Annotated in this window: 58 protein-coding genes and 1 tRNA gene (2 of these 59 running past the window's edge); 27 read left to right on the top strand and 32 right to left on the bottom strand. The window is 36.6% G+C overall.

Annotated features, from left to right (window positions below; all coding sequences use genetic code 11):
- From N2Z58_00795 to guaB, 3 genes are all read left to right on the top strand, one after another.
- Nucleotides 1–191 carry the 3' end of a hypothetical protein gene (locus N2Z58_00795; protein MCX7653207.1) on the top strand. 958 nt of this gene lie to the left of the window's left edge, so only the last 191 of its 1,149 coding nucleotides appear in the window; its start codon lies beyond the left edge, outside the window; it ends in the stop codon at nucleotides 189–191.
- Between the two features lie 127 nt (nucleotides 192–318).
- Nucleotides 319–394: transfer RNA gene (locus N2Z58_00790), tRNA-Gly, on the top strand.
- 134 nt (nucleotides 395–528) lie between these two features.
- Nucleotides 529–2,049, top strand: a complete 1,521-nt coding sequence (guaB, locus tag N2Z58_00785; GenBank protein ID MCX7653206.1) for an IMP dehydrogenase — start codon at nucleotides 529–531, stop codon at nucleotides 2,047–2,049.
- Nucleotides 2,050–2,085: 36 nt separating this feature from the next.
- Here guaB and N2Z58_00780 read toward each other — a convergent pair whose 3' ends face one another.
- Genes N2Z58_00780 through N2Z58_00765 form a run of 4 tightly spaced genes read right to left on the bottom strand, consistent with a single transcriptional unit; the run spans nucleotide 2,086 to nucleotide 4,291 of the window.
- Entirely contained in the window at nucleotides 2,086–2,385 is a 300-nt protein-coding gene (locus N2Z58_00780) for a hypothetical protein (GenBank protein MCX7653205.1), read from the bottom strand.
- Nucleotides 2,386–2,427: 42 nt separating this feature from the next.
- Nucleotides 2,428–3,366, bottom strand: a complete 939-nt coding sequence (locus tag N2Z58_00775; protein ID MCX7653204.1) for a hypothetical protein — start codon at nucleotides 3,364–3,366, stop codon at nucleotides 2,428–2,430.
- Nucleotides 3,367–3,378: 12 nt separating this feature from the next.
- On the bottom strand, nucleotides 3,379–3,879 hold the full coding sequence (locus N2Z58_00770; protein ID MCX7653203.1) for a DUF2089 domain-containing protein: 501 nt from the start codon (nucleotides 3,877–3,879) through the stop codon (nucleotides 3,379–3,381).
- Between the two features lie 25 nt (nucleotides 3,880–3,904).
- Nucleotides 3,905–4,291 (bottom strand): DUF2089 domain-containing protein, encoded by a 387-nt coding sequence (locus N2Z58_00765; GenBank protein MCX7653202.1) that lies wholly within the window; start codon nucleotides 4,289–4,291, stop codon nucleotides 3,905–3,907.
- 163 nt (nucleotides 4,292–4,454) lie between these two features.
- Here N2Z58_00765 and hfq point away from each other — a divergent pair, with 163 nt between their 5' ends.
- Genes hfq through N2Z58_00730 form a run of 7 tightly spaced genes read left to right on the top strand, consistent with a single transcriptional unit; the run spans nucleotide 4,455 to nucleotide 9,329 of the window.
- A complete protein-coding gene (hfq, locus tag N2Z58_00760; protein ID MCX7653201.1) occupies nucleotides 4,455–4,757 on the top strand; it encodes an RNA chaperone Hfq in 303 nt (100 codons plus the stop codon).
- A gap of 32 nt (nucleotides 4,758–4,789) precedes the next feature.
- Nucleotides 4,790–6,040 carry a GTPase HflX gene (hflX, locus tag N2Z58_00755; protein ID MCX7653200.1) on the top strand — a complete coding sequence of 417 codons (1,251 nt, stop codon included), beginning with the start codon at nucleotides 4,790–4,792 and terminating at the stop codon, nucleotides 6,038–6,040.
- 33 nt (nucleotides 6,041–6,073) lie between these two features.
- Entirely contained in the window at nucleotides 6,074–7,051 is a 978-nt protein-coding gene (locus N2Z58_00750; GenBank protein ID MCX7653199.1) for a M23 family metallopeptidase, read from the top strand.
- Between the two features lie 35 nt (nucleotides 7,052–7,086).
- Nucleotides 7,087–7,416, top strand: a complete 330-nt coding sequence (locus N2Z58_00745) for a hypothetical protein (GenBank protein MCX7653198.1) — start codon at nucleotides 7,087–7,089, stop codon at nucleotides 7,414–7,416.
- The gene (metK, locus tag N2Z58_00740; GenBank protein ID MCX7653197.1) at nucleotides 7,413–8,603 is read left to right on the top strand and encodes a methionine adenosyltransferase; all 1,191 of its coding nucleotides are present in this window, start codon (nucleotides 7,413–7,415) and stop codon (nucleotides 8,601–8,603) included. The genes N2Z58_00745 and metK overlap by 4 nt, the downstream gene beginning before the upstream one ends.
- A gap of 28 nt (nucleotides 8,604–8,631) precedes the next feature.
- Nucleotides 8,632–8,919, top strand: a complete 288-nt coding sequence (rpsT, locus tag N2Z58_00735; GenBank protein ID MCX7653196.1) for a 30S ribosomal protein S20 — start codon at nucleotides 8,632–8,634, stop codon at nucleotides 8,917–8,919.
- A 2-nt stretch (nucleotides 8,920–8,921) separates the two neighbouring features.
- On the top strand, nucleotides 8,922–9,329 hold the full coding sequence (locus tag N2Z58_00730) for a hypothetical protein (protein MCX7653195.1): 408 nt from the start codon (nucleotides 8,922–8,924) through the stop codon (nucleotides 9,327–9,329).
- Between the two features lie 50 nt (nucleotides 9,330–9,379).
- Here the strand turns inward: N2Z58_00730 and N2Z58_00725 are convergent, their stop codons facing one another.
- The 14 genes from N2Z58_00725 to N2Z58_00660 all read right to left on the bottom strand — a co-directional run bounded on the left by N2Z58_00725 (nucleotide 9,380) and on the right by N2Z58_00660 (nucleotide 24,982).
- On the bottom strand, nucleotides 9,380–11,368 hold the full coding sequence (locus N2Z58_00725) for a methyl-accepting chemotaxis protein (GenBank protein ID MCX7653194.1): 1,989 nt from the start codon (nucleotides 11,366–11,368) through the stop codon (nucleotides 9,380–9,382).
- On the bottom strand, nucleotides 11,365–12,834 hold the full coding sequence (gene hutH / locus N2Z58_00720; protein MCX7653193.1) for a histidine ammonia-lyase: 1,470 nt from the start codon (nucleotides 12,832–12,834) through the stop codon (nucleotides 11,365–11,367). The genes N2Z58_00725 and hutH overlap by 4 nt, the downstream gene beginning before the upstream one ends.
- Nucleotides 12,831–13,355: a cob(I)yrinic acid a,c-diamide adenosyltransferase gene (locus tag N2Z58_00715; GenBank protein ID MCX7653192.1), complete on the bottom strand. Its 525-nt coding sequence runs from the start codon at nucleotides 13,353–13,355 to the stop codon at nucleotides 12,831–12,833. Before N2Z58_00715 ends, hutH begins: the two co-directional genes overlap by 4 nt.
- Nucleotides 13,356–13,473: 118 nt before the next feature.
- On the bottom strand, nucleotides 13,474–14,001 hold the full coding sequence (locus N2Z58_00710; GenBank protein ID MCX7653191.1) for a GNAT family N-acetyltransferase: 528 nt from the start codon (nucleotides 13,999–14,001) through the stop codon (nucleotides 13,474–13,476).
- A gap of 74 nt (nucleotides 14,002–14,075) precedes the next feature.
- Entirely contained in the window at nucleotides 14,076–14,336 is a 261-nt protein-coding gene (locus N2Z58_00705) for a DUF4911 domain-containing protein (GenBank protein MCX7653190.1), read from the bottom strand.
- Nucleotides 14,323–14,847, bottom strand: a complete 525-nt coding sequence (locus N2Z58_00700; protein MCX7653189.1) for a metal-dependent transcriptional regulator — start codon at nucleotides 14,845–14,847, stop codon at nucleotides 14,323–14,325. Before N2Z58_00700 ends, N2Z58_00705 begins: the two co-directional genes overlap by 14 nt.
- A gap of 39 nt (nucleotides 14,848–14,886) precedes the next feature.
- Nucleotides 14,887–16,560: a nucleoside kinase gene (locus tag N2Z58_00695; protein MCX7653188.1), complete on the bottom strand. Its 1,674-nt coding sequence runs from the start codon at nucleotides 16,558–16,560 to the stop codon at nucleotides 14,887–14,889.
- A 30-nt stretch (nucleotides 16,561–16,590) separates the two neighbouring features.
- Nucleotides 16,591–17,976 carry an Rne/Rng family ribonuclease gene (locus tag N2Z58_00690; protein ID MCX7653187.1) on the bottom strand — a complete coding sequence of 462 codons (1,386 nt, stop codon included), beginning with the start codon at nucleotides 17,974–17,976 and terminating at the stop codon, nucleotides 16,591–16,593.
- A gap of 6 nt (nucleotides 17,977–17,982) precedes the next feature.
- Nucleotides 17,983–19,188 (bottom strand): adenosylhomocysteinase, encoded by a 1,206-nt coding sequence (locus N2Z58_00685; protein ID MCX7653186.1) that lies wholly within the window; start codon nucleotides 19,186–19,188, stop codon nucleotides 17,983–17,985.
- Nucleotides 19,189–19,193: 5 nt separating this feature from the next.
- Nucleotides 19,194–20,357: a hypothetical protein gene (locus N2Z58_00680; protein MCX7653185.1), complete on the bottom strand. Its 1,164-nt coding sequence runs from the start codon at nucleotides 20,355–20,357 to the stop codon at nucleotides 19,194–19,196.
- Between the two features lie 3 nt (nucleotides 20,358–20,360).
- Entirely contained in the window at nucleotides 20,361–22,067 is a 1,707-nt protein-coding gene (locus tag N2Z58_00675) for an ATPase, T2SS/T4P/T4SS family (protein MCX7653184.1), read from the bottom strand.
- Between the two features lie 27 nt (nucleotides 22,068–22,094).
- Nucleotides 22,095–23,153: a cell division protein FtsZ gene (gene ftsZ / locus N2Z58_00670; GenBank protein ID MCX7653183.1), complete on the bottom strand. Its 1,059-nt coding sequence runs from the start codon at nucleotides 23,151–23,153 to the stop codon at nucleotides 22,095–22,097.
- 17 nt (nucleotides 23,154–23,170) lie between these two features.
- The gene (gene ftsA, locus N2Z58_00665) at nucleotides 23,171–24,445 is read right to left on the bottom strand and encodes a cell division protein FtsA (protein MCX7653182.1); all 1,275 of its coding nucleotides are present in this window, start codon (nucleotides 24,443–24,445) and stop codon (nucleotides 23,171–23,173) included.
- Nucleotides 24,446–24,457: 12 nt separating this feature from the next.
- Nucleotides 24,458–24,982 (bottom strand): DUF4894 domain-containing protein, encoded by a 525-nt coding sequence (locus N2Z58_00660; GenBank protein MCX7653181.1) that lies wholly within the window; start codon nucleotides 24,980–24,982, stop codon nucleotides 24,458–24,460.
- 152 nt (nucleotides 24,983–25,134) lie between these two features.
- On the opposite strand from N2Z58_00660, the gene N2Z58_00655 reads away from it, so the two are divergent.
- Nucleotides 25,135–27,054, top strand: a complete 1,920-nt coding sequence (locus tag N2Z58_00655) for an SUMF1/EgtB/PvdO family nonheme iron enzyme (GenBank protein ID MCX7653180.1) — start codon at nucleotides 25,135–25,137, stop codon at nucleotides 27,052–27,054.
- A gap of 14 nt (nucleotides 27,055–27,068) precedes the next feature.
- Here the strand turns inward: N2Z58_00655 and N2Z58_00650 are convergent, their stop codons facing one another.
- The 4 genes from N2Z58_00650 to N2Z58_00635 form a co-directional block, all read right to left on the bottom strand.
- Complete coding sequence (locus N2Z58_00650; protein MCX7653179.1) at nucleotides 27,069–27,611, bottom strand: macro domain-containing protein; 543 nt, start codon at nucleotides 27,609–27,611, stop codon at nucleotides 27,069–27,071.
- A 104-nt stretch (nucleotides 27,612–27,715) separates the two neighbouring features.
- Nucleotides 27,716–28,309: a translation elongation factor Ts gene (gene tsf, locus N2Z58_00645; protein ID MCX7653178.1), complete on the bottom strand. Its 594-nt coding sequence runs from the start codon at nucleotides 28,307–28,309 to the stop codon at nucleotides 27,716–27,718.
- A gap of 36 nt (nucleotides 28,310–28,345) precedes the next feature.
- On the bottom strand, nucleotides 28,346–29,068 hold the full coding sequence (locus N2Z58_00640) for a histidinol-phosphatase HisJ family protein (GenBank protein MCX7653177.1): 723 nt from the start codon (nucleotides 29,066–29,068) through the stop codon (nucleotides 28,346–28,348).
- Nucleotides 29,065–30,642 (bottom strand): CTP synthase, encoded by a 1,578-nt coding sequence (locus N2Z58_00635; protein ID MCX7653176.1) that lies wholly within the window; start codon nucleotides 30,640–30,642, stop codon nucleotides 29,065–29,067. The genes N2Z58_00640 and N2Z58_00635 overlap by 4 nt, the downstream gene beginning before the upstream one ends.
- Nucleotides 30,643–30,878: 236 nt before the next feature.
- On the opposite strand from N2Z58_00635, the gene uvrC reads away from it, so the two are divergent.
- From uvrC to N2Z58_00610, 5 genes are all read left to right on the top strand, one after another.
- Nucleotides 30,879–32,564, top strand: coding sequence for an excinuclease ABC subunit UvrC (gene uvrC / locus N2Z58_00630; protein ID MCX7653175.1), 1,686 nt, complete (start codon nucleotides 30,879–30,881; stop codon nucleotides 32,562–32,564).
- A gap of 123 nt (nucleotides 32,565–32,687) precedes the next feature.
- Nucleotides 32,688–33,725: an ABC transporter permease gene (locus tag N2Z58_00625; protein ID MCX7653174.1), complete on the top strand. Its 1,038-nt coding sequence runs from the start codon at nucleotides 32,688–32,690 to the stop codon at nucleotides 33,723–33,725.
- Between the two features lie 13 nt (nucleotides 33,726–33,738).
- Nucleotides 33,739–34,671 carry an ABC transporter permease gene (locus N2Z58_00620; protein ID MCX7653173.1) on the top strand — a complete coding sequence of 311 codons (933 nt, stop codon included), beginning with the start codon at nucleotides 33,739–33,741 and terminating at the stop codon, nucleotides 34,669–34,671.
- Nucleotides 34,671–35,702, top strand: coding sequence for an ABC transporter ATP-binding protein (locus N2Z58_00615; protein ID MCX7653172.1), 1,032 nt, complete (start codon nucleotides 34,671–34,673; stop codon nucleotides 35,700–35,702). The genes N2Z58_00620 and N2Z58_00615 overlap by 1 nt, the downstream gene beginning before the upstream one ends.
- Nucleotides 35,699–36,880, top strand: a complete 1,182-nt coding sequence (locus tag N2Z58_00610; protein ID MCX7653171.1) for an ATP-binding cassette domain-containing protein — start codon at nucleotides 35,699–35,701, stop codon at nucleotides 36,878–36,880. Before N2Z58_00615 ends, N2Z58_00610 begins: the two co-directional genes overlap by 4 nt.
- A 47-nt stretch (nucleotides 36,881–36,927) precedes the next feature.
- Here the strand turns inward: N2Z58_00610 and N2Z58_00605 are convergent, their stop codons facing one another.
- The 10 genes from N2Z58_00605 to rnr all read right to left on the bottom strand — a co-directional run bounded on the left by N2Z58_00605 (nucleotide 36,928) and on the right by rnr (nucleotide 47,525).
- The gene (locus N2Z58_00605; GenBank protein ID MCX7653170.1) at nucleotides 36,928–37,728 is read right to left on the bottom strand and encodes an ABC transporter permease; all 801 of its coding nucleotides are present in this window, start codon (nucleotides 37,726–37,728) and stop codon (nucleotides 36,928–36,930) included.
- A gap of 32 nt (nucleotides 37,729–37,760) precedes the next feature.
- Nucleotides 37,761–38,645 (bottom strand): ABC transporter ATP-binding protein, encoded by an 885-nt coding sequence (locus N2Z58_00600; protein ID MCX7653169.1) that lies wholly within the window; start codon nucleotides 38,643–38,645, stop codon nucleotides 37,761–37,763.
- Between the two features lie 114 nt (nucleotides 38,646–38,759).
- A complete protein-coding gene (locus tag N2Z58_00595) occupies nucleotides 38,760–40,022 on the bottom strand; it encodes an ABC transporter substrate-binding protein (GenBank protein MCX7653168.1) in 1,263 nt (420 codons plus the stop codon).
- An 82-nt stretch (nucleotides 40,023–40,104) separates the two neighbouring features.
- Complete coding sequence (locus N2Z58_00590; GenBank protein MCX7653167.1) at nucleotides 40,105–40,347, bottom strand: hypothetical protein; 243 nt, start codon at nucleotides 40,345–40,347, stop codon at nucleotides 40,105–40,107.
- Between the two features lie 19 nt (nucleotides 40,348–40,366).
- A complete protein-coding gene (locus N2Z58_00585) occupies nucleotides 40,367–41,077 on the bottom strand; it encodes a phosphoribosyltransferase family protein (GenBank protein ID MCX7653166.1) in 711 nt (236 codons plus the stop codon).
- Nucleotides 41,001–41,492, bottom strand: a complete 492-nt coding sequence (locus N2Z58_00580; protein MCX7653165.1) for a metallophosphoesterase — start codon at nucleotides 41,490–41,492, stop codon at nucleotides 41,001–41,003. Before N2Z58_00580 ends, N2Z58_00585 begins: the two co-directional genes overlap by 77 nt.
- A gap of 24 nt (nucleotides 41,493–41,516) precedes the next feature.
- Nucleotides 41,517–42,521 carry a flippase-like domain-containing protein gene (locus tag N2Z58_00575; protein ID MCX7653164.1) on the bottom strand — a complete coding sequence of 335 codons (1,005 nt, stop codon included), beginning with the start codon at nucleotides 42,519–42,521 and terminating at the stop codon, nucleotides 41,517–41,519.
- A gap of 14 nt (nucleotides 42,522–42,535) precedes the next feature.
- The gene (locus N2Z58_00570) at nucleotides 42,536–43,204 is read right to left on the bottom strand and encodes a 2-C-methyl-D-erythritol 4-phosphate cytidylyltransferase (protein ID MCX7653163.1); all 669 of its coding nucleotides are present in this window, start codon (nucleotides 43,202–43,204) and stop codon (nucleotides 42,536–42,538) included.
- 11 nt (nucleotides 43,205–43,215) lie between these two features.
- Complete coding sequence (gene ligA, locus N2Z58_00565) at nucleotides 43,216–45,249, bottom strand: NAD-dependent DNA ligase LigA (protein ID MCX7653162.1); 2,034 nt, start codon at nucleotides 45,247–45,249, stop codon at nucleotides 43,216–43,218.
- Between the two features lie 74 nt (nucleotides 45,250–45,323).
- Nucleotides 45,324–47,525, bottom strand: a complete 2,202-nt coding sequence (gene rnr, locus N2Z58_00560) for a ribonuclease R (GenBank protein ID MCX7653161.1) — start codon at nucleotides 47,523–47,525, stop codon at nucleotides 45,324–45,326.
- Between the two features lie 198 nt (nucleotides 47,526–47,723).
- Here rnr and N2Z58_00555 point away from each other — a divergent pair, with 198 nt between their 5' ends.
- The 11 genes from N2Z58_00555 to N2Z58_00505 all read left to right on the top strand — a co-directional run.
- Nucleotides 47,724–48,860, top strand: coding sequence for a hypothetical protein (locus N2Z58_00555; protein MCX7653160.1), 1,137 nt, complete (start codon nucleotides 47,724–47,726; stop codon nucleotides 48,858–48,860).
- Nucleotides 48,861–48,878: 18 nt separating this feature from the next.
- Nucleotides 48,879–49,484 (top strand): MBL fold metallo-hydrolase, encoded by a 606-nt coding sequence (locus tag N2Z58_00550; protein MCX7653159.1) that lies wholly within the window; start codon nucleotides 48,879–48,881, stop codon nucleotides 49,482–49,484.
- A 23-nt stretch (nucleotides 49,485–49,507) separates the two neighbouring features.
- Nucleotides 49,508–50,428, top strand: a complete 921-nt coding sequence (locus N2Z58_00545; GenBank protein MCX7653158.1) for a ribonuclease — start codon at nucleotides 49,508–49,510, stop codon at nucleotides 50,426–50,428.
- Between the two features lie 30 nt (nucleotides 50,429–50,458).
- Nucleotides 50,459–51,073, top strand: a complete 615-nt coding sequence (locus N2Z58_00540; protein ID MCX7653157.1) for a Maf family protein — start codon at nucleotides 50,459–50,461, stop codon at nucleotides 51,071–51,073.
- Nucleotides 51,024–51,701, top strand: a complete 678-nt coding sequence (radC, locus tag N2Z58_00535) for a DNA repair protein RadC (GenBank protein ID MCX7653156.1) — start codon at nucleotides 51,024–51,026, stop codon at nucleotides 51,699–51,701. The genes N2Z58_00540 and radC overlap by 50 nt, the downstream gene beginning before the upstream one ends.
- Nucleotides 51,694–52,872 (top strand): hypothetical protein, encoded by a 1,179-nt coding sequence (locus N2Z58_00530; GenBank protein MCX7653155.1) that lies wholly within the window; start codon nucleotides 51,694–51,696, stop codon nucleotides 52,870–52,872. Before radC ends, N2Z58_00530 begins: the two co-directional genes overlap by 8 nt.
- A gap of 44 nt (nucleotides 52,873–52,916) precedes the next feature.
- Nucleotides 52,917–54,047: a DegT/DnrJ/EryC1/StrS family aminotransferase gene (locus tag N2Z58_00525; GenBank protein ID MCX7653154.1), complete on the top strand. Its 1,131-nt coding sequence runs from the start codon at nucleotides 52,917–52,919 to the stop codon at nucleotides 54,045–54,047.
- Between the two features lies 1 nt (nucleotide 54,048).
- Nucleotides 54,049–54,264, top strand: coding sequence for a hypothetical protein (locus N2Z58_00520; protein MCX7653153.1), 216 nt, complete (start codon nucleotides 54,049–54,051; stop codon nucleotides 54,262–54,264).
- A 57-nt stretch (nucleotides 54,265–54,321) separates the two neighbouring features.
- Nucleotides 54,322–55,677, top strand: a complete 1,356-nt coding sequence (locus N2Z58_00515) for an NCS2 family permease (GenBank protein ID MCX7653152.1) — start codon at nucleotides 54,322–54,324, stop codon at nucleotides 55,675–55,677.
- A 143-nt stretch (nucleotides 55,678–55,820) separates the two neighbouring features.
- On the top strand, nucleotides 55,821–57,095 hold the full coding sequence (locus N2Z58_00510; protein ID MCX7653151.1) for an MFS transporter: 1,275 nt from the start codon (nucleotides 55,821–55,823) through the stop codon (nucleotides 57,093–57,095).
- 169 nt (nucleotides 57,096–57,264) lie between these two features.
- On the top strand, nucleotides 57,265–57,671 hold the beginning of the coding sequence (locus N2Z58_00505) for an SLC45 family MFS transporter (GenBank protein MCX7653150.1). Its footprint extends 868 nt past the window's final position; 407 of the gene's 1,275 nt are visible here — the first part of the coding sequence; its start codon is at nucleotides 57,265–57,267; its stop codon lies beyond the right edge, outside the window.

The raw sequence follows: 57,671 nt of genomic DNA, 5'->3' as shown, positions 1-57,671 counted from the left end.
GTCTCGTTTTATACGGTTATTTGTACGATAACACTCCTTTCCAAAACGGTCAAATACTTGACACAAATTCCGATGCGAGATTAACAATCGCATACCCCTTACTCAACAACTTCTTTGCTGGTGTTAAATACATTTGGAATGGTTCCAACTGGATACAGACACCATTTGTTGGTGGGTTTGCAAACTTTTGAAACATTCTAAACTATCTTAATTCTGATCACCTTAGACATCTTGAAAATATTGGAATTTCGTGTTATAATTTGGTTGAATTATCTTGCTCTGCTACTAAGATAGAAATTTTTCGTACAATATTTTTGAGCGGGTGTAGCTCAGTTGGTAGAGCATCAGCTTCCCAAGCTGAGGGCCGCGGGTTCGAATCCCGTCGCCCGCTCCAAGAAATACAAACAAATGATTTATGAATAATGATAAGTAGACCCATAAGGGTCTACTTTAGCTATATATTAAAATAGGCAATCAAAATGGAATAAATCACAAAAATAAGCCGTGGGGAGAATGGAGGTAAAAAGGATGCCGAAAAGAACTAAAAGATTGGAGAAAGATAACACTTCAATCGTTATCAAAGAAAGGTTTGAGCATTTTGACGAGGCATTAACTTTTGATGATGTCTTACTAGTACCTCAGTACAGTGAAGTACTTCCATCTGATACTGATGTATCCACCAGATTAACACGTCAAATAAAGCTTAACATACCGCTTGTCAGCGCAGCAATGGATACAGTTACCGAAAGTGAACTTGCAAAGGCACTTGCCCGTGAAGGTGGAATAGGTATAATCCACAAAAACCTTTCTGTCAAAGAACAAGCTCATCAAGTGGAGATCGTAAAACGTACGGAAAATGGCGTTATTGAAAACCCTGTTGTTATACATCCAAACGATACTGTTTTCAACGCGTTAAAATTAATGGCCGAGTACAAAATTGGTGGTTTTCCAGTTGTAGATGATGAAGGATACTTGGTCGGATTATTGACAAACAGAGATGTTCGATTTGAAACGGATGTATCTAAGAAAGTCAAGGAACTGATGACCCCAAGAGAAAGGTTGATAGTAGCGCATCCAGGTATTTCGCTTGAGAAGGCTAAGGAGATACTTCATACACACAGAATAGAAAAACTACCTATAGTAGATGATAAGAACAAACTTTTGGGATTAATAACAATAAAAGACGTACTAAGCGTTATAGAACATCCAAACGCTGCACGTGACTCAAAAGGGAGACTGATCGTTGGCGCAGCCGTTGGTACCTCAAAAGACACATTTGACAGAGTTGAAGCACTTGTTAAAGCTGGGGTTGACGTAATAGTGGTTGATACTGCACACGGTCATTCAAAAAAAGTCATCGAAACGGTGAAAAAACTGAAAAAATTATATCCTGAATTACCTATTATAGCTGGAAATGTGGCAACGGCAGAGGCAACCGAGGAACTTATCAAAGCAGGAGCAGATGCTGTTAAAGTTGGTATTGGACCAGGTTCAATATGCACAACAAGAGTGGTAGCGGGCATAGGCGTTCCACAACTAAGTGCTATTTTACAATGTTCAAAAGCGGCAAGAAAGTACGACATTCCTATTATTGCCGACGGAGGTATTAGGTACTCTGGAGATATTGTCAAAGCATTAGCTGCTGGTGCAGAAAGTGTAATGATTGGTAGTATCTTTGCTGGTACAGAAGAATCACCAGGTGAAACCGTTTTGTATCAAGGAAGAAAATACAAAGTTTACAGAGGTATGGGTTCAATAGGGGCTATGAAATCAGGAAGTGCGGATAGATACTTCCAAAATCAAAATCAAAAATTTGTTCCAGAAGGCGTTGAAGGTATGGTACCATACAAAGGAGCTGTAAAAGATGTTGTTTATCAGCTTGTTGGTGGACTAAGAGCTGGAATGGGATACGTTGGCGCAATGAATATATTTGAATTACAAAAACGGGCGAAGTTTATAAGAGTTACACACGCTTCAGTAAAAGAAAGTCACCCACACGACATCATAATCACAAAAGAGCCACCAAACTATTGGTCAAGCGAAAGATAAAAAATCCGGACGTATCCGTCCGGATTTTGTTTTCTGCTAATTCCATTTATTCTTTGATGAAAATATCATCTTCAGTCCTATTTCAATCAATCCTGCTGCAATGATAGCAATAACAAATTCCCAAAAGCCTATCTTCAAATACCCAAGAGACTGGATTACAATAAGTACACCTAAGATCGACAAACCAAGTCCATTCGGGAAACTCTTAAGCATACTAACAACACCACCGACAATTGCAACACTACCAAGTACAAGCCAAACTGGAGATGTAACTGAAAGCACAATACTTAATAATATGAATATACCAGCAGAAAGTAATATAACTCCCCAAAACATACTGATCACCTCTTCCAAATAGTTTATAGTAGTAAATCAGAATTACCTTTTTATAACTGGGTTACCTGATAGACTTTCATACTCAAATAATTCGGCAAATATCTCACCCTGGTTGCTTATTGTTTGGGCACTTAGGTGTTTGGTTTCTATCCTTCCACTATTTGAGACTGATTCAATCTCGAGTGTCTCACACAACATCACTCCTTCATTATCTAAGGACTCAATAACTCCTTTTTCAACTTTTATTAACCCACTGTTGTTAATTGATTGCATTATTAAATTCTTGGAATTCAATTCTCCTTTATTTGTAACACTCTCAGCATAAATCTCGTCTGAGTTAATTTCACCATCTTTCGAGATGTTAATCACTTCTGAACTTATCGACTTTGCACTAAGCTGTCCATTAACAAAAAGCTCTTCACACTTTACGTTCTCTACATTTGTTCGACCATTGATAACAACCTTTTCACGATTCAAACTATCCAGGTTATGTTTTCCGGAAATCACACCAAGGTCAAAATTTCCATCTTCAAACACAAAAGAATTATTTGAGAATATCTTGTTAGCAAACGGAATGTTGAAGGAAACTATGTATCTCTTACCCAAAACATTCGCATTTCCAAATTCCTTACACATTACAGCGTTCAGGTCACCTTTAACTTCCCCACCTTTCCAGAAAATTTTGGACCGTACACAACTGAGATTACCACTGAGTGTTCCAAAAAGTTCAATATCTGAATTGACGGCAAACACATCACCAAGTAACTCTCCTTTAAGAACCAATTTACCATTGGTAAGAGAAAGATTCTTCGTTACTTTCTCGCCTTCTTTAATTTCCACAACTGTATTGACAATAGAATCCGACTTAGAAGCCTTTTCCTCCCAAACATCCGACTCAAATATTATTTTTATGAGCTTTTCTGCATCGTCGGGGCTCAGGTCACCTTTCTCAACAGCTTCAAGTATCTTTCTTAACTCCATATCCAACTCCCCCTATTCTTCTATCTTTATTCCGGATATAATAGGTTTTATGAATAACTTTACAGTACCAAGAACACCATTAACAAACAAATTATTAATTTCATTGACAGTACCTTTTACACGTGGCTTCATTCCAGAGTAATTGCAGCCTACGATTTCGAGCTTCCCTTTTATAGTCCCGCCATCCCATTTTATCTTGCAGCCAACAGCCTCGACATTTCCATCAACTTCTCCTGAAAAGTACACATCACTAAACACTAATTCAAGATCTCCAATAACCTTTCCTTTAATAACAACGTTACTGTTCACAGCTACGATACTTCCCAAATACTCCTGATCACTTTCGAGAACGAAATCTTTTCCAATTAAACTCTTGCTGCGTTTCTCACTTTTCTTACTGTAATTATCTTTTTGTTTAATGATCAAAATAAGTTTCTCTGCCTCCTCAACACTTATCTCTTTTCTTGCTAAGGCCTCCAGAATTGTTCTAATATCGTTTGGGATCTCTCCCATGATACTCCACCTCACTTTCAAAAGCTCACTCTTGTGCTTTTTTTCTTTTCAACAAGGCGATAGCCTCTTCCACCGTTATTTTCTTTTCCCTAAGAAGCTTAAAAACATCTTCATCGGTTCCCTGAGTTTCCTCTATCATTTCTTCTATAGGAGTTAATCCCATTTTCTCAAGTACTTTGTCAAGCCTTCCTCGCAATGCGAAATAACCTATCCCCGTCAGTCTTTCCATTTCCTTTAAATTACCCTTTGTTCTAAGAAACATAATTATAAACTTAGCATCTTCTTCATCCAAAAAACAAAAAGCCGGAACTTCAAAATATCCACTAACACTAACTCCATCTTCATCACATTTCAGTTGGGTCACCTTCATTGCTTTCCCACACACTGGACATTTAGGTAACATCATTGGCATATTACCACCTCCAAAATTATTGTATCATTATCCAAAAAAATTGTCAATATAGACAAAAAATTACAAGAAAGGTTGTAAGCATATTTGTGGGGACTAAAAATGATTTTGCGTAAAGTAGATGCTTTAAGTATTTGAAAAATGAGATACTTATGGTATAATTTGAATGCGTTACTTTAATATATTATTTGGGGGGATTTTTGTGGCAAAAGAAAAGTTCAACCTTCAAGATCGGTTTTTGAACATAGTAAGGACAAAAAAGATAGAGGTTAAGGTTTATCTTGTCAACGGCTTTCAAACCAAGGGAATAGTACGTTCTTTTGATAACTTTACTGTGCTAATCGAAAGCGGAAAACAGCAAACGTTGATTTACAAGCATGCGATTAGTACTATTTTACCATCTGAGTATATCATGTTAATGAAAACAGAAGAAGAACAATCTTCTGCGGAAGAAGAACAACAACAATAATTTTTATATCCAAAAAGGGGTTGGTTGATTTTTTGAAAGATAGAGCTATCTTGGTTGCCGTCGAAAGTTCTTATAACAAGAAAGCAGAAGAATCGATCGAAGAGCTTGAAGCACTTTGCAACACTATAGAAATAGAAGTGGTGGATAAGGTTATTCAAAAAAGGGTTAATCCGGATTCGGCAACCTATGTAGGAGTAGGAAAATTGGAAAAAATTAAGAACTTTTGTTACGCAAATGCTATAAATTTGATAGTAATCGATGATGAAATATCACCCGTTCAATACAGAAATATAGAGGAATATACAAAGCTCAAAGTGCTTGACAGAACTCAAGTTATTCTCGAAATCTTCTCCAGACACGCCACGACAAAAGAAGGAAAAATTCAAATAGAGATGGCAAAATTGTCTTACGAACTTCCAAGATTAAGAGGAAAAGGTGTTCAACTTTCAAATCCAGGTGGTGGAATAGGTACAAGAGGACCTGGCGAGACTTTGTTGGAGTTGGATAGAAGAAAGATAAAAGAAAGAATAAATTACTTGAAACGTGAGCTTAGTAGGATAAGAATATCGCGTCAAATTTCAAGAAAGACAAGAATTGAAAGTGGTTATTATATATTTTCAATAGCAGGGTACACAAATGCAGGCAAAAGTACGTTGTTGAGTGCATTGGCAAATGAAAAAGACATCGTCGTATCAGAAAAACTGTTTTCAACACTTAGTCCAGCTGTTCGAAAGGTAAAACTTCCTAATAGCAGATGTATTCTCTTATCTGACACTGTTGGATTTATAAACAAATTACCTCACACACTCATAGAAGCTTTTCATTCAACGCTTGAAGAGATTATATATTCTGACGTGATAATGCTTCTTGTAGATCTTAGCGACAGGAACTATAAAGATAAAATCAATGCCTCTTACAACGTACTTGGGGAAATAGGTGTCCTTGAGAAGCCTATCTTTGTTGTTTTCAACAAGATCGATCTGGTTCCCCTGGATTATTTGGAGTTGGTAAAATATGAATATCCAGATGCCGTTTTCATCTCAGCGAAGAAGCGTATAGGATTTGAACAACTTTACAAAAAGATAAGCAAATATATAGATATGTTCGACTATAGAGCAAGGATATATGTTCGACAATCTGATTTTGGAAAGATAATGAAGTACTCCGAATACCTCGAATGGAATATTGTAGAAGAATCCCAAACTGATGAAGGAACGTTAATTTTGGATCTAAAGGGTCCAAGAAATGTTGTTGAAAAATGTAAAAGTCAATTATTAATTTGAAAAAACAGTTTGAGGAAAGGTAGGTAAACGCAAATGAGTAAAAGCGTTGGAGTTTTGTATTTTTTGATTATTTTATCTTCATTAGTTTTCTCCTTGTATGCCGTACCTGTTGATAACAGCTACGTTACCGCAACGTTTATGGAATTTCGTTCAACGGGAAGTGCACCTCATTTTCATTCGGGAGTTGATTTCAGCACTTTCCTAAAAGAAGGTGTTCCGATAAAATCTGCCGACGACGGGTTTCTCGTAAGACTTGAAATAGATAAAAATGGCATTTATGGAATGACCGTTGTGCTTGAGCATATGGATGGTTATCGAACTTTATACGCGCATCTTTCAAAATTTTCAGAAAGACTGGATAAATTGGTTTCAATGCTCAAATCAGAGTTTGGCGAGCAAAGAATAGAAGTGGAATTTGAAAATGAAGACATCAAATTCTCCAGAGGGGAAATAATAGGATATTCTGGTCGAACCGGTGAGGCAGCAAAGCCACACGCGCATTTCGAAGTGAGAAGCAAAGACGAGAAAATTCTTTACAACCCACTGAAATTTATAGAGAAAAATCAACTGAGAGTGGTCCAGTCAAATGTTATTTTGAAAAGTATATTAATCGAAGGAAAAGAATATGCCTACACTAACGCAAGTACGTATTATTTCTCAGGTGAATATCCCAAAATAGCTGTGGAGGCTTACACAGAATTAGCAAAAAATTTACTTGGAGTTAAGGAAATAAGAATGTACTTTTCTAATAAGTTAGTGTATCATATTATATTTGATGAACTACCGATGCAGCTATGGGAAAGACCATATGAGGTTTACGATGAAAAGACGATTATGACAAGTTTGATGTATCGTGGTTTCTATAAATTGCACGGCGATAGCAACCTTGGTTCTATAAAAGTAAATGATGTTGACAAGCAGAAAATGAATAACTACAATGTTAAGATAGAAATTCTCGATGACTTTGGTAACCAAGGGACCTTTACATTTAGCCTAATAAAACGCGGGTAAAGCCATTTTTGGAGACTCAAAGAAGGTGGGTTAAGATGTTTTTTTTCAAAAGAAGAGAAAAGACTGAACACGAACTCGAGTTGAATCCTTTTTACAAAGACAAAAACGCACTCGTTGTGTACATCAAATGCAATAAATGCGGAGAAGTTTTCAGAAGTCATTTAAGAATTGGATATGATTTTATAATAAACTACGACGACAGAAGTGCACCTTTTATGATAGACAAAGTTTACGTTGGTTCTAAATGTCCTAACAAAATCGAATTAAAAGTAAAATTCACTGGTTCTTATAAGCCAGTGAGCATCGAAATAGATGGTGGAAAGTTCATATCAAAAGAAGTATATGAAAAGGAGGCAGAGAGATGAGAAGACTTTTCACAAGCGAAAGTGTTACAGAAGGACACCCAGACAAGATGGCAGATCAAATCAGTGATGCCATCTTAGACGCGATTATTGCAGAGGATCCAAGAGCACGTGTAGCTGTTGAAACACTTTTAACAACAGGTGTTGCTGTTGTTGCCGGCGAAGTAACAACGAAGGCTTATGTAGATGTTCAGGACATTGTTAGAAAGACTGTACTCGACATTGGCTACACAAGAGCAAAGTACGGTTTTGATGGTGAAACATGCGCTGTTCTTTCCTCAATTCACAGTCAGTCACCGGATATCGCGCTCGGTGTTGACGAAGCAGCTGAGTTTAAAGAAGGGCAAAAGGCTGAAGATGAACTTGAAAAGGTCGGTGCTGGTGACCAAGGTATGATGTTTGGGTACGCAACAAACGAAACTGAAGAGTTTATGCCATTACCGATTATGCTTGCACACAAACTCGCCATGAAGCTTACAGAGGTTAGAAAAACTGGCATAGTTCCATTTTTGAGACCAGATGGAAAGACTCAAGTTACGGTGGAATATGACGAAAATGATAAACCGGTAAGGGTTGACACAGTGCTTATCTCTACCCAGCACGAACCAGATGTAACCATACCAGAGATTAAAGAAGCACTTGTTAAACATGTAATTGAACCCGTGATACCAGAAAATTTAAGAGACAGTAAGCTTAAGATACTTGTTAACCCAACTGGAAGGTTTGTTCTTGGAGGACCTTCGGCCGATACCGGATTAACTGGTAGGAAGATAATAGTTGATACATACGGTGGAGCAATACCACATGGTGGAGGAGCATTCAGTGGAAAGGATCCAACAAAAGTGGATAGATCAGCACATTACTTTGCAAGATACGTTGCAAAAAACGTTGTTGCCGCAGGTCTTGCTGATAAGTTCATGATTCAAGTTGCTTATGCTATAGGTGTTGCAAGACCAGTTTCAATAATGATTAACACTTATGGAACAGCAAAAGTAGATGAAGAAAAACTCCTTAAAGTTATAACAGAACTTTTTGACTTCCGACCTGGTGCTATTATAAAGAAGCTTAACTTACTCAGACCAATCTACAGAAAGACAGCTGCTTATGGTCATTTTGGTAGAAACGATCCGGATTTCACATGGGAAAAGACCGATATGGTCAGGGAATTAAAAGCTGCATTTAATCTTTAATTTTCAAAACTGAGGAGGTAAATAGGCTATGCCAAACATAAAATCTGCTGAAAAAAGGGTACGTGTCTCTGAAAAAAGAAGAATATTGAACAAAGCATATAAGACGAGTATGAAAAATAAGATAAAAGCAGTGTTAACCGCAATCGCCCAAAAAAAATCTGTAGAGGAAATTCAAGAACTTTTCAAAAAAGCTCAGAGTGCTATAGATAAAGCAGCTAGAAGAGGCGCGATACACAAAAATCAGGCAAGTAGGAGGAAATCAAGATTGGCAGCTAAGGTTAAAGCTTACATAGCTGCTAAAGAACAAGGGGTGTAACGATGTCATTCTACTACGTTATGGAACTTGAAGTAAGTGAACAGCGAGCTGATTTTGCACTGAAAAACCCTGAACTTGTCGAATTTGCAAATTCAAAAGGTTGTAAACTTGCGTATGAAAATGGGGCATTGGTTATCCAATTTCCTGAAAATGAGGATTTAGATGAAGAGGTTATGGTTGAAGTACTCAAAGTATTGAAGATACCGGTTAAAGCAAAAGAGTATATTTACGAGAATGGCAGCAAGATAGAGATATTTTCTGGAAAACTTGATCCGCAACATCCACTTGGTCAATCAAAAGAAGAGCTCCAAGAACGCACTATTGAAAGCATTGAAGAGGAAGAGGAGGAAATAAAAAACTCCTACGAAGAATTACTCGATGATATGGAAGAAGAAGCTGATGAAGAATAACACGATAAAAATCTAAAAAATCCCCTCCAAATATTTGGAGGGGATTTTTATCATATTTTGAATCTCTTTATATAATCGTTTAATATTTGCACGGCGTTTGCAAGTTCATCTGAGTAGTTTTTAACTTCGCTTATTTGCTCAGCCTGATTAGAGATTTGTGCAGCCATTTCTTCTATATCGTGTTCGACTTCCTGCACATTCTTGGTTACCTTATCCATAGCCGCACTAACTTCTTCAGTTGCTCCGCTTTGTTCCTGCGCCGTAGCTGCAAGGTCTGTTGTCATCTTGGATACTTCCTCTATCTTTGTAATCAAAAGCTTGAGACTTTCTCCTGCTGCTTTAACTGTAGATACGTAGCCATCAACTCTCTGACTTACGTTTGTTGTTACTTTCTCAACTTTCTTTGCTTGTTCACCGATCTTACCAAGAATCTCTGCGATCTTTTTTGTTGCTTGCCTACTTTCTTCAGCAAGCTTTCTGATCTCATCGGCAACAACGGCAAAACCTCTTCCTGCTTCTCCCGCTCGTGCTGCTTCTATAGCTGCATTCAAAGCTAATAAATTTGTTTGCTCTGCAATACTTGATATAGTGTCTACAATCTCTCCAATCTGATTTGAAAATCTTGTAAGCTCAATTATGGCTGTTAGCGATTCACCCATACCCGTCCTAATATCTGCCACGGAATGCTCGACTTCCAACATCTTGTTAGATACAGCACTAACGTTTTCCCTCATAAGTTCTGCACTTTGGGAAAGCTTTTCAGAATACCTTGCGATGTTTTGTGCGCCGGCTGCTATCTCCTCCATACCACTGTTAGCTTCTTCAGTTGCCGCTGCAATATCTTGAACCTCAAGTGTTGTTTTCTGAACTGTTTCCTTAGAATGTGCCGCAGCCTCGGCTGAATTTCGTGCCAAATCATCAAGCATGAATGAAACAGAAGAAACTTGTGTGCTTAATTTCATAACTTCAGCAACGGTCTGCTTGAAACTTTCAATTAATAATTTAAACGCATGTCCAAGTTTGGAAATCTCATCCTTACCAAGATGTTCCTCTTGGATACTTTCTGTCAAATCATTTTGTGCAACTTTTTGTGCTACATCAACAACGTAGTTTATACGTTTTGTTATAGTATCTGTGAGAAAAATTGCAATCAGTGCCGCACCAAGAGCTATTATCGTACCTGCAAACACTCCGGACAAAATTATTTTGTTTCCTGCTTCCGCTATTTCTGAAAACGGAATTATACCAATTGCTGTTAAATTGTAATTACCAATTCGCTCAAACGTAGTGAACTTTTTACCTTGGAAATTGTAAACAACCGTACCTTTTGTTTTCGAAAGTATCTCTTGAGCCAAGATTTTTGTACCTTCTTCTTTTGCAAGGTCTAATTTTCCAACAAATTCAGTTTTTGGATGTGCAACAACAAGTGTTCCATAGCTTAAAACCACATATCCAGTTTTTCCTATCTTTATATTACTAACCAATTTTTGCAATCCTTCCATTGGATAAAGTCCAGCCAAGGCACCTATGACATGTTCTCCAAAATCGTAAACGGCAGCAATTACTAACATGTAACTTTTGCCATTGTAATTGTACGGCATGAAGATATCTGTTTTCGTTTTACCTGTAAACACCTTTTCAAGAATATCAGTTGGAAACTTTAACTGAACCAATCCATCTTTTGAAACAACACGTTGATCTGGAAGTACAACAAATACATCCACATATCCTTTTTGACTAAGTGCACTGTATGCATTTCTAACGCCCCATCCCAACTGACTTATACCAAGATCATCTGAAACGTTTGTCATGTAAGGCGAGATGGCTCCACTGAACGAATAATCTGCTAAAGGTTTTGTAATTTCACTAAGGTAAACTTCTATATCTTTTTTCAGTGTTGATAGAACAAGTGCCTGAATTTGAGCAGAGGCATCTCGAACAATCGGTGTTGAAACAAGTACCGAGACAAATACACTTACGAAAGCAGATACTACACCGACTAAGACCAAAGATAGTATCAGTTTAGCTCGTAAACTCATGAATACACCTCCCTGAGTATCAAATTTTTTACAAATTCAAAGTTTTCACCAAAGTACTGGTCTTTTTCCAATTTTATCTTTATTTTATCACAAAATTCCTCTATGTAAACCGAACTTTTCATAGGGCGTCTGGAATCTAAAGCTACACAGCCAAGCATGGCTTCTATCGATATTAAGCTGACTAAGTTGTTGTATATGGCCTTTAATTTCCTAACCGCATTTGCTCCCATGCTTACGTGATCTTCTTGGTATGCAGATGTTGGTATGCTGTCTGCGCTGGCAGGATGCGAGAGTATCTTGTTTTCGTTGCATAAAGCAGCGGCGGTATATTGCCAAATCATGTATCCGCTGTTGAGTCCTTCCTCACCACCAGCCAAGAACGGAGGCAGCCCTTCGTTTACTTTTGGGTTTACAAGCCTGTCAATTCTTCTTTCGATCATATTCCCCATAGAGGTGAGTGCAATAGCCAGATAATCAGCGCAAAGTGCCAATGGTTCACCATGGAAATTCCCACCACTTATAACTTCGTCACCAAATACGAGTGGATTATCCGTTGCCGCGTTTATTTCTCGCAAAACGATTTCTTTTACCCACTGAATTGTATCGTAAACGGCACCATAAACTTGTGGTATTGTCCTTAACGTGTACGCATCTTGAACTTTGGCACAATTTCTATGACTCTCTCTTAATTTGCTACCTTCCAAATATTCTCTCAACCACTGTGCTATAGTTATCTGTCCAGGGTGTGCCCTTGCTAACTGAATGCGCTCGTCAAAAGCAGATGGACTACCAAGTAGTACGTCTACTGATAAAGCGGCTACAAGTGCAGCAATTTTCATAAGTCTTTCCAGGTCCCTTACAATCAAAGATAAATACGCAGCCATAAACTGCGTACCGTTAATTAGGCTCAAACCCTCTTTTTCTTCTAACTCAATTGGTTCGTAGTCTGTCTGAGTTATGTCCAATATTTTTCCATTGACAATTACTTTTCCACATCCAATTATGCTCATGGCTATGTGGGAAAGTGGTGCCAAGTCACCACTCGCACCAACTGAACCCTTTTCCGGAACTAACGGTGTTATTCTTTTATTCAACAACTCTAAAAGTTTTTCCACAACCGTTGGTCTCACGCCACTGTATCCTTTTGCAAGAGCATTTGCACGAATAAGAAGCATTGCTCTTACTATGTCTTCATCAAGATAATCACCAATTCCTGCTGAATGTGACAGTACTATGTTCCTTTGTAGTTCACGCAGTTTTTCCTTAGATATTCTGACACTTGCCAGGGCACCGAAACCTGTATTCACACCGTACACTGGTTTACCTTCATCAAGTAGTCGTTGTATAGCTTTTCTACTTTTAAGCATAACTTTATAGGCTTCGTCTGACAGACATACTTGATCAAACTCTCTACTAACTTTATGAACATCATCCAAAGTCAAATGCCAACCATCAATTACTATCATAACTCACTTCCCCTTACCTTTTTTATATGGCTACCTTCAAGAAATCTTGCCATGATGTAAAGCAAATCAGAGACCCTATTAAGATACTTTATATTCTCTTGTCTGACATTATCTTCACTTGAAAGTGAAACTACCAATCTTTCTGCACGTCGTGCGATCGTTCTGCAAACATCGAGATGAGCACTTGCTATAGTCTCGCCTGGAATAACGAATGAATCAAGTTGTATTTTCGACTCATATTGGTGGATAAAACTTGTTAGTCTTTCAACATCTTCTTCGGAGATGACCTTCACATATTTTTCACCCTTAGCCAATTCTGCCGCCAATCTGAATAAATCTCTTTGTATTGATTCTACAAGTTCCCTTTCGTAATCTGGCAGATAATGTTTAGCAAGTCCAAGGAAAGAATTTAGCTCATCCACTGTCCCGTACGATTGTACCCTGGTGCAATCTTTCCTAACACGCTGCCCGTTAGCTAAACTCGTTTCTCCACTGTCACCCGTTTTTGTTGTGATAGACATGAGATTTCCTCCTTTAATAACGTTTGTTCTACAAAATTTATTTTACTCTTAAATTAGAATAGAAGCAAACGATGTATTCCTAAAAAAATACTTGAATTTGAATTTATTCTACCGCTAATCAAACGTGGAACAGCTTAGCATATATAAGCACGTCTTCGTATTGATCAGTTCCTTTAAAATATGCTTCCATTCTTCCTTCAATTTTAAAAGATAATTTTTCAAGTATTTTTCTCATTGGAATGTTTCTTTCCAACGTTTCAGCCTGCAATCTTACTGCTTTAGTTTTCTCAGCCCACTCAACGGCAATCTTACATAACTCAGTACCCAGTCCTTTTCCGCGGTGTTGTCTGAGAACTTCCAAACCGAATTCAGCAACATGTGATGTCTTGATTTTGTTATCCAAAAACCAAACCCAAAGTTGTCCTACAATCTCACCTTTACATTCAACTACAAGAAACAATCTTTTTGGATTGTCTTTCCAATTGTTTATCCAATTCTTAATCCCATCTAAGGTTATCTCCTCTTCAGACGACAAAATGGTGTCACTCTCAGAAGCAACTTGTTTTCTCATGGTATAAACTTTTTCTAAATCTTCCTGTTCAACTTTTCTTATTGTGTATCCGTTAAAAACCTTGATGTTTTCCACATCATCCACCTCCAAGAATACAATAAAAACCCCCAACGCACGCAAACGTTGGGGATGATTTTCAAAAAATTTAATTAATCAGCACTACCTGTATTTGGTTTCATTTCTACAATTTCGAGTTCTACAATTGTCTTAGCACTTTCGAGTAATCTTATGGCATCTATGACCATGTCCTTTGGGGATATAACCTTCAAAAATTCTCCTTCAAAGCTTCTTATGTTCATCACATGATCCTCGGCTTCAAGTAAATAGTTTAAAATATGCACATCCTCTTTTTTAATCTTTACAAGTATGTCATATTCAAGAGGAAAACAAAGTTCTTCACCGCTCTTCATTTGATTCACCTGTTGAATCCTCCTTTTCTATTATTTCGTACGCACTACTTATAGGGCAGGGAGCTGTTTTTTTACGTGGTTGAGAAAGAAAAGTTCTGAACTCTTCAACAATTTTCTTACCTTCGTCCTCAACAAGGAAACGAGCAAATTCCGAGAATTTGTTAACAACCTTATCGTTCAAATTGAAATAAACATTCCAAGCTGCTTCGTTGGATTCTTTTTCATCGAGTTGTAATATCTCACAAAAGAACGTTTTGACGGCGTTGAACCGTGTATTTTCAATAATTGCCAGCTTTTTGCCTTCCTGAGTAAGTGAGATACCACCTCTGTGTTCATAGTATATCAAATTCATTTCTACAAGTTTTTCGAGAAATTGTTTTGCAGATGGCATTTTCACATTTAAAAAACTTGATATTCTTTTTAGCCTTGTCCAACCCATTTCGTTTAGAGTCAAATAAACAGCAAGTAAGTACTTTCTTTCAGTCGAACCTATGTTTGCATATTTTTCCATGAAATCTCACCTCTCAACAATCTCCATAAGAATTTAAATTCAATATCTAAACGCACTTCTTCCTATGAATTCCCTTATTATAGACGTTCTTGGAATATCTTCTATGTTTGTTATTGGCAAGAAATAATCTAATATCTTCAGTAATCTGTTTGCTTCAATTGATTCAATCTCATTGTCTGGAACAACTGTCAACAATGGTTCTGCAAAGATTTTTAAAACAGAAACTTCATACACAAGTGCACTGTTGAACATTACGTCGGCATTTTCTTGGTATGGGAATATGTTCTTTTCTTCTCCTCTTCTTACACTACCCCACATTCGAAGTGTTGCAAGTGCGTCATGTCCTCTAAATTTGCTGTCTCTCACCATTCTTCTTAACAACCTCACATCCGTTGTGTGTAGTCTGTTGACATTATCCAAGTTTAACTGTGTTAGAGCACTTGCGTATATTTTAAATTTCAACTCTTCAGGTACTAGTTCAGTCAATTTTGGATTCAATCCATGGATTCCTTCAACAATGATAATCTGGTCCTTATCGATTTTTAATTTTTCCCCAGAGCTTTCACGTTTACCAAGCACAAAATTAAACTTTGGTAACTCCACTTCCTTTCCATCGAATAGATCTAATAGATTTTTATTGAACAATTCAATATCAATCGCCTCAAGCGCTTCAAAATCATATTTACCTTCTTCATCCCTTGGGGTCTTTTCTCTATCGACAAAATAGTCATCGAGTGATATCGTTATTGGCTTTAATCCACTGGCTCTGAGCTGAACCATTAGACGTTTCGAAAACGTGGTCTTTCCACTCGAAGATGGTCCTGCTATCAAAACAAGTCTTACGTTTTTTTTGTTTTTTATCTCTTCAGATATCATGGCTATCTTTTTTTCATGTAATGCTTCTGCAAGTATAATTAAATCTGTTACTGCCCTTTCTCCTTTTGCTATTATCTCATTCAAATCTCCAACATTGTCGATATCCATTATTTCGAGCCACCGAGAATATTCGAGAAAAACAGAGGATAATTTTGGAAATGGCTTAAACTCTGGGACAGATATTTCTTTTCCTTTTACAATCGGGAGTAACAAAACAAATCCTTGATCGTATTTTACCAATTTGAACCATTTCAAATATCCAGTGGAAGGAGGCATGTATCCGTAAAAATAATCGAAATGCCCGTCTGCTTCGTAAACTTTCACAGTCTTTTTCTTTCTATATTTTAGCAATTTGACCTTGTCTGCCATTCCTGCGGAAGCAAATAAATCCATCGCTTCACTTTTTGGAAGTTCACTTTTTTTAAATCTATAATCTTTTTCCACCCACTTCCTCATTTCATCCTCAATCTTTTCGATATCCTCTTGTGTCAAATTCACAGGCTTTCCGTCATCTCTTATTTCGCAGTAAAAGCCGTGTCCTATCGTATGTAATATTTTGAGTGTATATGATTTAAAGATTCTTCTTGCTGCCGCATGTAGTATGAAAAACAAACCTCTTTGGTAAATTCTCATGCCATCTTGATGTTCAAGATATATGAAGGAAACCTCTCCTGATCTTGTTATAGGTCTAAAAAGTTCTATTATTTTATTTTCTATCTTTGCTCCGATTACAACCTTTCCAGACTTGACGCTGTATTCTTTTGCCAGATCCTCAAGAGTTGAACCGTAAGGGATCTCGTATTCTGAGTTTTCCACGTATATTTTTAGATTTTCCACCGCATTCCCCCCTTAAATACATTAGTATTATTAGACCTTCCAAATGAGTTCGTATGAGTCTGGTTCTGTGTGTGTAAAGTGTAAGTGCACAGTAACTTTCATAACTTTCTTTATTAATTCCTTATCGACAATTTGTTTAAAAGATGGATGGAGCTTGATTATTACTTCTTTTGCCTCTTTAGGTTTTTTGTTAATTTCTTTTAATAGCTTTTCAAGTACGATTTTTGGATTCACAACGTAACCAGTACCATTACACACCGGACAAAGAGAGTTTAAACGTTCATCTAAGGATTTGCTTGTTCTTTTCCTTGTCATCTCAAGTAATCCAAGTCGTGTAAAACCATATATCTCTATTTTGTTTCTATCCTTGAGTGTTTCATCTTTTAATACTCTAATAATTTCATCCTTACTTTGGTCATCTTCCATGTCTATAAAGTCTATTATAATTATTCCACCAATATTTCTCAATCTTAGCAATCTGCATATCTCTTTTGCTGCTTCAGCATTTATTTTTTTTGATAGTTCTTCATGGTTTTCAGTATTTGTGCAGTGTCCAGAATTTACGTCGATAATTGTTAGAGCCTCTGTTCTATCTATAACAATCTCTCCACCTGAAGGTAATTGATGAACTCTTCTGAGCGAGGACTTTAATTGAGCATATATATTATAATCTTCAAAGGGATCCGATTCAACAACTTTTACGTTGACATCTCTTCTGTAATTTCGCACAAGCTCCTTTATGCTCGAAGAGTTGGTTATAACATCCGAAACTTCCTTTTTTAGAAATTCCCTTACCATAAACTCGTCATTATCTGTTTCCTTATAAATCAGTTTTGGTTTACGGGAACGCTTAAATGTTTCAACTACAATCATCCATTTCTTTTTTAATTCTTCAACTTCTTCGTATATTCTTTCCTCATTACATTCGGCAGCAGATGTTCTCATGATAAATCCAGCATTGTACTTTTCTTTTAATATTTCTCCTATTTGTTTTAATCTTTTTCTGTCTTCTTCATCGATGATTCTTCTTGAAATCCCAATGTTTTTTGAAAATGGCATGTACACTATGTATCGTCCTGGTATTCCTATATTTGTTGTTACTTGGGGTCCTTTAGTAAGCCCGCCTTCTTTTTTTATTTGTACTAATATTTTTTGTCCTTCTTGCAATTTTTCAAATCCGAAAAACTTAAGATATTCACTCTTTATATCTTTCAATCTCAAAAAGGCATTTTGATCGTTGGCAATTTTTACAAAAGCAGCCTCGAGTGCGTTCACAAATTTTTCTATCTTTCCTACGTAGATGCTACCTGCAACTGTATCTTCATCATCATAGTCAGGAATAAATATCTCCGCCAACAAATTGTTTTCTAGCAACGCTGCTTGTGTTCTATCTTCTTTTTTTAATATTAACACCATATTTTTTTAAAACTCCTCCAGATACTTTTTTTGCTCCTCGGTTAACTGATCTATCGAGATTCCAAGTGTTTGTAATTTCAACAGCGCCACTTTTCTATCAAGTTCCTCAGGATAATTGTAAACAACTCTTTCAAGCACGCTATGATTCTTTGCTAAGTACACAAGCGAGAGAGTTTGGAGAGCAAATGATATATCCATTATCTCAACAGGATGTCCATCTGCTGCTGCTAGGTTAACTAATCTTCCTTGACCCACAACAAATATATTTTTGTTATTGATTTTGTAACACGTTACATTTTGCCTGATTTCGTATTTTTCGGAGGCTATTTTTTCTATCTCTTCCATGGGAATTTCTACGTTGAAATGTCCAGCGTTTGCAAGTACGACCCCGTCTTTCAGGTTTTGAAGTACGTCTTTGGTAAGCACATCCCTAACACCTGTTGCAGTTATTATAAAATCAGCTTTTGGAGCAAGTTCTTCTATCTTCCCAACTTGAAATCCATCCATTAAGGCTTCTACCGCTTTTATTGGATCTACTTCACTAATCATTACCCTTGCCCCTAATCCGTGGGCTCTCATTGCTATTCCCCTTCCACACCAACCGTAACCAGCAACGAGTACGTTTTTACCAGCGATAAGCAAATTCGTATTTCTCATTATTGAATCTAATGTAGATTGTCCAGTACCATACCTATTATCAAACATAAATTTCATTTTTGCATTGTTGACCGCTATGACTGGTACAGTCAAGAGTCTACTTTTTTCAAGATTTTTCAATCTTCGAACTCCTGTGGTTGTTTCTTCTGAAACTCCCTTGAGATTGTTCAATACTTCTTTTCTTTGAGTGTGGGCAAGTACTGTTAAATCTGCACCATCATCAAGTATTAAATCTGGCTGGTAGTCAAGAATTTTGTGAAGAAACGAAAAATATTCTTGCTCACTTTCTGTTCTCTTTGCATGGACTGCAATGTCAAAATCTTTGAGCGCATGGGCAACATCATCTTGCGTTGAAAGTGGATTACAACCTGTTACAAACACTTGTGCCCCAAGTTTTTTCAAAGTTATTGCAAGATAGGCTGTTTTCGCCTCAAGGTGAATGGACATACCTATTCTGAAATTACTTAAGTTGTATTCTTTAGAATTCTGTATTAAATTAAGTAATTTCATATGCTTTGATACCCACTCGATTTTTTGATGACCAGTCTTGCTCATTCGATTTACCTCCCAACAGCGATTGTGATCTTCTTTTGATATTTAGAATTACCCGAACTTATAGTTATCAACATTTCGTAAACACCTGGTTCGTTGAATTTAAGTCGTTCCAATTTTGTGATGAATGTTTTTCCAAACGGGATAAGAAAAAACCTTCTGTTTCCGATTTCAAAGTTATACCCGATGTTAGATATGCTGAATGAAATTTTATCCACGTAAAGATACCGCTTAGAATTCTGTTGATTGATGACGAAAACATTCAGTTTTGGTATTTGGTTCACAATAACAGACTCTTCAGCCTCAATACTGAAGTCCAAGCCTTTTGTGTCTTTTTCTAAGGACCTAGTAACCGGTACTAAAATTTTTATGTCTCTTATAGTGTTATCCTTAAAATGAATTGAAGCGCCAAGCTCACTATCTTTGTTTTCCTCAACAGAAAACTTATACTCTGACTCTATTATCTCAATCTCACCGGGGTAAAGATTAATTTGTTTTTTTACGTGTTGGGTGTACTCTTTATCTTTGCATTTCCAAGTAATTTTATTTATCTGTATATTTTGCAATTTCGATGTTCTGTTTTTGATAACGATTTTTGGATTTATAGATTCATTAACTAAATAAAATGGTTCCGTTGCTATCTCATAGTAGATTTGTTCTGTGTACGTAAAATTTCTGTAGATTTGAGCATCTCTACCGTTTATTTTACATCTAACATGTATTGTGTAATTTCCACCAGAAAGATTCGAAAGTGTTACTTCTTTTCCGAGATCATAAATGAGTCTCTTTGACAATCCATCAACTGTACTTTCAATTGCAGAAGGATAAGAAAATTCATACAAAGTCTTCTGGGGTGAATATACTTTTATATAAAAATCGCTTATTACAAAACTTTTCGCAGTTTTTCTTGTATTAACGATATAAACGCGTGCATTTATCTTCTCTGGTGATTTGAATTCAACTTTTGTCATCTCAATTACCAACTGGAGATTTTCAACGATATTAGAGTAAGTTTGGGGAGATACCCTCTGGATAAAGAAGACGAATGTAAATATCAAAATTACCATCAAAATATTCAAAAACAAAAACCTAAAGCTCCTTTTCCGTAAGCTTCCATATACACTTTTTATTTCTTTTTCCTTTTCTGCTCTGTATTTTTGAGGATCAAACAAGGATTATTCCTCCTCTTCTCCGACGATGGCAAGGACTTCTTCAATCGTTGTTTCTCCATTGAGAACTTTGTACAATCCATCTTGGAACATTGAAATCATTCCATTTCTTCTCGCCGACTTGTCAAGTTCATATGTTGATGCCTCTTTTTGAATAAGCCTGCGCATTTCATCGTTCACAACAAGTACTTCAGCAACGGCAGTTCTGCCTTTATATCCGGTATTATTACAAGCCTGACAACCTTGACCAACATACTGGATAGGTCTCATATCAGGGAAAATTTTTTTAGCCTTTTCAACATATTGCGGAGGAAGTTCAGCTTCAACTTTACATTTTTGGCAAACACGTCTAACAAGTCTTTGCCCCATGACACCTATTAAAGAGGCAGATATAAGAGATGGTTCAATTCCCATGTTTACAAGTCTGTCTATAGCACCAGCGGCTGTATTGGTATGCAATGTTGAAAGTACTAAGTGTCCTGTAAGCGAAGCTTCCACAGCAAGCTGAGCAGTTTCTCTATCCCTTATTTCACCAACCATTATAATGTCTGGATCTTGCCTCAGGAATGCCCTTAGATATTTTGCAAAAGTTAATCCGATATCAGCATTTACTTGACATTGCGTAATACCATCTACTGTGTATTCAACAGGATCTTCGGCTGTTACTATATTCACATCCTCTGAGTTCAGCGAATTTATTATTGCAACCAGTGTTGTTGATTTACCGCTACCTGTTGGTCCTGTAACTAATATTATGCCGTATGGATGTTCTATTAGCTTTTGAATGCGCTCATAGTTGTAAGGAGAGTAACCAAGATCTTCAAGTCTTTTCTTAGATGAGGAGACTTTTAAAATCCTCATAACAACTTTTTCACCGAGAACAGATGGCATCGTTGAAACACGTAAATCAAATTGTTCTTCCCCTTTTTTTATGAAAAACTTCCCGTCTTGCGGAAGTCTTCTCTCAACTATGTCTAATCCAGAAAGTATCTTAATCCTTGATACAACAGCAGAGTGCATGTTTCTTGGGTACTCAGTTATTCTCCTTAAAACTCCATCGACTCTGTATCTGACAACAACGTTTTTTCGTTGTGGTTCTATATGTATATCACTGGCGTCAAGTTCTATAGCATGGTTTACTATGTTTGAAACAAGTTTCACAACAGGTGTTTCCTCTTCACTGAGCTCTTCTTTAATTTCTTCCTCTTTCACTTCTTCTTGCTGAACAATGGCTTCAGTCATTTGCTCGGTAAATACAGATTTAGTTATTCCATGAATCACGCTGTTGTACAGTGTCTCAAACGTACTCGGAGGCATCAAACAGAAATCAACATCTTTACCCATGCGGAATTTTAACCTTCTTTTTATGACAGGAATATCATAAACGTTTGATATACCTACAAATAGTTTTCCATCACGTTCATCGATGGGAACAATCTTAAGTTCATGTAAAACATCCCTGGGAAAAGATTTGACGAATTCCTCATTTAATTTTATTTCACCAACACAAGCATGTATTTGATATTGTTCAGCGAGTGCTTTGACTATATCATCCCATGTACAATACCCCATCTGTACAAGTATTTCACCAAGAGGTTTTTTCAAATCTTGCTGCATTTCAAGAGCTCTTTCAAGTTCATATGGAGTTATTATGTTTTTTTCGATTAAAACATCTCCCAACTTTTTAATTTTCGCTTCTTTTTCCAAAAAAATCCCCCCCTATATGAAGTAGCAATTTCATTATTCGCTTCTACCTTTGTAGTCAAGTCCAAATTTGTATATAGCCGGTATATCTTCTTCGGATTTTGCAAACTTCTCTTCCACGTCAAATCTTGTGGCAATTACTGTAACCCTCATTTCATCCTCGGCAAGTTCATCATCTATTACCATTCCAAATTTCATATCAGCATCCTCACTACAGGTTTGCTTAACAATCATCGCAGCCTCTTGCATTTCTTGCAATGTTGCATTCCGCGGTGCTGAAATATTCAATATTAAAGAACGTGCATTTTCGATTGGATAATCCAGAAATTTCCTGTCAAGTGCCTTTCGAGCAGCATCGTAAACCCTTTTTTCACCCTTACCAATACCGATACCAAGCATGGCATTACCTGCATTTCTCATAACTGATTCAACATCGGCAAAATCAAGATTTATATAACCTCTTTTCATTATCAGATCGGAAATTCCTTTCACACCTTGATGTAGTATTTCATCCGCCGTTGAGAATGCATCAACAATTGTAGTACTTGGTGACAATTGTTCTAACAGTTTGTTGTTACTTATCTTTATCAGTGTATCAACTTTTCCAGATATACGTTTAACACCTTCAAGTGCTACATTCCAGCGTGGCGTGCCTTCAAAGAAAAATGGCATCGTCACAATCGCCACGGTTAGAATACCAAGGTTTTTTGCAATCTCAGCAATAACTGGTGCAGCACCTGTTCCTGTTCCGCCTCCAAATCCAGCTGTTATAAAAAGCATATCCGTACCATGAAGCATGTCTTCTAACTTTTTCCGGTCCTCAAGTGCGGCTTCCTCACCTACCTTGGGATTTCCACCAGCACCAAGCCCTTTGGTTAATTTCTCACCAATTTGAACAGTTATATCCGCTTTACTTATTTCAAGCACTTGGGCATCTGTGTTCACAGCTATCAATGTGACTCCCTTCAACCCCATCTCCGCCATCCTGTTGATTGCATTACATCCTGCTCCGCCAACACCTACGACTTTTAATATTGGTATTCCTGGTATCCTCTCAAAGTGCTGTTTATGTTCCTTTTCTATCATGAACGGCATCATTTTCCCTCCTTATTTTATCCAAATATCTTTCCAAAAGCGTCTGCTATTTTTCTTAAAAAGTCCGTACCTGAACGTCTTGTCCTTTCACCTAACATGGAACTGTACATATTTTGTTCTTTTTCATAAACAATTATGTTCCCAAAAGCAGAAGAATAAAGTGGTGAAAATACTATTGTTTCATCAGATTCACATTTGAATTTGTCTGAATCGAAAAGATTACCTATTCGCACTGGACACCTAAAAACATCACTTGCCAATGATTCAATACGTTGTAGCATCGCACCTCCACCTGTGAGGACTATACCTCCAGGAATACCGACATTTGAAAATTCAGGATATTTCAATGTGTAATCTTTGTAAAGCTTCCTAATTCTCATAAAGATCTCCCTCAATCTTGCATAAATTATTCTTGAAAGATATTCTTTATCGGTTCGTTGTATGCTTCTGCCATCTAAACCTTTGTACTCTATAATCACAGGTTCAACATCCAAATATACAGCTACACCATAGGTTCTTAAAAGCCTTTCCGCTTCTTGTAAAGATGTCTTAAGTACGATCGCTATATCTTTGATGACATTCTTCATAGCTATATCTATCCTGTTCATTTCCAATGGAGTGTTTGCATAATAGAGCGTTACAACGGTTGAATGGTAACCTAAATCAACATGTAGAACCCCTCTGTCTTTTTCAACATGGGAGAGTACAGCCTCTGCATTTGAAACGAAAGATATATAATATTCAGCCTCACCTAGGATATCTTTTGTGGCGTACTCGACAACGTTTCTGTATTTTTCAGACCCCATTACTATGGTAAAGACTGCCGAAAGTTTTTTGGCTTTCATACCTACTGGATTAACAACAACTTTTTTATCATCTAATATGTATTTTTTCACAAACAAATGCAACGAATTTTTCTCATTCGAAGGTGATATATCGTTGAGTAAATTTTCCGTAAGTTTTGACACATGTTCTTCTGAAACTACAGTCTCATCTTTCTCATTCAGTAAAAGCTCTTCGGTAACTTCGGTGAGTGTAAAGTCCCCACAACTTGAAGAAACTAAGAGTTCTCCTCTAAGTTCTTTCTCAATTTGTCTTTCAAGATCTTCCACTATTTGAACCATTGATTCGTTTAAAGCAACTACATCTTTTATTTCCCCGTTCTCAATCCCCCTGGTTTTCACATTTGAAAACGCAACGACGTTCCCATAACCTTCCGAGTAATCTACAACTATAGCTTTTATACTGTCATTGCCAATATCTAACGAGACAATCTCACGACTTTTTGGCATACTTTCACCCCTCTATAGCAAATATAATTTTCCATTTTTGAATAAAAAAATTTTCCCGGAATCGAGATAGTCTCCAACTGTTTTCAAAACACTTGAGCATTCATCAATATCGTTGATATCTGTGAAGTAAATGATCGCTGATTTCGTCGTGGTGATGTACTTTTCATTGAGGTTTATTTCGTATATTATCCTCGGTATATCTTTTGGAATAAAAGTAAGCATCCGCCTATCTAATTCCCCAGTTTCGTTGTCTATTTTTATGCCCGTAACAAATGGTGAGATGTTGTTGCAAACATTTCCATATTCTTGACACAAATCGTATATTTTTCCATCTTTGTTGACATACCAAAACCTATCAACATAATATATTAGAAACCAATAATCGGAGGAGGTAGAATTCTCTCCTCTTGATGGATATTTAAAAAGTTCCTCGACATCTTTAGTTCTTATTGTACTTAGAAATATTGACCACAAGATCAACGTAGTGTAGACAACAAGTGCGATCCTATATCGTTTATTGCTTGTTTTAATACTCACGTTTGTATCACCTAAATTGAATATGCTTTTTTTATGTTTTCACAATTAATTTTACCACAAAATTCCAGTATAAGTGAAGGATTTTTTTCCATTCTTTTGGTATAATTAATTATGGAATCAATAACATTGTTATAATTTAAGGAGGAGTGATCATGGTAAAGTTTTCTAATTGCATTGCTATAGTCTTATTTTTCTGCTTAGCGGTTTTTTCATCAACTTTGTTTGCGGATGTTGTGGTTTATAAGAACGGTGAGAGAGTTGAAGGAAAAGTTACTGAATTGTTGACCTCTTATGTTGCAGTTGAGACGCAGTTAGGAATGGTTTACATCCCACTTTACCAAGTGAAATTCCTAATTTTTAAGCAAATTGCTACACCAGAAGTTGGGAAAGTGTCCATTTACGGTAGAAGATTCGATGCGTACGTAGCTCAGGTTGAGCAAGGTTATGTTGTTCTAAACACAATGTTTGGAAAAGTTAGAATAAAGTCACTTGATTCGGTAGATTATCTTTCGTTTGAACCCGTGTCATTTTTAGAAGGTAAAAAGAGTGCCGGATTTTCTGTAGAAATCTCCATAGCAGACCAGTACAGTGTTATAACCAGTTTGGGTGATGTTTTTACAGGAACTGTGCTAAAATACACAGATACTACTTTGATACTCATAGATAAGATGCAAAACGAGTACCACTTTAATTATGATTTTGTTGAAAATATATACCTTCCCTATAATAAAGCAACGAGTTACGACCTTTTCATTTTGAAAACAGGAAGGAAGTTGTACGGTAAGATGAGAGACGTGGTTTCGGGTAAAGTAGAAATCTCAGGTGATTGGGGTAAAGTTTTAGTCGATCGAAACGAAATCTTATTCACCACATTAAAAACATCTGAAAAGACTGAAACTGAAAAGGAAATATCTTTAAATTCGTTGTTTTATGACAAAGACAACACAGCTACTTTAGTAGTTAAACACCCGATTAAGGTCGATAACAAAGAGATAAAACTCATTAAAGTATATCCATCTGAAGTTGTGGATCCAAGAACAGGAGTAACTTTTGTTTTTGTCCCTGGTGGAATCTTTAAGATGGGAGCGGATCCATCTTGGGAAAAGGTTGATCAGGATGAATTACCAACTCGAAATGTTTATGTTTCTGGCTTTTATATCTCAAAATACCCAATCACGGTAAAACAGTATCTTGACTTTTTAAGGGCAGGTCAAAACCAGAACGTCGCACTTGGAAAAGGTATAACCCCAGTAGAGCAAACATACTTAGGTACTAAGATACGTGTAAGCTTTTCGGCAGATAATGGAAGTTTAAGTTTTCCGATAACAGGCATCAATTGGGTTTCAGCAAAGGCATATTGCGAGTGGGCTGGCTATCAGCTACCAACAGAAGCACAATGGGAAAAGGCTGCGCGGGGAGTAGATGGACGGATGTATCCTTGGGGAAATTCAAAACCTACAAAGTACAATGATGGAAAATTAGACTATGATGTTAAAGCCTTTGAGGCAACGGACATTTCTCCTTATGGAGTTGTAAACATGTTTGGTTTACCCATTGAATATTGTCAGGACTACTATGACCCAAATGCGTATAAAAAATTACCTGCTGAAAACCCGGTAAATTTGTCAGGTAATTTAGTCGTAGGTAGAACAGGTGCAATTCTTAATCGAATCACAGACAGAATATCAGTTAATCCTTCTGAAATTCGTAATGATTTTACCTTCAGGGTTGTTGTTGATGCAGATAGTATATTTAAAGTTATAAGTAGTCCATTGAACAATAAACTGTTTGGTGTTACTTGGTTTTCTGTCAACGAAAGGGTGAAGAAAGAGTATAATGTCAAATCTGATGGCTTGTACGTTGCTTTTGTTGAAGTCGGTTCACCGGCACAGTTAAGTAGTATTAAGCAGGGAGATATTGTTGTAGCTGTTGAGAAAAAAGCTGTAAAAACACAAGAAGACGTTGTAAAGGCGATTTCAGGTAAGAAAATCGGTGATGAAATATCTGTTACAATAGACAGAGAAGGAAAAATTTTCGACGTTAAGTTGAAGCTTGGAGTTTGGAAGTTTTAGATTGCTTGTACAACTTAACGTTTTTCTTGAAACTGCTTTTCGAGGGTTTGAATTTTTCTGCTATCTATGTCGCAAAAAATTACCTTTTCTACACTACCTGAGTATTCATGAAAATATTTATTGATGAACTTTTTTGCAACTTGAACGAACCTTTCAAGTGGATATTCGAATATGCCAGTTCCAACGAAAGGTATAGCTATACTTTTTAATCCAAGTTCATCGGATTTTTTTAATATGTTTTCAAAACAACTTTCCATTATCTGATCGTTTTCTGGTAGATCCCCAGTAGGTCCAACAGCATGAATAATATATTTTGTATCTAATAAACCTGCTGTAGTTACTGCAACATTACCGGGCTTAACTGGCCCGTATTTTTTCACATATTCATCACTTTCTTTCTGAATCTGAGAACCGCCTTTTCGAACGATAATGCCAGCGACACCTCCACCATGTTTTAGATATGGATTTGCAGCGTTTACTATAGCATCCACTTTTTGTATCGTTATGTCCCCAACAACAAAATGAACTTCTACAGGCTTGCTACCAATAAGAATCATAGCTTCTCACCTTTCATCTCGAAACGACCTTTATTTTGTTTTGACTGTTAAATTAAATCACGCCATGCAAATTTACGCATGGCGTGATTTAATTTAGCTTATCGTCATTCTCCAATTTGCATTCTTACAAATCGTGACACCTGGATATTTTCTCCTATTTTTGCTATTGCTTGCTGAATCATGTCTTTTATGGTAATCGTTTGATCAAGTGCGTATTTTTGTTCAAGCAAACAATTATCCTGGTAAAAACTTTCAAGTTTTCCTTCGATAATTTTTTCTATAACTTGAGCTGGCTTACCAGAATCTTTGAGCTGTTCTCTATATATTTCCTTTTCTTTTTCAATTACCTCGGTTGGTACTTCCTCCCTACTTAACCACCTTGGAGACATTGCCGCTATATGCATCGCTATTTTGTTACCAAGTTCCTTAAACTCATCAGTCCTTGCAACGAAATCCGTCTCGCAGTTGAGTTCAAGAAGTACACCTATTTTTCCGTTGTGATGTACGTACGATATGATTAAACCTTCTTTCGTTTCTCTACCAGCTTTTTTGGCAGCTTTAGCAAGTCCCTTTTTTCTGAGAATTTCTATAGCCTTTTCGAAGTCACCGTTTGCTTCTGTAAGTGCATTTTTGCAATCAAGCATTCCTGCTCCTGTTCTTTCCCTTAGTTCTTTTACCATCTGTGCGCTAATTTCCATAACTTCTATGCCTCCTTTATGCTGAATTCCGAGATTTTATATTTTCATTTCTCTCCACTCTGCATCAAGCACTAAGATATAATTGTAACCTATATCTTTTAGTATTTCAATACCTCTTTCGATTCCTCTTCCTATATCTTCTAGTCTATGGGCATCAGAACCTATTGTTATATTTCTCCCACCAAGTGATCTGTAAAGTTTAAGCAATTCGACGGATGGATTAGGTTCTCCGTATGCTATTATTGATGCCGTGTTAACTTCTAAAGCCTTGCCATTTTTGATCAGTATCTTGTATATTTCTGATACTATATCGTAAAGTTCGTGAGAAAAAGGTTCTTTTTCTTTGTGATACCTCCTTGGAAAGTCAAGATGTGCTAGTGCATGATAACCGTCAAATCGTTGTATTATATCAAGCAACCTGAGAAGATAATTTTTATAGCTTTGTTGCGTTATGGGCTCTTCGACGTAATGATGAGAGATAAGCACGTAATCAAATTTCTTCGTGTCAACATCTAATTGTTTTACGCCATCCCAGCCAAGTTCTACCCCCACAAGCAGAGAATATTTTTCCATCTCCTTTCTGTAATTCTCCACATCTATCACGTTGGCATGTTCATCAGCAAGTTCATAATGATCCGTGATAATAATATGCTCAATTCCTCTTTCATGAGCAGTTTGTATAATATCTTCAACAGTTGCTTCGGAATCTGGTGAATAGTTGCTATGAATATGATAGTCTGCTAATATTCTTCTTCTCACTTGCTAACCTCCTCTATAGCTTTTACAAGTGCGGTGAAGATAGGGTGTGGAGCTCCAACTTTTGAACGGTACTCAGGATGATATTGCACTCCCAAGAAAAATGGATGATCATCAAGTTCTATTGCTTCAAGAAATTCCGATTCACCAGCGATGGTAAACCTATACCCTATCTCACCGGGTCTCTTGAACATCTCAGAAAAATTTTCCGTATCAACTTCGTATCTATGCCTATGTCTTTCGTAAACTTCGTGTTGATTGTACAACTTGTAAAGTCTAGTACCTTCAAGAACTTTCATCTTTTGTGCACCAAGCCTCATCGTTCCACCAAGGTTCATGATCTTCTTTTGCTCTTCCATCATATTAACAATTGGATAAGGTGTCTTTTCATCAAATTCTGTGGAATTTGCACCTTCAAGCCCCATAACATTTCTAGCAAATTCGATTGCCATAAGCTGCATTCCAAGACAAATTCCAAGAATGGGTTTTTTACTTTCCCTCGCGTATTTTATAGCCTTTATTTTCCCTTCAATACCTCTTCTTCCAAAACCACCAGGGATAATCAATGCATCGAAAGAACCTAATTTTTGAGCAACTGCATTATCATCGAGTTCTTCAAGTTCTTGTGAATCAACAACTACTGGTTTTTGTACCCCTGAGAGGAATATGGATTCAATAATACTTTTGTACGCATCGTCCGTACCAAGATATTTACCTATTAAAGCTATTCTGTAGGGTTTAAAAGATTTTGGATATGACCAGTTCAAAGGTCTTTCTTCTATCTCTAATCCGAGCTTTCTTGCTACAAGTCTGTGTATACCAGCTTCGTAAAGCGTTTCTGGTATTTGATAAACATTTCCGACATCCGGAAGATTTATAACCATGTCTCTTGGCACACCACTGAACAGCGCTATTTTGTATAAGCTTTGAGAATCTATAGGCAGTTCGCTCCGGACTACTATAACATCAGGTTGTATCCCTATCTTTCGTAAAAGTTGAACTGATTGTTGTGTTGGCTTGGTTTTAAACTCATTTGTTACTCTTAGATAAGGTACGTAGGTAACGTGGACAAAAAGAAAATTGTTTCTATTTGTTTCGAAAGCTAATTCCCTTACTGCTTCGAGGAATACTTCACCTTCGATATCTCCAACTGTACCGCCTATTTCTATTGATAAAACTTTTCCTTGCATCGAAGTTATACGCTCTTTGATTTCAGATGTGACGTGTGGTACTACCTGGACAGTTGATCCGAGGTATTTTCCTTGCCTTTCGCGTTGAATTATAGTTGAATATATCTGCCCTGCCGTAATGTTGTTTTTTCGTGACATACTTATACCCAAAAACCGCTCGTAATGCCCTAAGTCAAGATCTGCTTCGTATCCATCATCAGTTACAAAAACCTCACCGTGTTGATTAGGGTTCATGGTTCCCGCATCAACGTTCAAATACGGATCTATTTTCAATACGTTTATGTCAACTCCAACTTCTTTTAAAACTCTCGCTAAAGAAGCTGAAAATATTCCCTTACCAATTCCGCTTAGCACCCCTCCAGTAACCACAATGTACTTTTCAGGCATAATTGCACCTCCAACAAAACTCTCAGATAAAACTAAGATGATAAAATTCAAGAGTTCTAAGCATTGTCGTAGATTGTGTATCATAAATTCCGAATCAAGTTTACAGTTATTTGTAAGTAATTTCAAGGAAAAACTCATTAATTTATAGTTAATTTTCTTAACCTTGGAGAAAGTGTGATGTATAATATTTAACTAGCAAGGAATTTGTCATTTATCAAACCAGGAGTGAAAGTTTTATGCTTGAAATCAGTGTAATTGAAAATATACCACATAAAACAGGAGTGTACCTTTTCAAAAAAGCAGGAGAATACATTTACATAGGAAAGGCAAAGGATCTAAAAAAGCGTCTTTCTTCACATTTTAAAGCGAAAGAAGGAAAAAGTAAAGTCATTGTTGAAGAAGCTGATAACTTGGAAGTAATAATCCTTGACAACGAAAAGGAAGCATTGATACTTGAAGCAAATCTAATATTCGAACACAAACCAAAGTACAACGCAGTACTTAAAGATACACAAGTGTACCCTTACATAAAAATAAGTGACGACGAAATACCGTACGTTGAGATTGTAAGGAACAGGAAAGGTACAGGCAAGTTTTATGGACCATTTACTAATGTCCAATTTACGCGTCAGCTGTTGGAAGTGCTCAGAAAAATTTACAAATTTCGAACCTGTCGCCGTGATATGTCAAGGATTACTAAACCCTGTATGGATTTTCATCTCGGCCTGTGCAAAGGTATATGCGTAAGAGAAGATGATCCTGAAAGCTATAACAACAGAATAAACCAATTAGCTGATGTTTTGAAAGGGAATTTCTCGCATGTAATGGATTTCGTAAAGTTCAAAATGGAGCAACATGCTAAATTACTTGATTTTGAAAATGCAGCAAAGTATCGTGATATTCTTCTTAATTTTAGCAGACTTATGGAGTCTCAAGGTGTGGTTTTAACTGAACCTGTGAATTTAGACGTTGTAGTTGGCAGACATAACACATTCCTCGTGTTTAAGATACGTTCAGGTTATTTGTTGTCAAAACTTGTGTACGAATATAATGGAGGGGTTGACGATTTCATAGAACTATTCTACGTAAACAATTACAACGATTTGCCTGAGAAGGTAATTGTTGAAAAGAAAACTAAGGCCTTGGATGTGGTATCTAATACGCTTGGTATTCGAATACTACAAGCTCAAACTGGTACTGAAAAGCAACTACTTGATAAGGCTATAACTAATTTGAATTATGAAATAGGTTTAATACTCTCCAATAGAAGTATTTTAAAGCAGATGAAAGAATTACTTGGTTTAAGTAAGATACCAAAGAGAATAGAAGGTGTAGATATCTCCCATCTACATGGAAAAGATACAGTAGCCTCTCTTGTCGTTTTAGAAAATGGTGAGATAAAAAAAGATGAATATCGCAGATATAAGTTAGGTAACATTCTTGATGACTTTGAAAGCATACGAATGTTTATAAAAAGAAGATACACAAAACATAAGTTGCCAGACTTGCTATTTGTGGATGGAGGAATTGGTCAAGTGAATGCTGCGTATGATGCACTAACTCAGATTAGCAAAGAATGTGATGTTGTAGGGTTAGTTAAACAAGAGGAGATTATTGTTACAAGATATGGTGAAATTAAACTTCCGTATGATCACCCTGTCCTGAGATTACTTGTGAAAATTAGGGACGAAACACATCGTGTGGCAAATGAGTTTACAAGAAAGCTAACAATAAATCGATCGCTAAGAAGCATACTCGATGAAATAAAATGGATAGGCCCAAAAAAGAAAAAATTACTTCTGGAACGTTACACTTCCGTTGAAGATATCTTGTCAGTGTCAAGAGATGAAATTGAACAATTAATTGGCAAGAAAGCTACTGATAGTTTGTTAAGTGAATTATCTTTACGTAGAAACTTTTAAGTTCATGTTAAATAAGTTGATAAAATGTTCGTGAGTGTTATAATCTTATTGGAATTTTTCAGGAAAACTTAATTCACATTAAATTGTCTTAAAATTTCAAATTGCCTTAGGAGGTGGCTATAGTTGACTACGTTTATCGTAAGAAGGCTGCTTTTGTTACCGTTGATAGTACTTGGTGTATCACTGATTATCTTTAGTCTTTTTCAGATACTTGGACCAGACAAGCTACTTGCGTCGTATGTAAATCCAAACGTGTTCGACAAGTTGACAAACGTTGAGCTTGAGGCATTGAAAGAGAAGTATGGTTTAAACAAGCCCTTTGTTGAAAGATACGGCAAATGGCTTTATAATGCATTGAAAGGAGACCTTGGTTGGTCTCAAGTAGGTAAGGAACCTGTTTTGAAAGCCATCTGGAGTAGGTTCCCGTACACGCTTGAACTTGCACTTTACGCTCTCTTACCTGTTGTGGGAGTAGGTATTTGGCTTGGTGTTGCCGCTGCAGTAAACAGAGATAAATTCTTAGACCATTTTATAAGGATAGTAGCGATTATCGGTTGGTCTTTCCCTGACTTTGTGTTTGGCTTGCTCGTATTGATGATATTTTATTCTGTGCTCGGATGGTTCCCGCCGGGAAATCTTTCTCAATGGGCTGAAGAAATTATCAAGTCACCATCTTATTTAAAAGTTACGCACATACTTACAATAGATGCTCTTATAAATGGAAGGTTTGACATATTCTGGGATGCTCTGAGGCACATTATTGGTCCTGTTTTGACGTTATCATTTTTGTGGTGGGCATATTTACTTAGAATCACAAGGTCAAGTATGCTTGAAGTGTTGTCAAAAGAATACGTAAGAACAGCTCGAGCAAAAGGCGTTCCTGAAAGAGAAGTTATTCACAAACATGCGAAAAGGAATGCAATGATTCCTGTTGTAACTGTTGCAGGTGCTATGGTTATAGGGTTATTATCAGGTACGGTGATTATCGAAGTTATATTTAATAGAACAGGTATTGGTAGACTAGCTGCTGAAGCGGCTGTTCAACTTGATTATGCAACAGTCCTTGGAAGTACACTCTTTTATTCAACGCTTTTAGTTCTCGGTAACCTCATCATAGATATACTGTATGCAGTATTTGACCCAAGAGTTAGACTTGGCTAAGGAGGTGCCACATATGAGCGAACCAAGAAAGCAAAACACTGAATTTAAGCGGATAGCGAGAAAGATTTTTAAAAATCCATCGGCAGTTTTGGGATTTTCACTTTTAATTTTCTTTGTACTTGTTGCTATCTTTGCACCTTTAATAGCAAAGCCTATAAATCCTATGATGCTTGATGATCACGGGAATCCCACGAAACTTGATAATCCTTATATTATGCCAATCATAACTTGGAGCTCTGAACCGGTTCCACCATCTGCTGAACATCCATTTGGAATGATACAAGGTAGGGACATATTCTACGGTGTTGTGTGGGGAACAAGAACGGCGTTTTACATAGGTCTAACGGTTACTATAGTTTCCACCATATTCGGTATTATTATAGGCTCCATCTCTGGGTATTATGGTGGATGGGTGGACGAAATTTTAATGAGAATAACTGATGTATTTATGTCCATACCTTTCCTGCTTGCAGCTATGGTTCTTACAACTATACTTGGGAATGGACTTGACAAAGTCATGATAGCTATGACCGTTTTTGGATGGATGGGTGCTGCAAGACTTATTAGAGCAAATATCTTGCAAGTAAAAGAGGAACAATTTGTGCTAGCTGCTAAAGCCCTGGGGGTTAAGGATTTCTTCATCATCCTAAGACATATACTACCCAACACTATATTCCCTGTGTTAATTCAAGCATCAATGCGTATGGGTTCACTTGTTATAACAGCAGCTGGTTTATCGTTCTTGGGACTCGGTGCACCACTCGGATATGCTGATTGGGGTTCAATGCTTAATTTTACAAGAAATTGGATACTTGGAACAAGTGGCTCTACATTCTCTTATTGGTATGCTGTGTTTTATCCTGGTATGGCTATGGTACTATTTGTGCTCGCATGGAACCTTGTCGGTGATGCATTGAGAGACGTATTCGATCCGAGATTGAAATGATGGAGGTGGAGATCTTGGAAAAGAAACCGCTATTAACTGTTAGAAATCTTCGGACGTATTTTTATACAGAAGATGGCGTTGTTAAGGCTGTTGACGGTGTGGATTTTGATGTATACGAAGGAGAAACACTTGGTATAGTGGGAGAATCTGGAAGTGGAAAGAGTGTTACATCACTCACAATTCTTAGGTTACTTGATCCAAAAGGTAAAATAGAGGAAGGTAGCGAAATTATTTTCAGCGGTAAGAACTTACTTGAATTGACCGATGATGAAATGAGAATGATCAGAGGCAACGAAATAGCTATGATTTTTCAGGAACCGATGGTTGCCTTAAACCCTGTTTTCACAGTTGGAGAACAGATAATGGAAGCAATATTGTTACACCAGGACGTGGATAAAAAAACTGCAAGGCAAATGGCAATAGATATGCTACGTAAAGTTGGTATTCCTGAGCCTGAAAAGCGTGTTGATGAGTATCCACACGAACTTTCAGGTGGTATGAGGCAAAGAGCGATGATAGCAATGGCACTTTCTTGTAGACCAAAACTATTGATTGCTGACGAACCAACAACGGCACTCGATGTTACTATCCAGGCTCAGATCCTTGAGCTTATGAAGGAGCTCCAAAGAGAATATGGGATGGCTATAATACTTATTACACATGATGTGGGGGTTATAGCAGAAAATGCTGATAGAGTTGTTGTGATGTATGGTGGAAAAGTTATGGAAACAGCAGATGTTAAAACATTATTTAAAAAACCAAAACATCCGTACACGTGGGGACTGTTAAATGCTATCCCCAGGCTTGATGTTGAGCAAGACAGATTGTATAGCATACCAGGTATGGTACCTGATCCTTTGCATTTTCCACCAGGGTGCAGATTTAGTAACAGATGTGAGTTTAAAGAAGAAAAGTGTAATCTCGAAATGCCCGGACTAGTTGAAGTTGAACCAGACCACTTCTCAAGGTGTTTCTTCTATAAGAAAGTCGAAGAAGCACAAAAGTATGTAAAGGCTGGTGAAGGTGCATGAATGGAAGTATAGTCTCCGAAGTAAAAGCGAATAGAAAAAAGGAACAAAGAGAAGTTCTTCTTAGGATAGATAACCTTGTAAAATATTTTCCTATAAGAGCGGGAGTGTTCAAAAGGATTGTTGCGTGGGTCAAAGCTGTTGATGGCGTGAGTTTTGAGGTGTACAAAGGCGAAACTGTGGGTCTTGTGGGAGAATCTGGTTGCGGAAAAACAACTGTTGGTATGACTTTGCTTAGATTGTACGAACCAACATCTGGAAGAATAATTGTCTCAGGCGAAGACACTACACACTATTTCTTACCGGTATGGAAGGCTAAGAATTATGTCCGAAAGATGTATTTAGAAAGGTTTAAAGATAGTAAGTTTTCCCCTAAGGATGATGTCGACGCAAAATATTACGAGATTTTCAAAAGCAAAGGTGAAAACGGTTTAATGGAATATCTTCTTGGCAACCTAAAGGAAAAACGCTTTCAGTTTAGAAGAGACATACAAATAGTTTTTCAAGATCCATACAGTTCACTTGATCCGAGAATGAGGATCAAAAATATACTTGCCGAAGGTCCTTTAGCACATGGTATGATAAGAAAATCACAAGTAATAGATAAAATTGGCAAGGCACTCGAAGAGGTTGGTATACATCCAACACATATGTATCGTTTTCCACATGAATTTTCCGGAGGTCAAAGGCAAAGAATTGGAATCGCAAGAGCGCTCTTGATGAATCCAAAACTTATTATTGCCGATGAAGCCGTTGCTGCGTTGGATGTTTCAATAAGGTCGCAAGTAATAAACCTTATGATGGATCTTCAAAGAGAACATGACTTAACTTATTTGTTCATTTCACATGATTTATCTTTAATAAAGTACATATCAAGCCGTGTTGTAGTAATGTATCTTGGCAAAGTTGTTGAAACAGCACGCAAGAAAGATCTTTTTGATGAGCCATTGCACCCTTACACTAAGGCTTTAATGAGCGCTATTCCTGTGCCGAATCCCGAGTTTAAAAAACAGAGGATCATTTTACAAGGTGATGTACCAAGTCCTGTTAATCCACCCAAGGGGTGTCCATTCCACCCAAGGTGTCCCGTTGCAAAGCCAATATGTTCGAACGAAAAGCCTGTTTTGAAGGAAATAAAAGAAGAACACTTTGTTGCATGTCATTTCCCAGGGAGTTTATAATTTCTATTCTAAAATAAACGTCTCCGCAACTGGAGACGTTTATTTTTTTAAATGTATATGTCCTTTCTCTCATAATAAAAAATACTAAATAGCAAAGTTCCCAGGTAAATCAGAACTACAAGCAAAAAGGCAATTTTATTAAAAGTTGCGCCTTTTATCAACTCTGCTGGGTCAAATATTCCAAATGGAGTTATGTTTCGTAGATACTTGTACTTCTCATAAACTCTGGCAATGAGCGATAAAACATAAAAAAACCCAAGTGCGAAGAATGTTGATGTATCAGCTGTTGCCTTTCTTCTTGAAATAACAGAAAATATTATACCAACCGCCGTCATAAAGATATGAACTGCCCAAAAGGAAAATGCAATTTTCCAAAATAGCCCCATGTCGAAAGGTTTAACTTTGTATTTGTTGAACATTCCAAGAATAGAGAATGTTATGACCAAATCGTAAGTCAATAAGTAAAATGTTACAGAGACAAACTTCTCAATGGAATATCGCTTTCTGCTTATAGGTCTTGATAATATGAATTCAATTGTCTTTTCATTTTCCTCTTTAACAAATATTGACGAAGCGAGTCTTGTTAGATAAAAAGTAGCAAAGAGAAAAATCCATATTTGTCCCTGCATTGAAAAAAAGTGAAGAATATCGCTAAAGTCTATCCGATCAACGCCAAATATCCTTAAGAAAGTCTTTGGAAGTAGCTGAAGTTTAGATGAAAACAATCCATCGTCTCCTGCAAAAGATGGAAAAAGTGCGAAATACATAAACTGAATACCAACTATGAACGTTGTCCATAACAAAAATGCCCTAAAATTTCTTTTAATTTCCCATCTCAGTATTTTCACGTTATTTCCCTCCAGTTTTAAACTTTTGAAGACTATTCTTCATAAAGCTTGTCAAAAACATCTTCCAGTGATAGATCTTCAATTAAGATATCTTTGAATTTAAACAAATTCAATAATTCTACCAATCGCTGTGTAGAACCGTTGAAATAAATTAACAAATTCGAATTTTGACTATTCAATTCGACGATTTCTGGAAACAAATTTTCAATGTTTTCAACAATTTTTGAATCACTATCTGTTACAAGTGTTATCTTTTTTGTGGCTTTATTAAATAAAGGTGGATTGACAATCTTTCCATCTTTTATAAACACAACCCTGTTACAAAGTTTTTCAACCTCATTTAGCACGTGCGAAGATAAGAGTATCCCAACGCCGCTTTCTTTTAAATTTTCTAAAATGTTGTATAATCGCTTTTGCACGAAAGGATCAAGCGAATTTGTCGGTTCATCAAGTATCAATAAACGTGGTTTGTGGGCAAGTGCTTGGATAATTGATACTTTCTTTTTGTTACCTAAGGAAAGTTCTTCAAATTTCTTATTTAGCTGTACATCAAATTGTTTGCATAACCACTCACAGTATTCACTATCAAACTCATTGTAGAAAGAAGCATAAAATTCCAAAATTTTCTGCACAGTTACATCTCCATAGTAATTAACTTCACCTGGCACGTAACCTACTTTCGTAATTAACTTGGCTATGTTTCTTCTTGTTAATCTTTCACTAAATAGGTAAATTTCCCCTCTTGTCGGTTTGAGAAATCCCAAGGCAATTCTCATCGTAGTTGTCTTACCAGCACCATTTGGTCCAATAAAACCAACAATTTCTCCACCCGAAACGTGCAAGGTAATATCTTTAATAGCCAATCTCTTTCCATAAAATTTTGTTAAGTTAAGAATTTCTAAAAATTTCTCAGACATTGCAACACCACCTTTTGAATTTTTGTCTTTACTAAAATTATACCACCAAAAAACAAAAAATGCGGGCTTATGCGCCCGCATTGAATACTAAAGTAAAGTTTAAACAAAGATTTATTACTTATATTCCTCGGCCAAGTACTTTTTGATTTCCGCATCGGCTTTCTTTATAGCTGTTTCCATGTCCACCTTTCCATTTATAAAATCATTAAACATCGTGCTTACAACGTTTCTGATTTCTGTCCAGACGCTGAGTTGTGGATCCATCTTTGCATTGTCGATTTGTTGGAGGGGTATTTCAAGCAACGGATCTGATTTAGCGGCTTGTTTCCAAATCGTTGTTTGAAGTGCTGCTCTTCTTACTGGTAGATATCCAGTATTAACTGCCCAGTAGGCTGTTACTTCTGGTGAAATTAGGTATTTCATAAATTCCCAGGCTGCTCTCTTTTCCTCTTCTTTTGCAGTAGTGAACATGATCACATCAGTTCCAGCAAATGGTACGTTTCTTGTTTTCCATACCGGAACAGGTGCCCATGCCCATTGGAACTTGCCTTTTGCGGACTGCTCCACGTAAGTTCTACCTGCGATCGTGTCTATGTACATTAAAACTGTCCCTTGACCAAATATATCATTCAGATACCCACCCTGTGCAAACGCCACTTTATCATCAAGAAGTTTCTTGAAAAATGCCAACACTTCTCTAGTTTCTGGTGAATCAATTGCAGAGACGTATCTTCCAGACTTTGCATCGTACTTAACTATATCTCCACCGCGCATCATGAGGAATATTTGGAACGTATCAACAGTTGTTCTAAATGCGAAGCCATATACATCTGGTTTTCCATCTTTGTTTTTGTCTTTTGTCAAAGCTTTTGATGAGTAAAGAAGTTCATTTATTGATTTTGGTACGGTGATACCAGCAGCTGATAGGGCTGTTGCATTGTAATAGAATATGTAAAGACTTTTGTTGAATGGTACAGCATAAACAGTATTACCCCACGTGCAGTTGTCTCTGAAAGCTTTGAATACATCTTCCCACTCGGCTTTTGTTATACCAATCTTTTGATCATTCATGTATTTGTTTAAAGGTTCAACTATCTTACTTTGCAATAACTTGGCTGTCCAATTTGCATATGCCTGACTTATCGTTGGGAGTTGACCGGCTTGCGCACCTGCTAAAAGTTTTTGTTGTAAAGCTGTGTAGTTTCCTATGTAAACTGCTTCAACTACGATATCCGGATGCGATTCGTTGAAAGCTTTCACGATCTGATTCAGTGTTTCGCCTTGGGCACCACCCATGGCATGCCAAAAAACAACTTTCGTTGCGGCAAAAAATGTTACTGAAAGTACTAAAAGCACCAAAAGTACAAACTTTTTCATACACTACACCTCCTGATAAAGTGAATTGGAAAGAGCATACTACACCTGAGCATATTATTTTAGCATAATTTTGTTAAGAAATTTAAAGGTCCAATTTTAAAGAAAAAACAGGTCCACCTTGCTTTTCAACGATTTCATTCAATTTTCTCAAAATTTCTTCCTTTTCCAGATTAATTTTCTCGAGTTCTTCCCCCAAAGTACCCCATTTTATATCACCGCAAACTATTACTTTAATCCCCATCTCAAGAAGAGGTTGTATTAGATATGGAAAGTGCTCGGCGATGTATTCAAAAGACGTTGTTTCAGTTATGTGCCTTTCTCCCATCAGTTGTCCCTCCTTTTTTCTATCTGTTCATGGCTATTACCAACGGAATTACTTCTTTTGTACCATATCTTTTCAGAATATTGAAAACCTCTCTCATAGTGCTTCCTGTAGTGTAAACATCGTCAATCAACAAAACGGACCTATCTTTGATTATGTAGCTTCTATCTTCACGCAACATAAATTTTCCTTTAACGGCTTCTTGCCTGTTTTTTGCTGTCAACTGATCTGTCTCACGAACTGCTATAAGCGCGTTGATGTATGGGATCTTTGTTATCTTGGAAAATTCTTTGGCTATCAATTTCATGTGGTCGTACCCTCTTTTTTTCTTCGCGGATTTTGTTGCAGGTACGTAAGCAACAATTTCAAAACTAATATTGTGTGCAACTATTGCTTTATAAAGCATCTTAGAGAATTCTTTTGATAGTGAGTGATGATTGTTGTATTTATACGCGATTATAAAATCACTTAACGTCTCTTTGTAAAGTCCATAGTAATATATCCTCATGTTGTTATGAATTAAGAAAGCAGGAGAGAGACTATTTACTTTCTCAGCGCACTTTTCACAAAGCCTGTGACCTTTGCTTTCTGTACCACAGACTATACAACATGTATTTGTGATTAACTTAATAATATTTGATATTTCATTTTCAAAATCAAGCTTCAATAATTTCATATTCTCTGGTAGATGGTTCCAATAAGATTGCTGTTGCCTTCCCTGTAAGATAACCACACGATTCACCAGGATTTATAACTAACGTTCTTCCTTCCGTTCTTATATCCATTTGATGGGTGTGACCGTAAAATACAAAGTCGTAAAGTTGTGATTTCACCGCTGGTAGTAGTGCATATGGTTCATGCATTAAGAACAAGCGATAGTTATCTACCTGTTTTTCGTACGGACCATTGTGGAGTTTATTCTGAAATTTTTGGATTAAAAACACTCTTTCTCCATCGTTGTTTCCAAAAATACCGGTAAATTCTATACCTTCTACAAGTAGATAAGGAGCAATAAAAGGAGAAACTATATCACCAAGATGGATTATTCTGCTTACATTTTTACCGACGGCTATATCTATTATCTTTTTGATTTTTGGTATATTATCATGTGAATCACTTAGTATAAGCCATGGACTTTTTGAATTCATATAATCTCCCTCCAAAGCACAGCCTTAAATTTTAGTAGATGAAATATTCGTGTCTTCTCTGAACCGTGCAAATTTCCAAATAAGAATCGTGCCTACGAATACTATAAGGTAATAAGTTATGACTCTGTACACCAATATACCAGTCATCGCAGATCTTGTATCATAAAAATGTGAAAACACAAGTTGATAGAAACCTTCAATACCTCCGCTTGAACCTGGAGTAGGAATGTAATACACAATGGTATTCAACATCATCAAAATCCCCCATATAAAACTTAACGGTATTTCAGTATTTGAAATGGCTTCTATACATAGTTTCAGTTGTAAAGGGGTAATTAACGATGTCAAGACACCCAATGCAAAATCAATTATAAGCGCCCAGTAATTTTTAAAGAACAAAGTCTTAGTGGATGTACTCATTTTATCTATCCACTCTATCGCTGCTTTTTCTTTATCTTTAAGCTTTTGTGATTTTGTCAGTTTATTTATAAATTTGAATACACCAAACAAAAACTTTTTGTTCATAAATGCAAAAAATCCAGCGAGACTTATCACCAAGGTTACCAAAAAACCGAGTAGTACAAATGTTAACCCAACTGTACCTCTAAGAATCCCAATTACCCTACTTATGAGTGTGACGTCAATCGCAAAGACAACCAAAATTCCGATAAACATCCTGCTTATAGCTATGTTTGTTGCATCGTAACTTGAAACACCGATTTTTGAAAGATGATATATCTGAAAAGGTTGTCCACCAATTGACATAGGGGTTACAAAGGAAAAGTAAATGTTGAAAAACACATTTTCAAGTGCTTGAAAAAAGCTTATTTTATAGCCCATGCTTTTGACTACGACCATCAACCTTAACGCATGAACAACGTAGTCAACAGACAATAAAAAAATTAGCACTGGAATAATTTTAATTGGAAAGGACAAAATAGCTTTAAACGGATTTTGCTTAGCAAAGAAGATACCAACTATATTGATTATAGACAGTCCAATTGCTAGTGCTATTATTATGTTTATCAATATTCTCTTAAAATTCAGACAGATCTCCCTCCTTTGTTTATTATGTACCGAAGTATGTCTAAGTCATCTTGTGTCGTTATTTTGATGTTTAATCTGTGTCCTTCGATATAATAAACTTTGTAACCGCTTGCAAGTACTACTGATGCATCATCTGAAAATGTGTCCAGTCTTTGAAAATTCCTTTCCATAGCTGTTTTTACTATTCCAAATTTGAAAGTTTGCGGTGTTTGGTGCAAACGTACTTTATTTCTTTCAACAACCTTGTCTATTGATTCACCATTTTCGGAATAACTCAACGTATCAGTCGAGACAACGGAAGTTACCACAGCCCCTAAATTAACGCACAAGTCAATGTTTGCCTTTATTAATTCTTTACTAATCAACGGCCGTGCTCCGTCATGGATTAGAACTATATCGTCTTCTTTTGCACTACCTTTTAAAAAAGACAGACCGTTCCATATCGACCGTTCTCTTGTATCACCTCCTTCAACTACGCTTACTAACATCAAATGTTTCGATAGAATATTTTTTGTTTCTTCAATGTAACTTGAAGGTGAGATTACCACAATTTTATCAAAGATATCAAACGAAAGAAATTTTTCAACGAGATACTCGATAATAGTCTTTTCACCAAGTATTGGATAAAATTGTTTGGGTTTTATCCAGCCAAATCGGGTACCCATCCCTCCAAATGCTAAAATAGCGTATTTTTTCGTATCCACTCTTCCGCATCTACTCCTTTCTGGTTAATCATCTTTAAGAATTCTTCCTCGCTTATTACTTTTACACCAAATTTAGCGGCCTTTTGTACTTTACTACCAGGATTTTCACCAATGATTAAATAATCTGTCTTCTTTGTTAGATTATCTGTAAAATGTCCTCCAAGCTGCTCTATGAGCTTTTTGGCTTCTTCTCGAGAAAAATTTTTAAGAGTACCTGTTATACAAAACGTGAGACCATTCAGCACATTTTTTACTTCACTCTCTTCTGATTCCATCTTTATACCGGCACTTTTTAGTTTTTGTATTATCTCTTTTGTCTTCGGTTGTTTGAAATAATTGACAATGCTTTGAGCTATATCCATGCCTATACCTTCAATCTCAAGCAGTTCTTCGATAGTTGCGCTCATGAGACTCTCAATATTTTTGAATTTTTTTGCCAAAACTTTTGCTATCTTTTCTCCAACATTTGGTATCCCAAGTCCGACAATCAATTTATCAAAAGACACTTGCTTTGCCTTTTCTATTTCACTTAGTATGTTTGAAATCATCTTAGGACCAAGACCGCTGATTTGGGATAGATCAAATAGAGTGAGATAGAATATGTCTGCAATATCATTTACTAACCCTCCATCAACCATCTTCGAAATTATCTTCGGACCAAGTCCTTGTATGTCTAACGCTTGTCTTGATACAAAAACTTCAAGATGTCTTTTAAGTTTTGCTGGGCAATGTGGATTAAGACATTTGTACGCAACGTACTCTTTTGATTCCTTCCCAACTTCTCCGTTACAAACAGGGCATTGTTTTGGTGGATTTATAGGTATTTCGTTTCCGCTTCTCAAATCAGTTATTACATGAGAAATTTGTGGAATTATTCCGCCTGCTTTTTCTATAAAAACGTAATCACCTAAGCGAATGTCATTTTCCAAAATGTAATCAAAGTTATGTAAAGAAGCTCTTTTAACAATAGTTCCTTCCAGTTCAACTGGTTCAAATTCGGCGACAGGTGTTATCACCCCGGTTCGACCAACCTGGTAAGTAACGTTTATTATCTTTGTTCTAACCTGATGAGCTGGAAATTTAAATGCGATTGCCCAACGTGGAGATTTTGCTGTCTGCCCAAGTTCATTTTGCTTTTCGAATTCGTTTACCTTAACCACTACTCCATCAACCCAGTATTCAAGATCTTTTCTTTTTTCTGTCCATTGCTTCCAATAATCCACAACTTCGCCTATATTGCTACATAATTTACTGTGTGGGTTAACTTTAAAATGAAGATTTTCTAAAAATTTTAATGCCTCCCATTGGGTTTTTAAGCCGTACGTTTGTGGTTTTACAATGTAATAAATAAATGCATCAAGTCTTCTTTTTGCAACTTCAGTTGGATCAAGTAAGTGCAATGTTCCAGCCGCTGCATTACGCGGATTTGCAAATGGAGAAAATCCTTCCTCTTCCCTTTGCTGGTTGAATTGTTCAAAATATTGTACTGGCATAAATATTTCTCCACGTACTTCAATTGTTAGTGGTTCTGGCAGTCGGAGTGGAATAGATTTTATAGTTCTTACATTTGCCGTAACGTCATCCCCTCTGATACCATCCCCTCGAGTTATTGCTTTTATCAAAACTCCATTTTCGTATCGTAAAGCGATAGATACACCATCTATTTTGAGCTCGGCCACGTATTCAACCTCACCAACGCTCTTTTTTATTCTTTCATCAAAATTTAAGATCTCCAGCTCGTTGTAAGTATTATCCAAGCTCAGCATTGGTTCGCTGTGATCAACGCTCTCAAATCCTTCCAAAAGCTGGCCACCAACTCTTTGTGTTGGAGAGTCAGCAGTTTTGAGTTCAGGATATCTCTCTTCCAGTTCGATCAATCTTTTCATCATCTTATCGTATTCTTCATCGCTTATAACAGGTTGAGCAAGCACGTAATATCTATAGTTGTGATATTCTATTTGTTTTCTTAGTCTTTCGACTTCTTGCTTAATTTTCTCCGGAACCATAAAACACCTCCGGGAGTTTGATTGGTTTTAAGTTACAAACGGTAAGCTTCAAACTATAATCCATCTCACACATTTTATCTTTTCTTTTTGTATTTGGTCTTTTTCGAAGAATTAATTTGATCAGTGCGTTTATCAATTTTATTATCTGCATAAATTTTTATTTCATCTTCGGAAACTTCAACAAAGTCGATTTCCATTCGTATTTTATCTGCTTTTACCACCTTCGCATTTAGCACGTCGCCTATTCTGTATACCTTTCCTGTGTGTTTCCCTACAAGAATACTTTTTTGTTCATCGTAGTAGTAATAGTCATCAAGTGTGGAAATATGAATTAAACCAGAAATATACTTATCTGGTATCTCCACGAACAACCCAAATTTGGTAACTGAAGTTACAACAACTTTATAAACATCTCCAATGTGATTTGATATGTAATCGATCTTTTTAAGTGCATCGTAATCCCATTCTGCTTCATCTGCAATTCTCTCTCTCTTACTACAGTGAATGGCTGCTTTTTCAAGATACTTTTGGAGTGCTTTAATTTCTTTTTTCGACAATTTTCCGCCCTTCTCAAGATAGGTTTTCAGTAAACGATGTACTATGAGATCGGGATATCGACGAATGGGTGAAGTAAAATGTGTATAAGCCTCTGATGCCAATCCAAAGTGCCCAACATTGCTTGACGAATATATTGCACGCTTCATTGATCTTACCATCAACCTTTGAATACTGCTTCTCAACGGATGGTCTTTTGTTTTCTCAAGTAGTTCTTGTAAAATTTTCGGATGTACTCGCTGAGGTAGTTTCATGTTTATACCAATTGCGCTAAGGTAGTTCTTAAGTTGCAAAAGTGTGTCGAAATCTGGTTCTTCATGAACTCTATAGATAAATGGTATATCGGCATTGTGGAATATTTCAGCAACAGTTTCGTTTGCTTTTATCATAAACTCTTCAATTATAACCTCAGATTCGCCACGTCTTCTCGGAATAATATCAACAGCATGTCCATTCTCGTCCAAAATGATTTTAACTTCGTCACCCTCTATATCTAATATAGCTCCTCGCCGCCTTCTATTTTCCCTAAGAATATCTTTAAGTTCTTTCATTACATATATGTGTTCAGCCAAATCTTTCAATTTATCTCCTTCTGGCTTCCCTTCTAAGAATGCATTAACATCATCGTAAACAAGTCTTCTATAGCTTCTTATCACACCATTGCCTATTTTGTAATTTACCACGTCACCTTCTTTGTTAATCTCCATTAAAAGAGACATAACTAATCTATCTTCCCCTTGAACTAAGCTACATAGACCATTTGATAATTTGAAGGGCAACATGGGAATCACTCTGTCTGCAAGATAAATACTTGTTGCACGATTAAATGCTTCTTTATCAAGTGCTGTGTTCGGTTTTACATAGTGTGAAACGTCTGCAATGTGTACGCCAAGAAGGTAATTTCCGTTAGACAATTTTTTCACTTGGACCGCATCATCAAAATCTTTCGCATCAATTCCATCTATTGTTACGATGATTTCATCTCTAAAATCCCATCGTCCCTCCAGATCTTTCTCAGAAACTTTATCTGGAAGTTTTGATACCTCTTCCATAACATCATCTGGAAACTGAACTGGGAGACTATGCTTGACAACAACGGTGGGAAAATCGGTTGCAGGATCTTCTACACGTCCCAGTACCTCAACAATCCGCGCTTCTGGTGAGCGTTTCATGGAAGGATATTTCGTTATTTGTGCCACAACTTTCATTCCTGGTTTCGCACCATTTATATCCTCTACTTGTACTTTGAACTCATATGGTAATTTTGGATCATCAGGTATTACAAACGCAAACTGCCCTCTGGTTTCGAAAACACCTACGAATTGCTTTATACCTCTTTCTAAGATCTTTGTGACTCTTCCTTCTGGAAGATCATACCACTTTCCTATGATTTGCACTTGAACTTTATCCTTGTGCATTGCAAGATTGGTCTTTTCTATCGGAACAGCTATCTCTTGACCATCGTCGGTGGTAACAAATGCTATATTCCCACTTCTTGTGAATTCTATTATTCCTATGAGTAAGTTTCCTCTTGTCAGTTGATATCTTCCATCATCTCCCCTGAATATATAACCGGAATTAACAAGCTCTTCGAGTTGTTTCTTCAAAAGTTGCTTCTCTTTACCATCGGTAACATTAAAATACCGGCATATTTCTTTGTAAGTCATAGGTTTATAATCTGATTGCTTGAATAGTTTTTTCAGTTCTGTTTTCTTAGGCATTAAACTTCCTCCCCACGATTTACTAAATAAGCCAGCCACTCTTAATCTCAAGATATTTGAGTGTACAAGGATATTATATCATTAATCTCACTACAGAGCAAAAATCTTCTCTATTTCATTTCCTAAAGTACTTTGACCTTAGCATTTTTAGATGGTATCCTTTTATTGAAAGAAGAAAAAGCAGAAGGAGGAAAAACCGTGGAGAGAAAACCTATATTTTCTTTTGAATCCTTCATTTTCTTATTCTTTTTATTACTCTTTTTCTGGGCATTTATCCACACTATGGGTAGTGCGAATTTTTTCAAAACCCTCATGGCTACTGCCCATGATTTGCTACTGAACACTGTTTTTTTCATCATGGCTGTAGCGGTACTTACCGGTGCGTTTGCCTCCCTTTTAACAGAGTTTGGAATTGTTCACTGGATTCACATGCTGCTTGATAAACTTATGAAACCGCTTTACAATATGCCAGGTATTGCTGCTATGGGTATTTTATCAACTTATTTCTCAGATAACCCAGCCATAATTGCTTTAGCAAAAGATAAATCATTTATCTCGCATTTTGAGAGATGGCAGGAACCTCTTCTGTGTAACCTTGGCACAGCATTTGGTATGGGAATGATAGTTTCAACGTTCTTCATAGCTCAGGGTGGTAGGGCTGGAATTAACTTAGTTCCAGCCGTCATCGTAGGAAATATTGCAACTATAATAGGAAGTATAATAAGTGTGCGTTTGTTTTCATACTGGACAAAAAAACGGCTTGGCAGTATCCATAAAGAGATAGACCATGCAAACCTAAGGTATCGAGAAATCAGGGAAGGAAATGTTTTTGAAAGATTCCTCGAAGCAATGCTTGATGGCGGTAAAACAGGAGTAGATATAGGTATTGGAATTATACCAGGTGTATTAACGATAAGTACAATAGTAATGATGTTTACGTTCGGTCCAAAAGACCCTAACATAGGTTACCAAGGATTGGCTTACGAAGGGATAGCGTTGTTTGATAAAATTGGTAAATGGTTGTTTGTACCTTTTAAGCTTCTTTTCGGATTCGATTCTCCGCAGTTAATAGCTTTTCCTATAACATGCCTTGGTTCAACTGGCGCCGCTCTTGCACTCGTTCCAAGGTTCATGGAACATGGCTTAGTAAAACCTAGCGACGTTGCAGTCTTTACCGCAATAGGTATGACGTGGAGTGGTTATCTGAGCACTCATGTGGGTATGATGGATGCTCTTGGTTACAGATATTTAACAAGCAAAGCCATCCTTTCACACACACTTGGTGGACTCATCGCGGGGTTCAGTGCAAATCTTATTTACAATTTATTATTTTAAAAGTGAGGAAGTACAAATATGGAAATGATGCAGGATTTTAAAGTTTTCCAAACTTCTGGAGAGCTGAGAACAAATACGTATCTACTGAGTATCAACGGTGTTAACTACATCATCGACCCGGGAAAAGGTGTAAGTGCATTTGTACAGCTTGATACTCAATACCAAGTAATTCTCACACATGGACATTACGATCATATAAGTGGACTAAATGAGATAAGACCACAGAAATTATATATTTCAAACGAAGAGAGTGTTTATCTATCTGATCCTTACCTGAATCTTTCCATATTGTTCGGAGAGCTTTTCTCAATTGATATTCAATGGTATAATGTAGACGAATATTTTCAAGTAATTCCGGCACCGGGTCATACTTACGGTTCTCGCGTCATTATATTTGATGGATTTATATTCACTGGTGATGTTGTCTTTATTGATACAATTGGAAGAGTTGATCTGTATCTTGACAATTCTGTTCGAAGAAAAATGCGCGAGGAAATGAAAAACACTGTGAGCGTACTAAGAGAGAAATTTAAAAAATTACCGCAAGACTGGATCGTTTGCCCTGGACACGGTAATATTTTCGAACTAAGAGAACTTTTTAAGTTGAATCCATTTTTTAAATAAATACTGATTGGAAGGTTTGAAAAGTGAATACAAAAGACATTTACTCGCAAGAGTATCTTGAAAGACTGAGAAGCTTGGAACTTAAAAGGAAAGTTATTCTCGACGTGCTTAGAGATTACAAAAACATCAGCAAGCACAAATTATCCACCCTTGAAAGAAATTTAGAAAGACCGGAAAAAGTAGGATTGGCAAGAGTTAATCCTATCATTTTCTCGTTCCTTTTGAATAGTTTGTTCACTATAAATGAGAGTATAGAATACAAAATCACCGAATTCGAAAGAAACAAAGTCTCCAGATATATACTCTTTGAAATCTTATTTTGGGCCAAGCCTTCTACTTTTGCTTTCCCAAACGAAGATGTCAAAAATTACAAAGAATTTTTGAATAAGAAAAGAAAAAAGCTCAGGGAGTTCAGCCTGGAAAATTATTTGCAGCTTTACGCATTGGAAAGTTCTGAAAAAGATACTTTCATCAAAGAGATATCCCAAAAAGTCTTAGAAATTCAACCTGAGAATGTTGAAGATTACGTTTGGATGCGTGATTTTATATTTTACCTTGATCCAATGGAGAAAAACAAAATTAAGAGTAAATTACATCCTTATGTTTGGAAGGTTTTATCTAACACAAGCGGAATACCTGTTATTATCGACGGGAACAATGTTCTAATGTCTAATAAATTAGCGGGTAGTGAGAAAATTGATGTTCTTTTATCGCTAATTGCAAAACTTGATCGTTTGTACTTTCCGTTTTACATCGTGTTTGATGAAAATGCCAAATACAAATTTAAAACAAAGTATTTCAATTACAAAAGAGTTTATTACCATTCTCCAGCCGATGAACTTATCATAGCACTTGCAAAAGAAGTTAAAGGTGTAGTATGCTCAATGGACAAGTTTAAAGAATACGAACTAGTTGAAAACATATGGTATAAACTTAAATTGTGAAAAACAAAAATTAATTTGGAGTTGTCGAATATGATAATCTTAGCCTCATCATCACCAAGACGAAAACAATTACTTAGCCAACTTGGCTTAGAATTTGAAGTTATATCACCGCAACTACACGAGGTTATAGACCCTTTGAAAAAACCTCAGGAAATTGTTGTCGAACTTGCAAAAGAAAAAGCAAGATCGGTGAGAAAAAAATGTTCTGAAAGTGATATAATTATATCAGCAGATACAATCGTTGTATACAAAAAGAGTATTCTTGGAAAACCTGCAAATGAATCAGAAGCTTTTGACATGCTGAGTAAGATATCTGGAAAATGGCACAGGGTTTATACGGGCGTTTGTCTTTTGGTGGATAACGAAGAGATATCGTTTTACGAAGTAACAAAAGTCAAGTTCAGAAAAATGGAGAAAGCAGAGATTGAGTATTATGTGAGGACTAAAGAACCTTTGGATAAGGCAGGTGCTTACGGAATCCAAGGCTTAGGGGGGGTATTTGTAGAAAAAATCATCGGGGATTATACAAATGTTGTTGGGTTACCTTTACCAAAGCTATGGAAAATACTTGTTGATAGGGGGCTAATAGATCTCAGTGGTTTTGAAAAAGGGACCAAGAGAGAAACTGCTAAACAACGGCAGTGAAAGTCTTTCAACAGAGGAGTTAATAGCAATTTTGCTCAGGACAGGTACGAGGGGCAGAGATGTTGTAAAAGTTTCGAGAGAACTCTTTGAGCATTTTGAAAACAGTCTTTACAAAATGTCAAAAGCGTCTTTTGATGAATTTAAAAAAATAAAAGGCTTAGGTAACGCTAAGATAATAACTTTATTAGCTACTTTTGAGCTCGCAAAGAGGTTGATAAAAGAAGAAATTCTTACAGAAGATCCAAGACTTAACTCACCAGAGAAGGTGTTTCAGTACTGTATAGACATGCAGATACTCCCACAAGAAACTGTCAGGGTTATTTTCTTAGATTCTAAATTAAACGTTATCAGTAGCAAAGAAATCTCCCGCGGAACGATTACAACATCCTTAGCCCATCCAAGAGATATATTTAGAGAAGCAATTATCAGGAACTCAACAGCCATCATTATGGTGCACAATCACCCATCAGGCGATCCCACACCAAGCCAAGAAGATGTTGAACTTACAAAACGCATAAAGAAGGCTGGTGAGTTGCTTGGTGTGTCCTTGGTAGATCATATAGTAATTGGGAAGACGTATTTCAGTTTAAGACAAAATTGCAAAGAAATAGGGTGGGAGAATGTTTGAAAACGACGATGAAAAACTAAAAAACATTATGAAATTAAAAGCAGAACTCGAAAAAGACCTGAAAAAGAAAGGACTTCTGAAAGAAAAATCAAAAGAATCAAAAGACTTAAAATACGAAGAAGAAACTGTAAAAAAAATAAAAGAAAACATAACCACAAGTGCACACATAACTGAAGAAGGAAGTTTGAGTATCTACGATATAAACTTTCAAGACTACGATGCAAGTATTGACTCGATAGAAAAGACACTAAGGATTTTTTCTCAGAAAACTGCCAATTTGAATTGGAAGTTAATTTTTGAAGGTTTGAATTCTATGCTCTCAGGTGATTTAAAGAAGGCACATTCTTCGTTTGAGCAGGCAAGTGGTATAGAAGCACAGTACAATAAGTTATTAACGGAACTTTACATTGGTCAAGATATATCGCAGCAGTTGGTTGCATTCGTCAAGAACAATCCAGATTCGATCTACCCACTCTTACTTTTATTGGAGAGAGAATTACTTAAAGGTACTGCCGATGGAATAGAGAAAGTACTACTACTACTTACGAAAAAATCTTCATTTTGGAATTTGATTTATCGTATGTACACAAACTTAGCAAATGCAGATGACGTAGCAAAAGCTGTTAGAGAAAAAGGATTCGCTTCTTTAATATTGTTATTGAGTGTTTATATTGATAACTCAAGAGATTATCCCTTACAAAACCACACATGTCTAAATGTGCACAAATCGTATCTGAAGGGTGAAACAACCACAGCACCAGAATGGTGTCTTTTTGGTCAGCTTATAATAGCTGCAAGAAAATATTTGTCAGGTTACAAAATCGACGTGCAGCATCTAAGAAGATTTGAAAAATCACCAGAGATGAAACTCTTTTTGGGATTTTTACATTACAACGAAAAGAATACCTCGTTAGCTCGTGAATATTTTAAGGCATTTGAAACACAGGTAGGAAGATACAAAATTTACACAAAACCTCTTAGACATTCAAAAATTGGTATGGAGCAGTTTATAGCAATACCAAACGATTTTAAAGATCTCGCTGCAGAAAATCTTCCTATAATAGATTTTCTGAAAGATAATACTTCGGTGGATCTTTATATAAGCTACAGAAATCATGAGTTCCTTAGGTTGGTTTTTTCTGAAAAACACTGCAAAATAAACTATCGATAAATTAAAGTACTTTAAAATTCATAAAAGTGATAGGAGGATAAGTTATGATACCATTGTTCGATTTAACACGCCAATACGATATGCTGAAAGAAGAAATTTTAAGAACAATAGATAGCGTTTTGTCAGAAGGAAAGGTTATTTTGGGACCTGCTGTTGAAAAATTTGAAAGAGAGTTTGCACATTATCTTGGCGTAAAACATGCTGTTGGTGTGGCAAATGGTAGTGATGCGTTGGTGATAGCACTTCATTCCTTAGGTATAGAAAAAGGTGAAAAGGTAATAACAACTCCATATACATTTTTTGCAACGGCATCTTGTATAGTTAGAAACGGCGGAATACCTGTTTTTGTGGATGTTGATAATGATACCTATAATATAGACCTAAATCAGGTGGAGCGTGCTTTAAAAAAAGATAACATACGCGTTGTGATACCAGTACATTTGTTTGGAAGAACTGTTGATTTTGAAAATCTACTCTTCCTAAAGGAGAGATACCATGTTAAAATATTAGAAGACGCTGCGCAATCTGTAGGAAGTGAAGGAAAAGTAAAAGATAAAGTTATAAAATCAGGAACTTTTGGTGAAATTGGTATTTTTTCGTTTTTTCCAACAAAAAACCTTGGGGCTTACGGCGATGCAGGCATGATAGTTACCAACGATGATAACTTGGCTGAGAAGTCTCGAATGTTAAGACAACATGGTTCAAAGAAGAAATATTACCATGAAATGGTTGGCTACAACTCAAGACTTGATTCCCTGCATGCGGCCATTTTATCGGTGAAACTTAGATACTTAGATGATTGGATAGAAAGGAGATTGCAAATTGCAAGGTATTATGAAAAAATCATTGAAGATAAAAAACTACCGGTGAAATATCCAAAAGTTGAAAATAGAGGTTACCGATCACATGTTTATCATCAATACGTTGTTGAATTTGAAAGTGAAGGAACCCGTGAACGAGTAAGAAGACATTTGGAAGATCACAAAATAGGTACAGCAATATATTATCCCTTGCCTTTGCATTTGCAAAAGTGTTTTTCTTCATACGGCTACAAAGAAGGAGATTTCCCTGTTTCTGAAAAATTATCGAAAACAACACTTGCTTTACCTATTTTCCCTGAGCTAACCAATACTGAAATTGAAGAAGTTGTTCACAGAATAAGCGAGGTGTTATAGAATGGATAGTACACAAAACGAACAACTTTTGCAAACTCTTGAAAATTTTGTAAGAAGGTACCTACGGGTAAAGGATACGATAAAAGAACTCAACAAAGAAAAGAAAGACCTTGAAGATGCCATCATTCAGATGGTTGAGGGTACGGATATAGACCATATAATAGTTGATGGCACAGTTGTTGAATTTGAAAGTAAAACAAAGATAAAGCTAAAATAAGGCCCAAATACCTTAGAGTGGGTGACAAAACCTTATTCGTGGGGGGAGTGAAAACATATGGATAAGTATTTTGGAATTTCCCAAGCAGGTTCCACAGTACGTCGCGAGATAGTCGCCGGTGTAACAACGTTTCTCACGATGGCTTACATTGTGTTTGTTAACCCTTCAATCCTTGTTCAAGCGGTTCCCGGAATTTTCGATCAGGCTGGAAAAATCGTTGATCAAGGGCTTTACAACACATATTACGGTTCTTTTATGGTTGCAACCATAGTTGGTGGTGCAGTGGCAACACTAATAATGGGACTATATGCAAATTACCCATTTGCGCTCGCACCTGGTATGGGACTCAACGCTTATTTCACATACACTGTTTGTTTAAAACTCGGTATCCCATGGCAACTGGCACTTACAGCTGTGTTCATAGAAGGTATCATATTCGTACTGTTAACTATTACGGGTGCAAGAAGCTTTGTTGCGAGGGCTGTACCACAACCAGTTAAGGCGGCAACAGGTGCAGGTATAGGTCTTTTCATAGCCTTAATAGGTTTGAAAAATGCGGGTGTAGTAATACCAGATCCGATAACAGCTGTAACTCTCGGACATTTAAATAAACCCGATACGTTACTTGCCATCGTAGGATTTTTCATAACTGTCGTGTTGTTCGCACTACAAGTTCCTGGTTCGATATTACTTGGCATCATCTTAACGACAATTATAGGCGCTATGCCGATATTCAACGTCACACATTATCAAGGTATAATAGGTAAGATTCCAGATATATCTCCAACCTTTTTCCAACTAAAATTCGACCCTCAAACACTTCTTTCCGGTACATTCTGGGTTGTTGTTGGAACGTTCTTTTTTGTTGATTTCTTCGATACACTTGGTACGTTAACCGGACTTGCTGAAGGTACAGGTTTTACAAAGAAAAACGGTGAAATAGAAAGAGCTACAAAAGCATATTTGTCAGATGCAATAGGTACAGTAGCCGGTGCACTTTTTGGAACGTCAACAGTTACAACCTACATTGAAAGTAGCACAGGTATAGCCGTAGGTGGTAGAACAGGTTTAACAGCTGTGGTAGTTGCACTTTTAATGCTTGCTATGTTGTTTTTCTCTCCTCTTGCGCTTACAATTCCCGCAGCCGCAACTGCACCTGCATTGATTTTCGTTGGCGTGTTGATGATTAAAAGCCTGATGTCGATAAAATGGGATGATGTTACTGACGCAGTCCCTGCCTTTGTTACTTTGACTATGATTCCATTTACCTATTCAATCGCGAATGGTATTGCACTTGGAATAATTACCTATCCGATTGTAAAAACTTTATCTGGCAAGAGAAAAGAAGTACATTGGTTCACCTGGATGCTCGCTATCTTGTTCATTGCTTATCTGACTTTCTTTAGAGAATAACCACAAAATAAAAAAAGCCCGGTTCCGGGCTTTTTTTATTTTATACACCAATACGATTAAGTTTACATATATTTACATTAGATGTATCTATAGTAAAATATAGTTGTGAGCTGTCAAAAGTTGATTTGAAAGGAGGTTCTTACATGGTAAGTTTAGACAAGTTTGTGGAAGAAAAGATTGCACCTGTTTATCAGAAAAAGATTTTGCTTGTAACCTCGTTAATGTGGATGTTTGATGCTGCCGGTGTTCTTGTTTTGTCTTTTACATTGCCGACTATATCTAAAATCTGGCAACTGGACATCAAAACTTCCGCAAATATAATCAGCTCAACTTTTGTGGGAATGCTTATAGGTGCTTTAAGTGTTGGTACGATTTCGGATATTTTTGGACGAAAATTATCAAACATTATATATTTCATTTTCACAGTGTTATTTACAGCACTGCTTGGGGTTACTAACCATTCAGATATGTTCATTATTTTCCGTACATTAGCTGGAATAGGTTATGGAGGTTTGATGCCCTCGGTAAATGCTTATTTAGCTGAGTTCACAGGAAAGGGATTAAGGGGTGCGTACCTTGTGTTGTTGGAAGCAAGTTGGGCAATAGGAAGTATTATAATAGGTATCGTATCTGTTTTGACTGTGAACTTAGATTGGCGAATTAGCTTTCTGGTGTTCTTAAGCGGAATGGTATTATTACCAATACTCTTCAGATTGCCTGAATCACCCAAGTTTACATTTAAGAAGTACGGTAAGAAACGCTTGACAGAAATGTTTGGGACAAATTTTGATGAAGAAATAGAGTATATTAACGATGCGAACACAAAAATAGTAGACATATTGAAAGGAAAATACTTGAAAAGAACAGTTATGATATGGTTTCAGTGGTTTAACGTGAGTTTTGTTTATTATGTTTTATTTTCATGGGCTCCGAAAATATTTGCTCAAAAAGGTTTGGATTCGACAAAATCTCTGTGGTTTACATTTTTTATGCTTGTTGCGCAACTTCCTGGTTATTTATCAGCAGCGTATTTTATTGAAAGACTCGGCAGAAAGAAATCATTATTTATCTACACACTTGGAACATCGATAACAGCTATATTGTGGGCGTTTGTTTCATCTACACTTCAACTTATAACTGTAGCTATATTACTTTCGTTTTTTGTACTTGGAGTTTGGGGACTCGTGTACGCTTATACACCCGAACTTTATCCTACCAGTATGAGAGGAACTGGAAATGGAATGGCAGGGGTGATAGCAAGGATTGCCGGAATATTAGCACCACAATATGGTGGATACATGTTAACTAATAATAAAACACTATTTGAGATCTTCTTATATTTGGCTTTGCTTTCACTGATTAGTGCACTTGTTGTGTTGTTTTACGGTGTTGAAACTAAAGGTAGTGATATATTCTAAGAATTCTTATTAAGAATCTTAATAATGGTATGGTAAAATGAAAAAGTGATATCCTAAACAACCTGCTGATTCGCACTTTTACACACATATCACTGCTTAAAGGTTTTGCTCTTAAGATGTTTTGCTTAGGTAGCTAAGTACTGCATTATTGCAAGAGGGGGGATATGGGATGAACATGGCGATCAAAAGAGGCATCAGTTTCAAAAATTTATTATTGCTTGGCTTTGGTTTTTTTGGTATTAGCCTTGTTTGGCCACTTTACAATGCATACGTTCCCATATTTTTAAAAGATTTCAACCTTTCGTCGGCAACTATTGGTTTTGTTATGACAATTGATAACATATTTGCGATTTTCATGTTACCACTTGTAGGCACTCTAAGTGATCAGACAAGGACGCGTCTTGGTAGGAGAATGCCTTACATCCTTGTTGGCGCCCCGCTGGCTGCTGTAACGTTTGGACTCATTCCAACAACACGTGCAATACATTTATTGTGGCTTATGATGTTGAATATAATATTTATGAATTTCTTTATGGCGCTCTTCAGATCCCCAGTAATTGCCTTGATGCCAGATAT

Origin of the sequence: Fervidobacterium sp., from assembly GCA_026419195.1 — a bacterium.
In the GTDB taxonomy this organism is placed as follows: Bacteria; Thermotogota; Thermotogae; order Thermotogales; family Fervidobacteriaceae; genus Fervidobacterium.
Note: the sequence above shows the minus strand (reverse complement) of the source record. Positions and strands in the feature narration are given on the sequence as shown.

Coding starts and splice junctions, on each gene's coding strand:
- guaB (MCX7653206.1), top strand. CDS start 529: ATGCCGAAAAGAACTAAAAGATTGGAGAAAGATAACACTTCAATCGTT.
- N2Z58_00780 (MCX7653205.1), bottom strand. CDS start 2,385: ATGTTTTGGGGAGTTATATTACTTTCTGCTGGTATATTCATATTATTA.
- N2Z58_00775 (MCX7653204.1), bottom strand. CDS start 3,366: ATGGAGTTAAGAAAGATACTTGAAGCTGTTGAGAAAGGTGACCTGAGC.
- N2Z58_00770 (MCX7653203.1), bottom strand. CDS start 3,879: ATGGGAGAGATCCCAAACGATATTAGAACAATTCTGGAGGCCTTAGCA.
- N2Z58_00765 (MCX7653202.1), bottom strand. CDS start 4,291: ATGCCAATGATGTTACCTAAATGTCCAGTGTGTGGGAAAGCAATGAAG.
- hfq (MCX7653201.1), top strand. CDS start 4,455: ATGCGTTACTTTAATATATTATTTGGGGGGATTTTTGTGGCAAAAGAA.
- N2Z58_00750 (MCX7653199.1), top strand. CDS start 6,074: ATGAGTAAAAGCGTTGGAGTTTTGTATTTTTTGATTATTTTATCTTCA.
- N2Z58_00745 (MCX7653198.1), top strand. CDS start 7,087: ATGTTTTTTTTCAAAAGAAGAGAAAAGACTGAACACGAACTCGAGTTG.
- metK (MCX7653197.1), top strand. CDS start 7,413: ATGAGAAGACTTTTCACAAGCGAAAGTGTTACAGAAGGACACCCAGAC.
- rpsT (MCX7653196.1), top strand. CDS start 8,632: ATGCCAAACATAAAATCTGCTGAAAAAAGGGTACGTGTCTCTGAAAAA.
- N2Z58_00730 (MCX7653195.1), top strand. CDS start 8,922: ATGTCATTCTACTACGTTATGGAACTTGAAGTAAGTGAACAGCGAGCT.
- N2Z58_00725 (MCX7653194.1), bottom strand. CDS start 11,368: ATGAGTTTACGAGCTAAACTGATACTATCTTTGGTCTTAGTCGGTGTA.
- hutH (MCX7653193.1), bottom strand. CDS start 12,834: ATGATAGTAATTGATGGTTGGCATTTGACTTTGGATGATGTTCATAAA.
- N2Z58_00715 (MCX7653192.1), bottom strand. CDS start 13,355: ATGTCTATCACAACAAAAACGGGTGACAGTGGAGAAACGAGTTTAGCT.
- N2Z58_00705 (MCX7653190.1), bottom strand. CDS start 14,336: ATGAAGAGCGGTGAAGAACTTTGTTTTCCTCTTGAATATGACATACTT.
- N2Z58_00700 (MCX7653189.1), bottom strand. CDS start 14,847: ATGGAAAAATATGCAAACATAGGTTCGACTGAAAGAAAGTACTTACTT.
- N2Z58_00690 (MCX7653187.1), bottom strand. CDS start 17,976: ATGGTGTTAATATTAAAAAAAGAAGATAGAACACAAGCAGCGTTGCTA.
- N2Z58_00685 (MCX7653186.1), bottom strand. CDS start 19,188: ATGAGCAAGACTGGTCATCAAAAAATCGAGTGGGTATCAAAGCATATG.
- ftsZ (MCX7653183.1), bottom strand. CDS start 23,153: ATGCCGTTCATGATAGAAAAGGAACATAAACAGCACTTTGAGAGGATA.
- ftsA (MCX7653182.1), bottom strand. CDS start 24,445: ATGCCAAAAAGTCGTGAGATTGTCTCGTTAGATATTGGCAATGACAGT.
- N2Z58_00655 (MCX7653180.1), top strand. CDS start 25,135: ATGGTAAAGTTTTCTAATTGCATTGCTATAGTCTTATTTTTCTGCTTA.
- N2Z58_00650 (MCX7653179.1), bottom strand. CDS start 27,611: ATGATTCTTATTGGTAGCAAGCCTGTAGAAGTTCATTTTGTTGTTGGG.
- tsf (MCX7653178.1), bottom strand. CDS start 28,309: ATGGAAATTAGCGCACAGATGGTAAAAGAACTAAGGGAAAGAACAGGA.
- N2Z58_00635 (MCX7653176.1), bottom strand. CDS start 30,642: ATGCCTGAAAAGTACATTGTGGTTACTGGAGGGGTGCTAAGCGGAATT.
- uvrC (MCX7653175.1), top strand. CDS start 30,879: ATGCTTGAAATCAGTGTAATTGAAAATATACCACATAAAACAGGAGTG.
- N2Z58_00620 (MCX7653173.1), top strand. CDS start 33,739: ATGAGCGAACCAAGAAAGCAAAACACTGAATTTAAGCGGATAGCGAGA.
- N2Z58_00615 (MCX7653172.1), top strand. CDS start 34,671: ATGGAGGTGGAGATCTTGGAAAAGAAACCGCTATTAACTGTTAGAAAT.
- N2Z58_00610 (MCX7653171.1), top strand. CDS start 35,699: ATGAATGGAAGTATAGTCTCCGAAGTAAAAGCGAATAGAAAAAAGGAA.
- N2Z58_00600 (MCX7653169.1), bottom strand. CDS start 38,645: ATGTCTGAGAAATTTTTAGAAATTCTTAACTTAACAAAATTTTATGGA.
- N2Z58_00595 (MCX7653168.1), bottom strand. CDS start 40,022: ATGAAAAAGTTTGTACTTTTGGTGCTTTTAGTACTTTCAGTAACATTT.
- N2Z58_00590 (MCX7653167.1), bottom strand. CDS start 40,347: ATGGGAGAAAGGCACATAACTGAAACAACGTCTTTTGAATACATCGCC.
- N2Z58_00580 (MCX7653165.1), bottom strand. CDS start 41,492: ATGAATTCAAAAAGTCCATGGCTTATACTAAGTGATTCACATGATAAT.
- N2Z58_00570 (MCX7653163.1), bottom strand. CDS start 43,204: ATGGGTACCCGATTTGGCTGGATAAAACCCAAACAATTTTATCCAATA.
- ligA (MCX7653162.1), bottom strand. CDS start 45,249: ATGGTTCCGGAGAAAATTAAGCAAGAAGTCGAAAGACTAAGAAAACAA.
- rnr (MCX7653161.1), bottom strand. CDS start 47,525: ATGCCTAAGAAAACAGAACTGAAAAAACTATTCAAGCAATCAGATTAT.
- N2Z58_00550 (MCX7653159.1), top strand. CDS start 48,879: ATGGAAATGATGCAGGATTTTAAAGTTTTCCAAACTTCTGGAGAGCTG.
- N2Z58_00540 (MCX7653157.1), top strand. CDS start 50,459: ATGATAATCTTAGCCTCATCATCACCAAGACGAAAACAATTACTTAGC.
- N2Z58_00530 (MCX7653155.1), top strand. CDS start 51,694: ATGTTTGAAAACGACGATGAAAAACTAAAAAACATTATGAAATTAAAA.
- N2Z58_00525 (MCX7653154.1), top strand. CDS start 52,917: ATGATACCATTGTTCGATTTAACACGCCAATACGATATGCTGAAAGAA.
- N2Z58_00520 (MCX7653153.1), top strand. CDS start 54,049: ATGGATAGTACACAAAACGAACAACTTTTGCAAACTCTTGAAAATTTT.
- N2Z58_00515 (MCX7653152.1), top strand. CDS start 54,322: ATGGATAAGTATTTTGGAATTTCCCAAGCAGGTTCCACAGTACGTCGC.
- N2Z58_00510 (MCX7653151.1), top strand. CDS start 55,821: ATGGTAAGTTTAGACAAGTTTGTGGAAGAAAAGATTGCACCTGTTTAT.